This is a genomic window from Methyloglobulus morosus KoM1, from assembly GCF_000496735.2.
GTDB classification, from domain to species: domain Bacteria; phylum Pseudomonadota; class Gammaproteobacteria; order Methylococcales; family Methylomonadaceae; genus Methyloglobulus; species Methyloglobulus morosus.
Genome location: NZ_AYLO01000006.1, coordinates 1 through 41,984 on the forward strand (window position 1 = coordinate 1; position 41,984 = coordinate 41,984).

A 41,984-nucleotide genomic window follows, 5' to 3' on the forward strand; every position below is an offset into this window, starting at 1 on the left:
AGTTTCCAACACATTGAAATCGGTGACACCTATAAATGGCATTTACTTACTTTTTATCAATCAGTTAAGCTGTACTATTCCGATAATCTCCGGACACCAGTGAGCCAACATATAAATTCTGTCTATTGCGGAGGTGAACAAAGTTAGGCTACGAAAATAAAAGCAATCAACATGCCATTTTGTTTTTCTTAATGACACTTAAATTTGCGGTATTGTTCGGCACAGCAAATAAGGGGATTCACCTAATTTCAGTGCAAAAAAAGTAATGAAAACCATAGGCTCTAAAAATTCTGGTTCGACAGCGGCTAAAATGCACCAACATTTTAGGTTTATATGGGCCAGCGTTGGCAGAATGGCTTAATCCGGTCGCCAGGCAACCGTTTTGGGTTTTCCTTGGCAATTTTGCCGCAAACGATAATTACTTGACCTCATAGCCGTTGAAGATGGTTATGCCTTGATTTCGTGCATAGCTTTCGAGGCCGTAGCTGAACGGATCTCGTCAAACTGGGCAAAGGGAGATGCCTGGCTCATTGAAACCGGAGACAAGGCTACAGACGAACTTAAGCATGGCTTTAGCCTTACCGTATCCGACGGCTTGAGTCCACCAGATCAAGAAAAAGGCTCCAGAGGTGAGATGGTGCGGCCCATTTGCGTTTCAAACGAAAAAACGGGTATTTCCTTCCAGGGATAATTTATTAGCGAAATCAATAATACCGACTACTATAAATACTTTTCCATATACACAACCGATGATGTAGGTTTTGGATCAATAAAAATGTTACGTCGGGATCGGCCTGTTATAGGCCATATTTGCAAAACGCTTTTGATGTTTTGGCTGTTGTGCCTGTCCGTGTCGGAAGCCATTGCCGATGTCAGTGTTTCAGGGGTAAATGGCGAAGCAGTAGATAATGTCAAGTTGATGTTGTCTATTCAAAAAGAGAAATGCGATGGGCCAGAATGGAAAATTCAGGACCTTTTTGGTAATGCCGACCAAGAAATCGATAAGGCTTTACGTGCGCTGGGTTATTACCATGCCGTCATAAAGAAATCGTTGTTATTCAGTAAGCCCTGCTGGAAAGCTGATTTTGACGTCAATCCAGGGCCGAGGGTCACGGTGAGCGAGATTGACATTGTCATCAAGGGAGAAGCGCAAAGCGACCTCGATTTTTCGATGCTGCTAAAAAAACTGCCTTTAAAACAAGGCAGTCCACTGCATCACGGGCAGTACGAAAGCATTAAAAGCAAGATAGAATCCTTGGCGATGGATAACGGGTATGTACAAGGGGCGTTTGGCGAAAAGAAACTGTATATCAATAAACAAAACAACACCGCACAAATCAAGCTGGTCTATGATTCCGGCAAACGCATGAATTTTGGCGATATTACCGTGCAACAAGATGTCCTGGATGACGGCGTTGTAAAAAAATACCTGACGATCAAAAGTGGTGATGCCTATACCGGCGAACAATTGGCCATAACCCACAACGCGCTTTCGCGAAGCGGTTATTTCGACACTGTGGATATCCGCTCCGAGCTTGAGCATATCCAAGGCCATCGCGTCCCTGTCACCATTAAGCTATCTGCAAAAAAGAAAGCCCATTACGGTTTTGGGGTTGGCTTTGATACCGATATTGGGCCATTGCTGAGCGCCAGTTATATTAATCGCCGGATCAATCAATTTGGACATTTCTTTAGTGCAAATATGGACCTGTCGCCCATCTTATCGACCGCTGAAGCGGAGTACAGCATCCCGCTAGATAAACCTGCCACCAATTTATTCAGTGTCGCCGTTGGCCTTAAGCGTGAGCATACCCAAACCTTTGAATCCTTAACGGCTACGCTTTCCACACGACACAAACATGCTTATGAAAATGGCTGGAGACAGACGCTTTTCCTCGATTACAGTTATGAGGACTTCAAGACGGATTCAGATGCCGGACATAGATTGTTGCTGGTTCCTGGCGCCAGTTGGTTACGTTCGGTATCCAATAATCCGTTACGGCCAACCTTAGGCTATCGGGTAGAGTTTGAAACCAAAGGCAGTGTCAAAAATCCAATCTCCGATGTTAGTTTCCTGGAAGGTTATTTGTCCGCCATCTGGCTGCATGAACTGCCTTATGGCGGACTATTCATTGGTCGAACCTTACAAGGTGCAACGCTAGTTGACCAAGTGACCCAACTGCCTGTCAGCTACCGCTTTTATGCAGGGGGTATCAATAGTGTACGAGGTTATGCTTACAAGGAATTGGGGCCCGTTGACAGCAAAGGGCATGTTGAAGGCGGCAAGTTTTTAAGTGTGGTCAGCGCGGAATATGAACAAGCGGTGCTGGATAATTGGGCTATTGCTACTTTTGTCGATACCGGCAACGCTTTTAACCTAGATCGTATCCAGTTTAAAACAGGCGTGGGTTTAGGGATCAGGTGGTATTCTCCGGTAGGTCCGGTTCGGCTTGATTTTGCTTTGCCCTTGGATGAATCAGATTCTTCCTTCCAAATCCACTTTGCTGCCGGGGGCAGGTTATGAAGCGGCGGTGCCTGCTGTTTGCGGTGATATTGGCGTTTCTCATACCCATCACATTGTCCGGGCTAATCCGAAGTGAAACAGGAAGCCGTTGGTTGTTGCAATGCGTTTTCTCAATCGCTCCAGGGGAAATTGCGGTTGAAAATATTCAAGGCCGCTTGCTCGACCGAATGGTGCTGACCGGATTCCGTTACCAAAGCAATTCGGAAACGGTTGCCGTTAAACAAATTGACCTTACATGGCAACCATACCAGCTATTGTCCGGCACATTGAGTGTGGCCGATTTGACGGTTAATGGACTGGATATAAGCACGATCAAGACAAAAGAGGATGAAAAAAAACCTTCAATTATAGAAACAGGTTTGGAGCTTCCTGTTCAACTTGATATCCGCAATTTGCTGATTACAGATTTGAAATTTATCCGTGACAGCAAACCGTTGCAGGCTCTAGATAAAGTGCAACTATCCACAAAGACAGAAGCCAACCAACTCAAATTATTATCGCTGCTCATCCAATCCGATCAGGTCAATGCCACGGCTAAAGGGGTTGTAACGCTAGAAAAAGACTTTCCTTTAAACTTACAAACGGGCTGGCAAATCAATGTCAAAAAAAACGGCGTATGGCAAGGTGACAGCACTGTCAACGGCAACATGAACAAGCTGGTTTTCGATAACCATTTGGCTACGCCCTTCAAACTCAACCTGCAAGGCGTAGTAGAAAATGTGCTAAAAAAACCAAACGTCAACATTAAAGGTGATTGGCAAAATTTAATCTGGCCTTTTGCTGCCCATCCACCGCAGATACAAAGCCCGCAAGGCCATTTTGAAATGGTTGGCTTACTCAGCGATTATCATCTCACGATAAACGGCCAATTGAATCAGCAATATGTACCGCAAGCCCTATTGGTTTTCGACGGCAAGGGTGGGCTGGATGCCATGGCCATTCGCACGTTGGAACTTAAATCAAGCACTGGCGCGTTTAAGCTGGAAGGCAAAACTTCCTGGGGAGATAGCCCGGCATTTGATTTGACTGCTTCGGGGCAACAATTCAATCCTGCCATTGTCATTCCGGAACTGCCCGGTAGCCTAAGTTTTAATAGCCGCATCAAAGGCAAGCTCGACCCCCAAAATTTACAAATTGCCGCGAATATAGGGCAATTGACCGGGCAAATACGGAAGCAAGCGGTGCAAGCCAACGGCAAGCTGGCCTTGACAGGCAATCAGCTAAAAATTGATGCGCTACGCATTAATTCAGGCCCGAATAAAATTGCTGTCGATGGGCTGCTCGAACAAAGAAAGGGCGACCTGGAATTTTCCTTGAACATGCCCGCCTTAAACACGCTATGGCCGACGTGGGGGGGTAGCTTAAAAAGCAGCGGGCGCTTGCAGGGAGGTTGGAAAAACCCGGCTATGCGACTCAATGCCGAAGGCAAGCACCTAAAATTTGGCCAACAGGGACTGAAAGACTTAACCGTCAACATGGATTATCATCCTGACAACCAAAATCGATCCGCCTTAACAATTGTAGCCAGCGCCTTCAACAGCGGCGCAATCCAAGTCAATAAGTTAAGAATTACGGGCACAGGCATACCCCAACAACATACGCTGCAAGCAGACATCAATTCCTCGTACGGCACTGTTTCTGCCCTGTTAACGGGAAACTTGGTAGACACTCGTTGGAAAGCGGATATTTCAAGACTGGATCTCACGCCTAAAGAAGGCAAAAGCTGGTCGCTTAAAAACAAGCTGCCGTTACGGGTAGAAAAAAAGTCGCTAGGGTTTGAAGTTGCCCTGTCTGAAGGCTGTTGGGTGCAGCAATCAGCATCGCTCTGTGTCTTAGGCTCGTATCTGGCGAATACTGACCTTAATTTTCAACTTAACGCAAAGGCGATACCAACGGATATATTGCAAGTCTATTTGCCCAATAATATGGTTGTGAAAAGCCTTATCAATGGCAATATGGCTATGCAACGGAAAAATAATGTCCTGACGGGAAGTTACCGCGCGGACACAACGCCGATACGAGTTTTTATACCCAATAAAGAAACCCTGCACGAATTCCAATTAGGCGCCTCGATATTGTCGGGCAATCTCAACAGCGGCAAGGTGTCGGCAGATTTCGATATCAATTTGGCTGGCCAGGATTACGTACGGGGAAAATTCGTTGCGGATAGGAATAAACCCCAAGGGCTTTCAGGTAACCTAAACGCATCTATGGCTGATTTTTCCCTGATTAAACCGTTTATTCCACAATTGTCGGATATTAAAGGTCTCCTAAAGGCCGATTTGGCTGTGCAAGGGTCGATTAGCAAACCGCTTGTTGCTGGCCGCATCGATATGAGCGATGGGCTGGTCGAAATGGAAAAAATAGGACTGCACCAGATTGATTTACAAGCTGTAGCTTTGGGTAACCGAAGCAATAATATCCATATCCAAGGTAACGCAACGCCGATAATCCTGAATAACCCTAATGAGGGCGAAAAAATCAGCTTAATTAGCAAAATTAACCTGGATGCAGACCTGCACACTCAGGACGAGATGGCCGGAAATTTTCGTCTGGCAATGCCTGCCAATAGTATTCTCTCGATAACATCCAAAGCCACCAAAAATGAAATCAAATTGGGCCCAACATCGCTTTCAGGCGATATTAATGGCAAGGAGTTCTCCGCAGGTTTGGATATGGTGCTGACCGAACAGGATTATATACGCGCAAACCTGCATATAAATACGGGTAAGACCCAAGCGCTATCCGCCCAGGCAACAGCTGCTATCCGCGAATTTGCGTTGCTTAAGGCTTTTGCCCCCCAACTAACGACCGTCAAAGGACTGCTGAAAGCCGACATGACGGTGAGTGGCACGACGCAAAACCCGGTGGTCAACGGGAATGCGCAACTGACCGACGGCGTTGTTGTTGTCGATCAATACGGCCTTAATATTCATGATATTAAATTACATGCCCTAGCACCGATGTACAAAAGCGACCATATAGAGATAAACGGTTCGGCAAAGTCCGGCGAAGGACTCGTGAATCTTAACGGTACGGTCAGCTTACAACCGGGATTGCACTATCCCGTCGAGTTGGTGCTGACAGGCAAGGATTTTGAAGTCGTCAAAATACCTGAAGCCCAGGTTGCCGTTTCGCCTGACTTAAAGATCGCATTGACCAAGCAACAAAAAAAGATCAGCGGTCGGTTAGGCATCCCCAAAGCTATCATGGCCATTCAGGACATCCCAGAGAATGCGGTAAAAGTCAGCGAAGATGAAATCATTCTCGGTGAAGGAAAACTTGAAAACAATAAACTGCAACCGCCTGACATTATTGCCGATATCGAAGTTAAACTCGGCAAACAAGTCAGTTTTACCGGGCAAGGGCTACAAACCAACCTAGTAGGCAATTTGAAGGTCGTCAAGACTGGGGAAAAAATGGCGATGCAGGGCAATGTCGATATGGAAAAAGCCAAATACAAACGATTTGGGCAAGACTTGACGGTACGGAAAGGCCGCTTCCTGTTCAATGGGCCAGCCGATAACCCCTGGCTGGATGTGGAAGCTATACGGCTGTCCAAAAATAAGAAAGTCACTGCCGTACTTGCCTTGACAGGCTCGCTTAAAAATCCGCAAACCCGCGTATCATCGGAACCTGCATTGCCTGAAACGGAAGCCTTAGCCTACCTGGTGACAGGTGGCCCGCTCAATCAAGTGGGCAAGGGTGGGGATAATATGCTCGCCAGTGCAGCTTTGAGCTATGGCGCAGGAAAAGCGAGCTGGTTTACAGACAAATTAGGTATTGACGAATTTAAGGTTGAAGAAGGCGCTGAGCTGAAGGATAGTCTGCTGGTGATGGGGCAATACCTGACACCCGATTTATATGTAGGCACTCGAGTGGGCATGTTCAACAAACAAGCCAACTTGGTGCTCAAACACAAGTTGACCGAGACCATCAACGTCGAATCGCAAGCGGGCACCTCGCAACGGATTAAATTAAATTATGAGTTTGATGGCGATTAACTTTTTTTGTGGCTTTCACAAACAATGGATACCACTTAGGTAAATGTATGGTGATGAATTGCTATTCAAGAAAGGATCATTTTGATTGTTTTGGCAACTTGGTTAAATAAGGCTCAGCATTTTTTTAATATTTGATGACTTGCCTATTAAAATAGAATATAAGTATAAACGTCTAAGTAATGCTGAACGTTATTTTTAGTTAAGGTTTTTCATTATTCAGTATGTGCCGTTTCAAACATCATAAAGGAGAGTTTGTATTGCTTTTTGCGTCCAGTTCTTAACGCGGATAAGCGGCGGTGGAAATGTGAAGTGTGTGATTTTTCAAGACGTCCACTGCTAACTAGGCCCAAATAGCGACTGTACCGATATTTCTGGCTTTATCAAGTTTCAGCTCACTTTCCTGGTCCGGTAATCGGGGTAGCGTCTCGTTACCTAAATAAGTTTGGGTGGGTGGTATTTCCCACATGACTGCGCATGAAGATTGGGTAACTGCTTGTCAGGGATCCAAACTTGTTTAGAGGTGAATCGGTCGGTTATCCGTGTTGCGAGTTTTTGCAACCTGTCTTTGTGGTCAAGGAATTAACGGATGGGAAGATAGTTTTGGCAAATAAGTCCAGTCATTACTCCAGCAATTACGGTCGATGTTGACAGTTACCTATTTTTATTATGATTAAAATTATCCTTATTGCCGTTTTTCTGATGATTATTGCCAGTTTGGGGTCGGCTTTGTATCATCTTGTTAAATATAAAGAAGGTGCCTCATCAACGAAGACGGTCAGGGCGTTGACTTTTCGAATTGGTTTGTCAGTGCTGCTGTTTGTCGTTGTTTGTATTTTGCTGGCAACGGGGATTATTAAGCCGCATGGCATCGGTAGTCGGATGCACTCACAAGGGGCTTCAATTCCTGGCGCTTTAAAGTAATTGCCAACCCAATGGCAATTTCAGGGCATAAAAAAAGCGCTACTGTCAGCAGCGCTTTTTTGACTATAGCGTTGAATTTATATTAAGTAGACGAAAATAAACAGTCCCAGCCAAACTACGTCTACAAAATGCCAATACCAAGCCGCCCCTTCAAAGGCGAAATGGTTTTCCGGCTTGAAATGGCCTTTCCAACTACGGAACAACACGACACTTAGGATGATGGCACCCACGCAAACGTGAAAACCGTGGAAGCCGGTCAACATAAAAAACGTCGATCCATAAATGCCTGAACCCAATTGCAGGCCCATTTCGGTATAAGCTTCGTGATATTCGGTGGCTTGGCAAAGGACGAATAATAATCCTAGCGTAACGGTTGCAATCAAGCCTTTAATGAGTTGGTCGCGGTTTTTTGCCAACAGGCCATGATGCGCCCAGGTGACGGTAACGCCACTGGACAACAGCAATAAGGTGTTGAGCAAAGGCAGTCCAAAAGCACCCATTGGTTCAAATTCACCGGAGGGTTTGCCATCCACCAGTTTGCCGCCCAAGTGCTTGGGGCCATTGGTAGGCCAACCCGCTTCGTAATCCGGCCACAGCAGTTCTTTTGTTGCCGCCCCCGTACCTTCGCCGCCCAACCAGGGCACGGACAGGTTCCGTGTATACCAGAGGGTACCAAAAAACACGGCAAAAAACATGACTTCGGAAAAGATGAACCACATCATGCCCATGCGGAAAGAAATGCCGACTTGGGTATTGTAGGTGCCTGATTCACTCTCAGTCGCCTGTAATGTGAACCAACCTGCCACCATGACGATGAAAAAAGCAAGTCCCATCATCATGATATTCATGCCACTGGGCGACCCATTCAGGTGATTGGCAAATCCTACCGCCATACAAACTAATCCGGCAGTGGCAAGCACAGGCCAAGTCGCCCTATGCGGTATGTAATAACCATGTGATGTAGACATAATTTCCTCTTCTAATTTTGCACTGATGCTTTGGTGTTATCGAAAAATGTATAAGAAAGCGTGATGGTTTTAAAGTCTTTAGGTAAATCCGGTTTAACCACAAAGCGCATGGGCATAACTTTCGATTCCCCTGGCTTGAATGTTTGCTGCTTAAAACAAAAGCACTCGACCTTATTGAAATATTTTGCCACGACACCGGGTGAAAAACTGGGAATAGCCTGGGCTACCACGACCTTATCGGTTTTGTTCTCCGCATAAAAATTCACTGTATGGTATTCACCGGGGTGGATTTTTAACTGTTTGGTTTCAGTACGAAAAATCAATGGCGTGGCTTCGTTCAACGACGTCAGCAATTCAATATTGATTTCCCTGACCATATCGACCTTATATGGCGTCTCTTCCGCTGCAACGGTTTCCGCCTTGCCATTAAGCCCGGTCAAATCACAAAGCACGTCGTATAGCGGCACAAGCGCAAAACCGAAGCCGAACATGCCGATAACGACCAAGACCAAAATCTGGACGAGTCGGGCATTTTTCTGCTTTAGGCTTTCATCCATCAAAACAAAGACCTGAGTACCTTGCCTAATTGTTCTATGACCGCCGATGGCATGGCATAGATATAAAAGCTGAATGCCAATAATCCCAGCAATGAAGCAGTTAATAGATTTTTTGTCTTAACATTCATTGCAAACCCAAAATAACATTTCGTCGCTTAATGTTCATATTCAATCGGTACGACCACAGGCGCTTCAGTAAATGTATGGTATGGGGGAGGGGATGGCAATGTCCATTCCAAACCTACTGTACCTCCACCACCGTATTGCACCGCACCGTCCCACACTTCATTGGTCGCTTTTATGCCCGTGCCACCCCGGATCGTGTCGATGACGATATACAGGAACAACAATTGGCTAATCCCAAAAATAAATCCCCCGATACTGGATATCATGTTCCAGTCCGCAAATTGCACATTATAATCGGGTATCCTTCTGGGCATTCCTGCTAAGCCTAAAAAATGCTGAGGGAAGAACAGGATATTGACCGATATTGCAGATAACCAGAAATGCAACTGGCCAACCTTTTCGTTGTACATGTTACCTGTCCACTTGGGCAACCAGTAATAGCCAGCGGCCATTAACATGAAGACAGATGCAGGAACCAATGTGTAGTGGAAATGGGCAACGATGAAATAAGTATCATGATATTGGAGATCGGAAGGTGCGATAGACATCATCAAGCCGGTAAACCCGCCCAGAGTAAATAACGCAACAAAGGCAATTGAAAATAGCATAGGGGTTTCTAAAGTCATGGAGCCTTTCCACATTGTAGCTGTCCAGTTAAAAACTTTTACAGCCGTAGGGATAGCGATCAACATGGTGGCGTACATGAAATAAAGTTCACCTACAATAGGCATGCCCACAGTAAACATGTGGTGAGCCCACACGATAAACGACAGGAACGCAATCGCCGCCGTCGCGTAAACCATCGAGCTATAGCCGAATAGCGGTTTTCTGGCAAACACGGGAATTATGGTTGAAGCCACGCCAAAAGTGGGCAAAATCATGATATACACTTCCGGGTGACCAAAAAACCAGAAGATATGCTGGTAGAGCACTGGGTCGCCGCCGCCAGCGGCATCGAAGAAACTGGTTTCAAAGAACTTGTCGGTCAATAGCATGGTGACCGCACCCGCAAAAACCGGCATAACGGCCACCAGCAGGAAGGCGGTGATGACCCAAGTCCAAACGAACATCGGCATCCGCATCAAAGTCATGCCAGGGGCGCGCATGTTGAAGATGGTGGCAATAATATTTATTGCGCCCATGATGGAGGAAATCCCCAATAAATGCACTGAGAAGACCGCAAAAGGTAAGGCTTTACCTGTTTGTAAAACGAGTGGCGGGTACAATGTCCATCCGCTGGCAGGGGCGCCGCCTTCCATGAATAGGGTGCTGGCCAATAACAAAATGCCAGCAACCAACATCCAGAAACTCATGTTGTTCATGCGAGGCAACGCCATATCCGGCGCGCCGATCATCATGGGTATCATCCAGTTGGCTAAACCGACAAAACCCGGCATAACCGCCCCGAATACCATGACTAAAGCATGCATAGTGGTCATGGAATTAAAAAACTGGGGCTCAACAAATTGTAATCCTGGTTCAAATAATTCTGCGCGAATGACCAATGCCATCGTGCCGCCCACAAAAAACATCACCAACGCAAACACCAGATAAAGAGTTCCGATGTCCTTGTGGTTGGTGGTAATAATCCATCTCAGGATGCCTTTGGCGGGGCCATGATCGTGGTCATCGTGACTATGGTCGTGGTGTTTATCATGTTCAGCTACAACGGCAGACATATCAATTCCTCTTTTTTAAAATAATCACGTCGTGATTCGTGCAAAACAGCAAAAAAATCTTATAGTTCTTCAATAAGCAATATTAATAAATGTTGCTTTACTGTAACGCCCCAATTTCCGACGGTTGCTTAAAGTCTCCCGTCGCATTAAGCTTATTCCGGGTAAACGCCAGTACGGCCGCAAAATCATCGGCACTAAGCGTTTTGCCGAACCCAGGCATCATGCCTTTGCCTTTGAGCATCATGTCCACTTGGGCATCTATCTTGCCTGTGACGACCGCACTTCCCTTCAAGGCAGGAAACACGGGAGGCATACCAATACCGCCGGGTTGGTGGCAAGACTGGCAATTTTCCTGATAAACCGACTCCCCTTTTTTCACCAGTTCCGCCAAGGTGGCTTCGCCTTTGGCATCTGCGCTTTCGGCTTTCTTGGAGGTGTTAGCGGTCACGGGGCTGGGTTTGTCTGTCACCTTTTTTTGGGGATAAAATTTGTCCGAGGCAAACTGCACGTTTTCTACTTCATCAGCTTGAGAGGCAGCAAGTTTTGGCTTATCGGCTTTTTTTGGCTTGTCTTCAGGCGCTGTAGTTTTTTTTACAGAATTAGGCTTTTCAGCCGATTTGGACTTCGCAGCTCCATTGTTGCCCAATTCTGTTTGAGGGGCTGCTGCTGCGCCGCCTAACATCGAATTAATCTCTTTAGCCTGTATTTCGTCACCTTTGGAATTGCCCAATGCGTTCCTAGTATAAGTGATGACTGCCGCCAATTCAGCCGCTTGTAGCTGTTTGCCAAAGGCCGGCATGGCGTTTTTGCCATTCAAGATTAAATTGGCTTGCGCCTTGATATCGCCAGTAACGACTGGACTGTTGGTCAACGCTGGGAAAGCGCCCGGGATACCTGCGCCGTCAGGCATGTGGCAAGTCGCACAGTTTTTGGCGTAAATTTCACCGCCATTCTTGACCAATTGGTCATGTGGCTCATCGGCAAGCGAAGCGCCCTGCTTCATTTCTTCGACCTTGGCTTTCGCCCAGACATCATAATCCGCTTGCTCCATGGCGATTACGACAATCGGCATGAAGGCGTGGTCTTTTCCGCATAGTTCGGTACATTGCCCCCTAAAAACGCCGGGCTTGCTGACCGATGTCCAGGCTTCGTTAATAAAGCCCGGTATCGCGTCTTTTTTCCAGCCCAATTCGGGAACCCACCAGGAATGCAAGACATCTGCAGCCGTAAACACCAAGCGGATTTTTTTGTTGACCGGAACTACAACGGGTTCATCCACGCTCAACAAATAATTGGGGACTTCAGTAGTGTCAATACCGGAATTCAGTTGTCGAGCCTGATTGCTGGCGTCACTCAACTTGCTGAAGAAGTGGATGTCGTGCCCCAAATACTCATATTCCCATTTCCATTGCCAGCCCGTTACCTTGATGGTCATGTCGGAATCTTGCACATCATCCATTTCCAACATGGTTTTGGTGGCGGGGATGGCCATCGATACCAGGATTACCGCAGGGATGATCGTCCAAATGATTTCGACGAGGGTGTTTTCATGGAATTGCTTGGCGACATGCCCTTTCGATTTGCGATGGTGATAGATGGAGTAGAACATCGCGCTAAACACGCCGAGTCCTACAAGTACGCAAATCCACAGGATCAGCATGTGCAAGTTGTAGACATCATGGCTGATCTGCGTCTGGCCTTGCGTCAGGTTGAGTGCATACCTGCCGGGATCGGCTTCCATTGGAAAGCCATTCGGCAAGCAGACTGAACCTTCCATCCGATTTGACGGGCAATTCTCCGCTGCTTGCAAAGTTCCCAAACCCGACAGAAACAATATCAGGCCCGTGAATAGTTGCTTTGTTTTCTTCACTGAGAAAACTCCTCTCGATAAGTTATAGAAACTCTAATGGCTTGCATGAGTATATCGATGCTTCATCAATTAACGGCAGACAAGACCCTTGTTTTATTTTGATGTTAAAGTCACGCTCTCGCAATAATTCTAACCCATCAAGCCTTTCTACGCCATAAGCCGTGCCCATTTAGTTTAGGCAATCTTTTTCAAATTCAATTGGGTTGCATTTCCAACTTAGTCCGCAGGGCATTTTTAACGGCACTTAAAGCCAATCTAGCGCCCCAAAAATATCTTTGCCAATAGCCATGCAACAGCTGCGATCACATCCCAACTGATGTCCCATTCGCCAGTTTCCCAAGCGCCACCGGAGCTGGCAGGGGAGGAATCGGGCAACGGTGTCCTTGTTTTTGGTTTAGCGCTTTGCTGTTTGAGCGCTTCGGTCTGCTGGTGCAGGAGTTGCCCGCCCGCTTTTTTCCATTCCATCAAGTGAGCCAATTCACCGTTGTCCAGCCATATACCGTGGATCAGGCATTGGTCTACGACGACGGCACTACGTTGCCCAAAATTGACACGATTCATTAGCACAGAGCACTCAGGGCATTTACGGTAATTAAAATCCGCCGGCTTCTGATACCTGTCTTTATTGATATTGTCGATGTGTTCAAGATTAATCTCATGAATGTTGGAAACCGATTGTTGCAGGACGTATTCAAGTTCGCCACGGTCAAAAAATAGGCCGAAACAACTTTTGCAGCGTTCTATGAATAAATTTTGGTCTTGTTCAGCGCTAATGGTATTCAACGGAATATTGCACTGCGGGCAGATTCGATTAGAAGCTTGCTGTTCAGCCTTATAGGGGAATTTAGCATGTAAATCGACATCATTTCGCGTTCCGCAGTATTTGCATTTGTTGGTGTTGGCCGCTAAAGGTGCGCCACAGTGGGTACAGCTTGCCATAATTTGTTGCGCGTTATATTAAGCAGGATGGTAACAATTCTAATAAAGTTTTTGAAAAAAGCTTGCTGAAATTTTTCAATGGGATAAATCCAAGCATTCTTTGCTACACTTTAAAGTGTTAGCCCAAAATCTTGCAATGTCCTTTAACTAATCGGTTAATGATCTAAAATTTGAAAATTTCTTACTATAAAGATAGCTGAATATGGAATTTAAAGAATACCTTAGAGTGCTCGTACAGAACGACGGTTCTGATCTATACCTGACAGTCGATGCGCCGCCCGCTGCTAAATTTCAAGGGGTATTACGGCCTTTGGAACCCATTAAGTTGACCAGGGAAAGGTTAAAAGAAATCGCATACAGCCTGATGGATTTTGAGCAACAAAAGGCGTTTGAGCATCAACCCGAATTGAACCTGGCGATTTCGGAGCAGGGAATAGGACGGTTTCGGGTCAATATTTTTAAGCAGCGCAATTGCTTTTCCTTAGTGATCCGTAATATCAAGGTGGAAATCCCCAATGCCGATAAGTTGGGGTTGCCGGAAATATTGAAACGGGTCATCATGGAAAAACGCGGCCTGATTTTGGTTATCGGCGGCACGGGTTCGGGTAAGTCAACCTCGCTTGCTGCGTTGATTGACCACCGCAATGCGAATAGTTCGGGCCATATCATTACCATTGAAGACCCGATCGAATATATCCACCCGCACAAAAAATCGTTGGTCAACCAGCGCGAAGTTGGGGTGGATACGCTCAGTTATGAAGACGCACTCAAGAATACCTTACGGCAAGCGCCGGACGTTATCCTGATCGGCGAAATCCGCAGCCAGGAAACCATGGAACACGCGCTAGCATTCGCCGAAACCGGGCATTTGTGCCTGTCAACCTTGCATGCCAACAATTCCAATCAGGCGTTGGACAGGATCATCAACTTTTTCCCCGAAGAACGCCGCAATCAACTCTTGATGGATTTGTCTTTGAATTTGAAAGCGTTCATCTCGCAACGCTTAGTCCCCACGCTGGACGGCAAGCGGACTGCGGCGATTGAGATTTTGTTGGCTTCGCAGTTGGTCAGGGATTTAGTCCATAAAGGCGACATCCATGCCATCAAAGAGGCCATGGAGAAATCCGAAAATATCGGTATGCAAACATTCGACAGCCATCTGCTAAGATTATTCAAGGATGGTATTATTTCCCTGGAAGAAGCCTTACAAAACTCCGATTCGCCCAATAATCTCAAGTTGAAAATTAACCTGAGTGAGGGCTACGGTTCGGTATCGCCGGCAACGAGGTCTGTTGACCCAGTCAAAAGCGGGGCGGTATCAGGCCTTTCGCTGCAAGCAATCACTAAAGATGAGGATAAGCCCGACTTTTAGCGCTTTTATGCGTTATAATTGCCCACTTTTTTATTGCCCAACCACTCACTTGACGTGTCCAGCCCAAATTACGATTTAACAACTTTTCAGGGACTTATCCTGGCCTTGCAAGATTACTGGTCTGCACAAGGCTGTATTCTATTGCAACCTTTAGACATGGAAGTCGGCGCGGGGACGTTTCACCCGGCTACCTTTTTGCGTGCAATCGGTCCAGAACCTTGGAACACCGCTTACGTGCAACCTTCCCGCCGCCCTACCGATGGGCGTTATGGCGAAAACCCCAACCGCCTGCAACATTACTACCAATATCAGGTTGCCCTAAAGCCTTCGCCCGATAACATCCAGGAGCTTTATCTTGGCTCACTGCGCCAACTGGGTTTTGACCTGTTGGAGCACGACATCCGCTTTGTTGAAGACAACTGGGAATCGCCTACATTAGGTGCCTGGGGCCTAGGCTGGGAAGTGTGGTTGAATGGTATGGAAGTCACGCAGTTCACCTATTTTCAGCAAGTCGGCGGTTTGGAATGCAGGCCTGTAACGGGCGAGATCACCTATGGCCTGGAACGGCTCGCCATGTATTTGCAGGGCGTTAAGAGCGTATTCGATTTGGTCTGGACGAAAGGTTCGTTTGGCACGGTCACTTACGGCGATGTGTTCCACCAGAACGAAGTGGAAATGTCGGCCTATAATTTCGAGCAAGCCAATGTGCCGTTCCTGTTCCAATGCTTTGACGCGTATGAGCAGGAATGCCAGAAGCTGATTGCCCTGGATCTGCCTTTGCCCGCTTACGAAATGGTGCTTAAGGCTTCCCATACCTTTAATCTGTTGGATGCGCGTCATGCGATTTCGGTAACGGAGCGGCAACGGTATATCTTAAGGGTCAGGACGTTATCAAAGGCGGTCGCCGAAGCCTATTACCAACGTCGGGAATCCTTGGGATTTCCGATGTGTGCAGGGCAGGGGGCGTAACATGGAAGCAAGACATTTGTTGTTCGAGTTGGGCTCGGAAGAATTGCCGCCCAAAACCCTTGTCAAACTAAATCAAGCCTTGTTGGATGGTGTATTACAAGGGCTGAATGATGCAGAATTGACATATTCCGGCAGCAAGGCGTATGCCACGCCGAGACGCTTGGCGGTAGTCGTCGAAAACCTGTCCACGCAGCAACCGGACAAAATTGTCGAAAAGCGCGGGCCCGCGATTCAAGCGGCCTTTACCCCAGATGGCAAGCCGAGCAAGGCGGCGGAAGGATTTGCCGCCAGTTGCGGGACGACTTTCGACCAACTCGAACGGCTCAAGACCGACAAGGGTGAATGGTTGATTTATAAGCAAACGGTGAAAGGTCAACAGACTGAGCGACTTATTCCTGAAATCATTCGTCAAAGCATAGCAAATTTGCCTATTGCTAAACGGATGCGCTGGGGCAGTTTTGCCACCGAATTCGTCAGGCCCGTACATTGGGCGGTATTGCTTTATGGTGATGTGGTCATCGATTGCGAAATTTTGGGATTGAAAACCAGCAACTTAACTTATGGGCACCGTTTTCACGCGCCACAAGCCATAACAATCGCCAGCCCTGAAATTTATGCCGATGTCTTGTTTCAACATGGCAAGGTGATTGCGGGTGTGGAGGAGCGAAAAACTATCATTCGTGAAAAGGCAAACATTGCCGCGTCGGCGGTCAATGGCATCGCTAATATCGAGGATGATTTGCTGGAAGAGATTGCCGCCTTGAATGAATGGCCTGTGCCAGTAACTGGAACATTTGATCCACGCTTTCTTGAGTTGCCCGCGGAAGTGCTGATTACAACAATGCAAACCAATCAGAAGTATTTTCCGGTAGAAAATAGCAGTGGAGCGTTATTGCCTTATTTTATTACCTTTAGCAATATTGAAAGTACTCGGCCAGAATCAATAAAAGAAGGCAACGAACGTGTAATAACCCCGCGCTTGACCGATGCTGAATTTTTCTGGAAACAAGATAAAAAACAACCATTGGCGGAAAGGGTAACTGAATTGGCCAATGTTATTTTCCAGGAAAAACTGGGAACGTTGGCGGATAAAACCGAACGTGTCGTCAGGTTGTCTGGATTTATTGCCGAAAAACTAAATGTCAATGCAGATTGGTCGATGCGCGCGGCTAAGTTGGCAAAAGCTGATTTGTTAACGAATATGGTGGGGGAATTTGGGAGTCTGCAAGGCATCATGGGGAAATATTATGCACTTGCAGATGGTGAACCCAAGGAAGTTGCGGATGCGATTGAACAACATTATTTCCCGAAACAATCGGGAAGCCCCACACCGTCCAGCCAGACCGGGCAGATTGTCGCACTGGCAGATAAGATCGATACCTTGACGGGGATTTTCAGTGCAGGTCTTATACCCACAGGCGATAAAGATCCTTATGCGTTAAGGCGAGCAGCAATTGGTTGCTTAAGGATTATCATTGAAAATGAGTTAAACCTAGACATTGATAAATTGATCAACGCTTCGATCCACATGTTCCATATTCTCCCATTAGCTGAAAATCAACAAAAATATCATAATTTAATCATTGACTTCATTTTTGAACGCTTGCGTGGATATTGTCTCGAAAAAGGCTATACGCCTGATGAGATTGATGCTGTTATGGCAGTTAATCCTGCACAACCGCTTGACTTTATGAAGAGATTACAGGCGGTGAAGGCATTTCGGCAACTGCCCGAAGCGGCGAGTTTGGCGGCAGCCAATAAGCGCATCCGCAATATCTTAAAAAAATCGGAAACGGTCGTCACCGACAATGTCGGTCAGTACCATGACTTGGCCGAAGCAGAAGAACGCGACTTATACCACGTGCTTACTCGGTCGACAGACGAAATACGAATTAATCTGGAGAAAAAAGACTATCAAGCAGTTTTGTCGCGCCTAGCTTTAACCGAACCTGCCGTTAACGCCTATTTCGATAAAGTTATGGTGATGTGTGATGATCTTAATTTACGCGCCAGACGATTAGCTTTGCTGAATTTGTTGTCGGAACAGTTTCTTAAGGTAGCCGACATCAGCAAATTGCAAGCGTAACTATTGAATGGAAACGTGCAAATACGTCCTGATTGACCGTGACGGCGTGATTAACGAGGACTCCGAGGACTTCATCAAATCGCCTGAAGAATGGCAGCCCATTGAAGGCAGCTTGGAGGCGATAGCCTTGTTAAACCAGCACGGCTATGAAGTGGCCGTGATAAGCAATCAATCCGGCCTTGCGAGAGGCTTGTTCGATGAAGCGATGCTGACAAGAATCCATGACAAAATGCACGGTTTACTTGCTGATAAGGGTGGAAAAATTGCCGCCATTTATTATTGCCCGCATGGGCCTGACAGTTTGTGCCTGTGCCGTAAACCCAAGCCTGGCTTGCTTGAGCAATTCTCACTCGAAAAAAATGTCGATTTAAAGACTGTTTTTTTTATCGGCGATTCACTTCGGGATATACAAGCCGCGCAAGCCGTTGGCGCAATGCCTATACTGGTTAAAACAGGCAAAGGCCAACTTACCCTGACCAATAACCCAAACCTTAACATTCCTGTTTTTGAAAATCTTTATGGTGTCGCCGAATTTCTCTCATCAAAACAATAGTATCCGAATTTGTCTTGGGTCTGCGCTCTTTTTGGCGGCTTCAATAATCGCTACTTTTGTTTTTGGCACGTTGGTTTTGCTTGGCATCATTTTTCCCTTTAACATCCGTTATCGAATAGGTAAAGGATGGGCGGAAACCGTACTGAAACTGGCAGAAATCTTTTGTGGCGTCCGCTATGAGGTGGAAGGGTTGGAGCATATCAACATCAACAGTGGGGCAATTGTATTAAGCAACCACCAATCAGCTTGGGAAACATTGGCTTTTAGATGCTTTTTGCCCCCCCAAACTTCATTGTTTAAGCAATCCCTGCTGTGGATACCGATCTGGGGCTGGGCAATGGCAACCTTAAAGCCAATTGCTATCGACAGGGATAGCAAACACAGCGCCTTACGTAAGTTAATCAGCCGTGGAACTGAGGCATTAAAGGAAGGTCTATGGGTTATCGTTTTTCCAGAAGGGACTCGGATGTCGGCAGATAAGCTGGGGGATTTTAGCGCGGGCGGTGCAATGCTGGCGCAAAAATCGGGTTATCCTGTGGTGCCTATCGCGCATAATGCGGGGCTTTTTTGGCCGCGTTACAGCTTTATAAAATACCCAGGGACGATTAAAGTAAAAATAGGCCCGTACGTTGAAAGTAAGGGGCGCAAAGCGGCGGACATCAATAAGGAGGCGGAAGATTGGGTGAAAAATGCAATGCAGGAGATTAACCCCTAGAAAACCTTGGCTGACTATAGGTAATGCGGTTAAGCGAAATCCATAAAACTGCGTATAATACATTCCGTTTTGTTGTAATTTAAATGTTAAGTGGTGTTATGTACATGAAAAAAAAGCTGTTAGTTCTTCTATTTCCACTATTGCTGGTGGCTTGCGCTGACAAGCAGCAATATGAGGAAGTTGTCTTAGAAGAAATGAAGAAAGAACAAGATGTTAAGGATTACAAGATAGATCCTGCTTATATGGCGAAGTGCGTCATTGATACGACCTACCAACGGATGCCTGGTTTTTTTGCCTTCGATCCTGATCGGTTGCAAGCCTACCGCAACTACTCAAAAATGCTGAAGATGTCGTTGGCCCAAGATCCCCAAAAGACGTTGGAAGAATTGCGTAAGGATTTCGGTTCGCCGCAAGAGTTGGCTAAGGCGCATTCTGTATATACCGAAAGCATAATGGATTGTTATACCGCCATATTGCACGAGAAAGACCCAGAGGATCAAGCTAAAACGCCTGGGTGACGTCCTGGGTAGGGCTTGAGGTAAGCTAACAAACCTCAAGCCCTAGCAAGGATTAACTTTCTGATTGTTCGGGGGCTTCCGCTACGGGAGCGGACGCTTCTTCGATGGCTTCTTTTTCCGCTGCCCCAGGCGATTCTTCGGTATCTACTGATTCGCTGGCTTTAGTAGCCTTTGGTTCAGCTTTCTTTTCCGTATGGTAAGGATCAAATTCGTTGGGATTTTTGGGCTTTGGTTTTTTGGCCTCTTCCTCGGCAGCCTTTGCCGCTAGGAGTTTTTCTTCTGCAATACGCCGGTCTTCCTCAAGTGAAGCCATAAAATCTTTAAACCATTTTTGCTTGACAACATTTACCAAGTCAGGATCTGCAAGAATATCGGCATCTTCCGGCAAATTGCCTTTCTCTTTCGCGGTTTTCAACGCGTCAAGGCAATTTTCATCCTCGCTACGCACACCATAAAAACAGGCTAAATTAAAAGCAGCAACGCCGGCCTGGATGCCATTTGCTTTTTCAAACTGCCTTTTCGCCATTTCATACAGTTCATCGGTGGGAGGGACGCCTCTCGCCCGCGCCAAATCCATGCAGGCGACACCGGCATCAATTGCCGCAGCGAGATAATTGGGGTCTATCGTCATGCAAAAAGAAAATTTCGCAATGGCATTCCGGTAAATATTGATGGATTCAGGCGGTTGTTTGCCCTTTGCCTGATGCAGCAAAGTGACGCCCCAATGATAAAGCGTTGCAGCACGTAAAGAATCGCCAGCCATAATATCAGCAAAATCCTGGTAGACATCTTTTAGTGAGGCATCTGCGGCGCTGTCTTCGTAAGGACGGGCTTTAGCGGCTTTCTTGATAGCAGCATCGAGTTTAGGTTTTTTTGTGAACGATGCGAGAAAAGACATGGTTGGTTACTCCTAAGTTAATTATTATCGTGTGGATGGGGTTAATAATAACCCACTTTTTAACCCAAAAATGATAACAAGTTCAACATAAAGTGAAATTGTGCCTATCAAGGATATAAATAAGGGATGTTAAGGCCTGGCATGTGCCCGTTTTTTGGGTTTATTGCCGTTTGGTTTCTGACTAACTGCCCCGCTGCGTGGGGATGTTTTCTTATTGTTGTGGCGAAAGTCTTTTTTGCCCGTGGTTTTGGCGGGCGCATTTTTCTTGGGTGCATCGATAACCTTAAGTGAAACAGGCTCGTAGCCGGTATCAGCTATCCGGGGAATTTGCCGTTTCAACAGTTTTTCGATAGCTTCCAGCAAGTACGCCTCTTCCGGGCAAACCAGGGAAATGGCTGCGCCACTGGAGCCGGCGCGTCCGGTACGTCCAATGCGGTGGATGTAGTCTTCGGCGACTTGCGGCAGATCGTAATTGACGACATGGGGCAGCTCTTCAATGTCCAAGCCACGGGCGGCAATATCGGTGGCCACCAAAGCTGTAACCTTGCCGGTTTTAAAATAATCCAGGGCCTTCGTGCGTGCACCCTGGGTTTTGTCGCCATGCAAGGAAGCGGCGCGGATGCCGTCCTTAATCAACTGCTTTTCCAGGCGGTCAGCGCCGTGTTTGGTGCGAACAAACACCAGCACCTGTTGCCAGTTATTGCTGCCAATCAGGTAAGACAGCAATTCGCGTTTGTTGTCTTTGGCAATGCCGTAAACGCATTCGGAAACCAAATCCGCCGTAATATTTTGTTTGGCCACTGCAACTTCGACAGGATTATTGAGAATTGTAGTTGCCAGCGTTTTGATTGCGCCGGGCATGGTGGCGGAAAACAGCAAACTTTGTCGGTTTTTGGGTAGATAAGCCATAATCCGGCGAATTTCCGGCAAAAACCCCATATCCAACATCCGGTCTGCCTCGTCCAACACCAGTATTTCAATAGCGGACAAGCTAATGTTTTTTTGTCCGATATGGTCCATCAATCGACCTGGCGTGGCGACCACGATATCGCAACCATGCCGTAACAGGCGGGTTTGCGTGTTAATGCTCGCACCGCCGATGATAACTTGCGTTTGCAAGGGGAAGTATTTTCCATAGATAGTCATGCTTTCTTGGACTTGCGCAGCCAGTTCTCGAGTCGGTACCAATACTAACGCGCGGATTTTTCTGGGTTTGAGCGCCAAGTCCGCATTCTCCATAAGACGTTGCAGCAACGGCAAAGAAAACCCGGCAGTTTTGCCCGTGCCAGTTTGTGCGCCTGCCAGCACATCCCTTCCTGCAAGAATGGGCGGGATTGCTTTGACCTGGATAGGTGTGGGTGATGTGTAACCTTGGTCGGCAACTGCTTTTAGCAGTGCGTCCGATAAACCGAGCGAATCAAATGACATGGAAACCTTAAAAAATTAGTAAGCTGGGTTGGTAAACCCGGCAAATGGTGGGTGTTGGGATTGTCAGCCCAGATTAAGACAAAAAAAGAGGGCCATTACCCCCCCGTAACACTCATGTGCCGCAAAATCACAGGTTGTTCATGGATCCTGAATTCGTGTTTTTCCGGCTTAATTTGCATAGAATCAATGATAGCCTGCTTTAGGATGTCCATATCACCAGGGTTAGACCTAACAATCTGCTTTAAATCGATTGAATGTTCGTTACCAAGGCACAACAGCAAACGGCCTTCGACCGTCAACCGGACACGGTTACAGCTACTGCAAAAGTTCGCGCTATGCGGTGAGATAAAGCCAACACGGGTATCGCTACCTTGCACCTTATAATAAACCGAGGGGCCGCCCGTTTTTTCGGTCGAAGCAATCAGGGAGAAATGTTCCGTCAAATCGGCCTTAATACAATCGCTGGAATAATAAGCGGCTGAGCGGTCATGTTGGCTGACCAGGCCCAGCGGCATTTCCTCAATAAAGCTGATGTCTATGCCCTGATCCACCGCAAATTGCACCAGATCAACTACTTCCTCATGGTTTTTGTCCTTCAGTATCACCGAATTAATCTTAATCCGCTCAAAGCCCGCCCCGTTTGCTGCATCAATCCCGCTCAATACCTGCTGCAAATCGCCAGTACGGGTGATTGCCTTGAATTTATGGGCATCCAATGTGTCCAGGCTGATATTAATGCGTTTAACACCCGTTTTTTTCAGCGGTAAAGCCATGCTTTCTAGCTGTGAACCATTGGTTGTCAGCACCAACTCATTCAAGCCCTTAAGTTTGCCGATATTTTCTAGCAACTCCAGCGCACCGCGCCTGACCAAAGGCTCACCGCCCGTCACCCTAATCTTTTTTACGCCTAATTCAGTAAATGCCTTTGCTATGGTGTAGATTTCTTCCAGTGACAAGACCTGGGCACGCGGCAAAAACGTCATTTCCTCAGACATGCAATACACGCAACGGAAATCACAACGATCCGTAATAGAGATACGCAAATAATTAACCTTTCTGCCGAATCGGTCGATTAATTGGGATGAGTTGCCATTAGTGGTCATGACGTTGGGGGTTCTGGGTAAAATATTGGCTTAACGATGCGGCAATTGTAACATATCGCCAACTTAAGCAAGCGAAGTTAGCCATACCAAAAACCGTTAATTAGCAGCGGCAAAACAAATTGCGGGTGATAATGTTGAAATAGGTCATTTTAAAAAATGAATGCAGTCCAAAAACTACGGTGGGAATAGGCTTGCATATAAGGTTACAAAAAATAAAAAGCCAATAAATTTCACTAAATTGCAGATATGTGATGGGTTTCACAAACACAAACATACGGACTATACTAAGATGCAAAAAAAGAGAAGTCAGATCGGGTTGAATGAATAATGCGGCTAAAGCCAATAGATTACCGAATCATGCAAGAACAGCGGTCAAAAACCCTCGGTTTTACCCTGCTGGAGCTTATGATTACAATTACCATTGCGGCTATCCTGGTCGGTATAGCAGTCCCTAACTTTATGTCAGTCATACAAAGTAACCGTTTGACCACGAGCGCGAATGCATTTGTGACGGCAATGAACCTGGCTCGAAGCGAAGCGATTAAAAGGGGTCAAATTGTGGTTGTTCGAGAAATAGGAAGCGATTGGAAAAACGGCTGGCAGGTGTTTGTCGACATTGATCGAGCCTCGCCAAGCTCAGACGCCGATACTTACCAAGCAGGTGCGAATTCTACCCTGTGTGAAAGCGGTGAGGATTGTTTGCTTAGGGAGTTTCCCGCATTGCCAACTTCTTACACCCTTGATGGTTCTGGTAACGTTAGCAACTATCTCAGCTTCATGCCTGCTGGCGATGCTAACACACAAGGCAGTTTTGTAATTTGCGACAATAGCGATAACAATAATCTTCCAGAAGCGGGCTCATCCCGGTTAATTGTTGTAAATGCAACCGGTAGGTTGAGGATTGCCGAAGATAGCGATAATCCCAAGGATGGGATACCGAACACGGGTTCTGCGGGCCCCAACCTTACTACCTGTTTACCACCTTAGGTTTAAAAAATCTTATGCATACCAAGTTTCAGCAGGGATTTACTTTAATAGAGGTATTGATAGCCATGCTAGTTTTGGCATTGGGTTTGTTAGGCTTGGCTGCCCTCCAGGCAACCACCTTAAAAAATAACCAAAACAGTTATTACCGCAGCCAGGCGACACAGTTTGCTTATGATATTGCAGATCGAATACGGGCAAACGAAGTTGAAGCGTTAAAGGGCGCCGCTAGCAAATACTTCATGGATATTAACGCAGCCCAGCAAAAGACCGGATGTAATAGTACGACAGGTTGCTCTTCCGCACTTATGGCTGAAAACGATTTATATGAATGGGAAAGTATTATCACGGGTATGTTGCCTTCTGGGGTTGGTCTTGTCTCACAAAACGGGACAAATGGTTTTCTCATCACTATCCGGTGGGATGATAACAGGGATGGCGACAATACGGATGCTAACGAATCAGTCCAAACACGCTTCCAGTTATGAGACTAAATAGCCCTAAAAGCCACAGTGGCTTTACCCTTATTGAAATCATGATCGCACTCTTAATAGGGCTGTTCATAATGGGCGGGATTATGCAGATTTTTATTAACACAAAGCAGACCTACCGGATGCAGGATAATTTGTCCCGCTTGCAAGAAAACGCCCGATACGCGCTCGAATTGTTAAACCACGATATCCGGATGACGGGTTATTTAGGTTGCGCTGGCGGCGATACTACTAAATTGTCGGTCATTGCCAATAGCCCATTGTTGGCCCCAGTTCCCCATACGGGTGATCTGGCCGTTGTTTCCGCTTCAACCATAACCGGGGGAGATGAATCGGGCGGCACATTCACTACGCCAAATCCCGCCCTGACCTCAAGTCCCTTAGCATCGGTCAGTCCAAATACCGACGCGATCACCATCCAATTTGGGGAGTCTTGTGGCGGTTATACAACAGCGGCCATGAACACCGTAAATCCCACAGCCCTTTCGGCAACCCAAACATGCGGCAGCAAAACGACGCCAGGCACTAGCATAACCGCTGGTAAGCCCTTAGTGATTTCGGATTGCGCCCATGCCGATATATTCAGGGCTGCGGCCGACAATACCCAAAATAAAGACAACGCTGGTACTGCCACAACCGCCTTAAGCAAAACTTATGCGGTGGGTTCGGAAATTTTGTTGTTCCAGTCTTATACTTATTTTATAAAACCTGGATCCAACGGCGATCCCGCGCTTTGGCGGTTTGATAACAACTATGCCTCTAGCTCTTCTAACCCTAGTGAGGTAATTGAAGGCATTCAAGACCTAGACGTTTTGTATGGTATGGATACCGACGGCGATGGCACAGCCAATTATTATGTGGCATCGACCAGCGTGCCGAATATGGCCCAAGTCGTAAGTGTAAGGATTACGTTAACGGTTCAATCGATTGACAATACCTTGGCTACGACTAGCGGTAGGTTGATCCGGAACTTTACCTCGACTATCGCCCTGCGTAACCGGATTTTTTAACGGAAGTGGCCATGACTACTCCATCTAAATTAAATAAGGAAGGATATATAAAAATTATTTTGTCCGATATGCCAAGCAGTGGCGGTAACTCAAAGGAATTGCCGCATAGCATTAAAATTGCGAGTCATCGGGCAAAACGTTATAGCCCTAAGGGGGTAAGACCCAATTTAGCCACTAACTCAGGCTTTAAGCATCAATCAGGCGTTGTGTTACTCGTTGGCTTAATCATGCTGATGCTGCTTACTATGATTGGTTTAAGCGGCTCTCAAGTCACTAGTCTAGAAGAGAAAATGGCAGGCAACATGAAAGACCGTAACCTAGCTTTTCAGGCTGCCGAAGCAGCATTAAGAGAGGGCGAAGCCAATGTCGGAACTGTGCGTTACGATTGTGCCAATGGGAGTGGTCGTTACTATACCTGCTACACGGGTACGAAGCCAGTTTGGGACAATATCGATTGGTCCGCCTCGGCTAACCCGGCAAAGACAGTCGCGTATACGGGTAACTTGGGCGTGTCTTCGGGTTTTCTGTCAGCTAATCCCCGCTACATTATAGAGTACATGGGGCCTGCCGACTGCGTGGGAAGCGCGCTTGGTGCAAACGATTGCCATAATTACCGCATTACCTCGCGCGCTACCGGGGGTACGGAAAATGCCGTAGTGATGTTGCAGTCAGTGATATTGACTAAGGCAGCACCGCCGCCGTAGCGACTTTGATATAGAAAATGTGTACCTGCTTGTGTGTTAGTTAAGCGTAGGACTTTAAAAGATTCCTAAATAGCTTTTAGCACTACTGATTGATTGATTTTAACTGTACCAATTTTTGATAAGCTGATGGGTGGTCGTCTATGAAATACCTTGTTAAGTCAAACCAACAACTATCTGCCAGATATTTGGGTCGTTGCCTACTCGCGTTAGGTTTGTTACTCATCGGTACAGCATCGGTGGCGGGAACCGTGTCCCAAGTGCCGTTGTTCCTGACCACCACCGTAAAACCTAACGTGATGCTGATGCTGGATGATTCTGGTTCGATGGCTACCACGGTTGCGCCGACACCATCGCCGTATGATCCTGCCATAACCTATAAAGATGCAGCCTATTGCGCCACCAACCCAGAGGCGAACACAAAAACGCCCGTAGTAGGCTCCCCAAAGGTCAGGTCAGGTTATCCCCAAACAACTTCAAATACCGCATCGCCTACCGTTGTTACAACCAATAGCGTTGATTCGTCCCGTACAACCAGCAGTTCGTGCAGCAAGGCAGCCAGCAGCATCAGTAAAACTACGTCTAGCACCAATAGCGCCACTACCAGCACGACCAGCACCACCAACACGGGCACAGCGATAATCAGCACCAAAACTGATAACAAAGTAGACACTACAACTTCCACTAAAGTGAGTACCGTAACCTCGGCAAGTTGGTCTGGCACCCCTAAGTCTTGTCATGTTACGAAAACTGTCACCACTACTGTCACTACGACTGTCACGACGACGATTACCGATACGGTTACGAAGACAGATTTTGTCATCTACGGCACGACAATCCCTCCCGAATTCTTTGGTAACAAGACTAAGTTAGGCACAGGAACCAAATGCTTTGATGCCACCAAGAACTACGTGACCACGCTTACTTTGCCATCGCAGGTAGACCCGACAAAGCCCGACCAAGTTGCCAATTACTTGAACTGGTTTTACATAGAACAGCTAAAACTAAAAGGGAGCGGTTCGAAAACGCGCTTGGAAGTAGCCAAGTCCGCCGCCAATACCTTGGTGGATTCCTTAACTAACGTACGGCTCGGTTTTTCGGTTTTAGCATTTGAAGAAGGCGGTATATTGCTGGAAGTGGTCGATGACTTGGGGCCGACCAAAAAAGCCAATATTAAAAGCCAGATTAATGCGCAGACTGCCCATACATGGACGCCACTGGCGGAAGTCATGTCCGATATTGGCATGTACTTTGCGACCGGGAGTAGCGATGTTATTTTGCATGCCGGCCAAAGTAACAAATCTACACAATCAGCAACTACCGTTTTTACTGGTAATTTGGCTGACGGGACCGGTTGGTCAGGGCGTACTGCAATTCCTGCATCTGAACGTACAGATCCGGTGACCCATGCAGTTAGCGATGAACCAAAATTTAGCACCAGCCCCATCCAATTCAGTTGCCAAAAAAACTTTGCGGTGGTCGTGACCGATGGGCTCCCAACTAAAGACCTAAACATATCAACTATCCTACAAGATTATGATGGCGATTGTACCCTGGCTGACGGCTCGCTCAACAGTGCGGTTTGCAGCAGCGCTGATATGAAAAATGCTTACGACTATGGCAATCTAGGGAATACTCCCAGCGATTATTTGGACGATGTCACCCAAGCCCTACACGAGATGGATTTAAGGCCAGACCTGAGAAAGCCGAAAATAGAATCTGCGGCTGCCAAAAGCAATCTAAGCACTTTCATTGTCGGCTTAGCGGATGATGCGATCAACCCTACCCTCCCAGGGGTGAACCCGCTGCCTAGGGATGCTGCTATCCAGGGCGGGGGGAGTTTTATATTTGCGGGCGATGAAGATGAATTGACAGCCAGTTTGTTGCGTACTTTCCAATCTATCGTCGATCGTACCAGCTCGTCTTCTTCCGTGGCGGCCAACTCCACGCAGTTCCAAACCGATGCCTTACTGTTTCAGGCTTTGTTTGACAGCACCAACTGGTCTGGTAACATCAAGGCCTTTAATATATTGACTGAAGATACTAACCACAACGGTATACTTGATAGCTCTCCCTTTAATGAAGATCTTAACGGTAATGGCAAGATCGACGCAGGTGCAATTGACAAAAATAATCCCCGCTGGAATGCCGATACCCGGATACCTGCCCAATCCGACCGCCGCATCTTTACGGTCGACCCAACCAAAACCGCACCTGCGGGCATTGATTTTCTATGGGGCGGCTTAAATACCGCCCAGAAAACTGTCCTGGATTCGACCAACGTTTCGAATTCCAGCAGCCCTATCCTTGATTACTTGCGTGGCGACCAAAGCAATGAGGGGACGGCATCTGGAGAATATCGAATACGCAATTCATTATTGGGGGATATCGTGAATTCCGATCCCATGTTTGTTGGTGGTGAAGACTTGGGGCATGGCAACCTGCCAGGATCCGAAGGCAGTTCTTATCCTGCATACGTGAGTGAAAAAAAGACGAAAACCCAAATGTTATATGTGGGTGCGAACGATGGCATGCTGCATGGCTTCAATGTTAACGTTGGGAAAGGATGCAAGTGTCGTCGGCCCAGATGAAGGCAAGGAAGTTTTTGCTTACGTGCCGAATGCGGTTATTTCCAAAGAGTTGGCAAGCTTAGGCGACAAAAACTACAGCCATCAATACTTTGTCGACGGCGTAACCCAATATAATGATGTGTTTTATAACGGCGGATGGCACTCGGTTTTGGTTGGCGCTACCGGTGGCGGTGCCACCACAGAGGTGGGGGGCGCGAATGGCACAGGAGGAAAAGGGGTATTTGCACTTGATGTCAGCCATGCTGATAGTTTTAGCGCTAGCGATGTGCTTTGGGAATTCACTAGCCGGAACAATTCGGATTTGGGTTATACCATACCCGTGCCCATAATCGCCCGTATGGCAAATGGGCATTGGGCGGCGATTGTGGCGAATGGTTACAATAGCGGTGGAGGAAAGGCGGCATTGTTCATTATTGATATCCAAACCGGTACGCCCATCCAAACCGGTGGGTGTGCCACCCCACCTTGCCAAGCAATAATTGCGGAGAGCGCGGGTAGTAATGGCTTATCTAGCCCAACGGCTGTCGATGTCAGTGGTGACGGGATTACCGATTATATTTACGCAGGTGACCTGAAAGGCAATATGTGGAAATTTGACGTCACCAATACTGATCCGGCAAATTGGGGTGTGGCTTACTCCTCGTCTCAGGCTTCCCCAAGCCCTATGTTCGTGGCTTTAGATGGCGCTTCTGTAAGACAGCCCATTACTTCGAAACCCGCTGTGTCCAAGGCAAAAGCGACTGATCAACATAGTGGGGTCATGGTGTATTTTGGTACAGGCAAGTATTTTGAAGATGGTGACCACGCGGTTCCATCTGATCCACAGGTTCAATCCATCTATGGAATTTGGGACAAGTGCGATAAGTCCAGTGCATCGAATTGCAATGGTGTTGTTTCGGGCCGTAGTGCACTGCAACAGCAGTCAATTATTGCAGAAACCTCAGGAACAACAACATTATCTGACGGAACAACAACGACAACGGCAGACCAAAGTGTGCGTGTCACATCAAAGTGCGAAGTTGCGTATGGTTCTACAGTGCCGACGACACTGACCACCCCATGCACGAATAGCATCAACAGGCTAGGTTGGTTTATGGACTTGGTTCAACCCCCTAATGGCACCAAACAAGCGGAACGGGTAGTGAGTACGCCGATTATTCGGAATACTGCGGTAGTTTTTGTGACCTTGATTCCCACTAATGCCACATGCGAACCCAGCGGTACAGGTTGGGTCATGGAGCTTGACTTTAATGGTGCCCGCTTTACCGGATCGCCGATTGACATCAACAATGACGGAAGGATTGATGCCCATGATTTGATCAAATTGTCAGATGGTACACTAGCGGCTGCATCAGGTCTTGGCTCCAAGGTGGGCATTATTAAAACCCCGGCGGTTGTTGGTACTGAGGTAGGGCGTGAACAGAAATATTTAAGCGGGAGCGGCAGCACCACTGGTGAAACTGAGCAGGATTTTGGCGAGACAGCACCGACAGATCCCGATGAACCAACATGTGATCCAACTAACCCTAGGGCTTGCGCAGCCTCGCATGGCCCAATTAGAAGTTCGTGGCGGCAATTGCGTTGAGCTTTGGCAAATATTAATCGGTGAATGACAATGTTTAGGATGCATAAAGGCTTTACCTTAATCGAGCTGATGGTCGCCGTGGCGATTATTGGCATATTGTCCGCCATTGCTGTCCCGAGTTATATGGATAGTGTAACGAAATCCCGAAGAAAGGACGCAGAAGGGGCTTTGGAAGGTTTTGCCAATGCCATGGAGCGGCATTTTACGGATGTTAACAATTACTGCAATGTAGGAGGTACAGGGGGGGCGAACACGTGTGGTGACACCGACACAACCAATGATACGGGGTCTCCACCTCTATCGTTTTATCCAGCAAAAAGCCCCATTGACGGAAATCAAGTTTATTACAATCTGACGATTAGTGCGGTTACACCTAGCACTTACATTTTACTCGCCACACCCACAGGTGCTCAAACCGGAAATGGGGCTCTTCAACTAGATAACACAGGAGCTCGTTTCTGGGATAAAAATAATGATGGTACCTTCGATACGACAACTGAAAAAACTTGGGAGTAAGCGATCAGTCTTTTCGGATTAAAATCATTGATACTGCTATTTGCTTTACTCCAATAAGTTACTAAATTACTGTCATCATTCCGGCATCCAAAAGCCAGGGATATAGACTTATCATCAATAGAGAGCATTGAATAACCGTTCTTGAAGGGTGATGGTAACGTATTAACCAACCAATTCATCAGCACTAAAATCATCCACGCTGATCGCCTGCAACCGTGCTTGCTCTGCCGTAATCAGTAACTGGGCTTCCGCTTGGGTGATGATATTAAGGCTCAGCGCATCATTTACCAACGTCGATAGCTCGCCTTTCGCCAACTGCTTTTGTTTTTGCGCTAGCTTTATCTTAGCTTCCACCGGAGCGGCCGCCAACACGGCCTTGAAAGCCACTTCAATCCTGCCCGTCGCATCATCAGGCTTGCTGTTGATGTAGATTCCTTGAGTTAAGCGGTCTCGTCCGGGCGAATCTGCCAACAGCAATGCAGCACATGCGTGGACTAGCTTATCGCTGGCGGGTTTGTTGGGTTTGCCAAGCGGGAAAATCACGGCATTTAGCAGGCAAGCTATGGGCCGGAACGGTAATTTGGTCAAAATATCCGCCAACGCTTGTTGGGTTCGGTAGATGCTTTCTTGGCAAGCCCAATGCAACAGCGGCAAATCTTGATTTTGTTTGCCTTGATTTTCATAGTGTTTCAGCACGCAGGAACACAGGTAAAGGTTAGCCAAGGCATCGGCGAAACGGCTTGAAAGCCGTTCTTTGCGTTTGAGTGCGCCTCCCAGGGTGAGCAGGGCATAATCGGCAAGGAAAGCGAAGCCGACACTGAGCCGTGCAACCTGACGGTAATAACGTTTGGTGTCCTTATCCCCCGGTGTTGCCAGAAAACAAGCATTGGTCAAGCCCAGCCACAAACAAGCGGCTTTATTGTGCCCCCAAAATCCAATGTGTTGGAAGAATACCTTATCGAATTGTTCCAGTTTTCCTTCAGCTATTGCCGCCATTTCCTGTTGTATGTAAGGATGGCAGCGGATTGCCCCTTGTCCGAAGATCATCATGGTGCGGGTGAGGATGTTTGCGCCTTCAACGGTGATACTGACAGGTATCACCTGATACACCCGGCCCAGGTAATTCTTCGGTCCCAGGCAAATGCCGGAACCGCCTTGGATATCCATGCCGTCGTTCACAACTCGGCGCATCCGTTCGGTCAATTCGTATTTCAGGATGGCGGAAATGACCGCCGGTTTTTCGCCTTGGTCTAAAGCGGCATTGGTGACTTGCCGAGCGGCATCGAGGATGTAGGTTTCACCCGCCATACGCGCCAACACTTCTTCAATGCCTTCAAATTCGCCGATGGGCAGGTTGAATTGTTTGCGGATACGGGCATAAGCACCCGTATTCCGGCAGGTAAATTTTGCCGCCCCTACACTTAGGGCAGGAAGTGAGATAGCCCTTCCGGTGGTTAGGCATTGCATCAACATCTTCCAGCCGTTGCCGACTTGGGCAACGCCGCCGATGATCCAGTCCATCGGGATAAACACGTCTTTGCCCCAGTTCGGGCCGTTTTGGAACGCTGAATCCAAAGGGAAATGCCGCCTTCCAATAGAAACGCCCGGCGTGTTCGTAGGGATGAGGGCGACCGTAATGCCGATATTTTCCTTTTCGCCGATCAAATGGTCAGGGTCGTAGAGTTTGAACGCAAGACCTAACACAGTGGCGACAGGTCCTAAGGTGATATAACGCTTGTCCCAGTTGAGGCGTATCCCCAATACCTTATCGTTGCCGTTAAATTTGCCGTAGCAGACAATGCCCGTATCCGGCATCGCCCCTGCATCGCTGCCTGCATGCGGCCCTGTCAAGGCGAAAGCGGGAATCTCCTCGCCGTTTGCCAAGCGCGGGAGGTAGTGGTTTTTTTGTTCCTCGGTGCCGTAATTGAGCAGCAGTTTCGCCGGCCCCAGGGAATTCGGCACCATCACGGTGACCGCTGCCGTGCTGCTGCGGCTGGAGATTTTCATGACGATTTCCGAGTGCGCGGATTCCGAAAATTCCAGCCCGCCGTATTTTTTGGGGATCATCATGCCGCAAAACTTTTGTTTTTTGATGTAATCCCAGACTTCCTTGGGTAAATCGTTACGGTTATGGGTAATGTCCCAATCGTTCAGCATCGCGCACAGCGTTTCCACGGGGCCGTCGATAAAGGCTTGCTCTTCTTTGGAGAACTTTGCTGCTGGGAGATTTTGCAAGATGTCCCAGTTGGGATTGCCGGAAAACAATTCCGCATCCCACCATGTGTTGCCTGCTTCCAGCGCTTCCCGTTCGGTTTGCGACATGGGGGGCAATGCGGATTTCATTAGCTTGAAAACCAAGCTGCTGATGAGTTTTTGCCGGATGGGGATGACGGTGATCGGGATAAAAACCAGCAGAAAGGCCACCCACAAACCTTTGCCGAACAGCGTAAGCCCTTGAGTGACAAGGTAACCTGCCAGTAAGCCGCCAACGGCAAGGGTTGTCCAGTGAATGGATGCTTTGCGGTACGACAAAATCCACAAGACGATGATAAGCGCGAGTAGCCAGAGCATGGTGGTTCTCCAGGTGGTTTACTTTAGTTTAGTGGCATTTGCAATAAAATAAAGATTTGTTTTTGCAATATTTATTTATGCCAATTCCATTGCTCTTGGGAGAAAAGACGGTTTTCGTAGCATATCAAATGGGTGCTTTATTTATCCCAGCCGAGTAGGTCAGGGTACGCGTTAGCGTTCCCTGACGCTTTTCCATAAAATCTCACATAACCGCTATCGCGGCAATGTGACCTACAAGTTTATAGTCCTGTAGATTCATTTCTGAAAAAATCTCCTCAAATACTCCCCCGTATGCGAAGCCTTATTTTGGCTGACTTGTTTCGGCGACCCTTCGGCGACTAACAGTCCGCCGCCGTCGCCGCCTTCCGGCCCCATGTCGATAATCCAGTCGGCAGTTTTGATGACATCCAGGTTGTGTTCGATGACGACAATGGTATTGCCGTGGTCGCGCAGCGTATGCAAAACTCCCAGCAATTGTTTGATGTCATGGAAATGCAGCCCTGTCGTTGGTTCGTCCAGGATGTATAAGGTTTTTCCGGTGTCGCGTTTGGACAGCTCCTTGGCGAGTTTGACCCGTTGCGCCTCGCCACCGGACAGCGTGGTGGCATTCTGCCCTAGGGTGATGTAGCTCAGGCCGACTTCAATCAGGGTTTGCAGCTTGCGCGCCAAGGTCGGCACGGCGCTGAAAAACTGGGCGGCATCTTCCACCGTCATGTCCAGGACTTCGGTGATGCTTTTACCTTTGTAGCGGATTTCTAGGGTTTCGCGGTTGTAACGCTTGCCCTTGCAACTGTCGCATTGCACGTAAATATCCGGCAAGAAGTGCATTTCCACCTTGATAACGCCGTCGCCCTTACAGGCTTCGCAGCGTCCGCCTTTGACGTTAAAGCTGAACCGACCTGGCGTGTAGCCGCGCGAACGCGCTTCGTGCGTGGCGGCGTACAGTTCGCGGATGGGCGTAAACAAGCCCGTGTAGGTGGCCGGGTTCGAGCGCGGTGTGCGGCCTATCGGACTTTGGTCGATATCGACGACTTTATCGAAATGCTCCAAGCCGTCAATTGCATCGCAAGGGGCGGGAATTAAGCCAGCACGGTTAATCAGTCGGGCAGCATGGCAGTAGAGCGTGTCGTTAATCAGCGTCGATTTTCCCGATCCCGACACGCCCGTCACGCAGGTCAATAAGCCGACCGGAATTGAGATCGTGACATTTTTCAGGTTGTTGCCGTGGGCATTGCGGATGGTGATTTGCTTGTCCTTATCGGCTGGCGTAGTGACTTTGGGTACGGTTATGTCGCATTTCCCGGACAAATATTGTCCCGTTAAGGATTCAGGGTTTTTCAGGATGTCATCAAATGTCCCTTGTGCGACGATGTTACCGCCATGCACACCCGCGCCAGGGCCTATATCGACGATATGGTCGGCAGAACGGATGGCATCTTCGTCGTGTTCGACGACAATGACGGTATTGCCCAAATCGCGCAGCCGGAACAGCGTGTTCAACAAGCGTTGGTTATCGCGCTGATGCAGGCCGATGGACGGTTCGTCCAGCACGTACATCACGCCCACCAAGCCCGCGCCGATCTGGCTGGCAAGCCGGATACGTTGCGCTTCGCCGCCGGAAAGCGTGTCCGCGCTGCGGTCTAAGGTCAGGTAATCCAGGCCCACATTCACCAGGAATTCCAGGCGTTCCCTGATTTCCTTGATAATCTTTTGCGATATTTCGCCGCGTTTGCCGGGCAAGTTCAAGTCGTTAAAAAATCCCAGGGATTGGCGAATAGGAAAGCGCGTCACAATATGTATGGGCAAGTCGTCGATGAAGACATTCCTCGCCGAAGGGTTCAACCTTGCGCCATTACATGTCGTACAAACCTTTTGCGACAAGTATTTGGACAGCTCATCGCGGATCATCTGCGAGTCGGTTTCATGATAACGCCGTTCCATATTGGCGACAATGCCTTCAAAGGAATAGTGCCTTTTGGTTGCCGCCCCGCCGGGATTCAGGTAAGTAAACTCGATAATTTCCTTACCGCTGCCATACAGCACGACATTTTGAATGTCTGCGGGTAGGGCGGAAAACGGGGTTTCTGGGTCAAAACCGTAATGTTTCGCCAGCGAACAGATGATCTGGTAATAATAAGCATTACGCCGGTCCCAGCCGCGAATTGCGCCCCCGGCAAGGCTAATGTCCGGGTTGTGGATAATCAGGCCGGGATCGAAATGCTGCTTGACTCCCAAACCATCACAATCGTTGCAGGCCCCTTTGGGGTTGTTGAAAGAAAAAATACGCGGTTCTAGCTCGCTCAAGCTATAACCGCACAGTCGGCACGCATAGCGTTCGGAAAATATGAGCTCCTTATTATCACTTTGGCTATCGTCCAGGCAGACAGCTACCGCGATACCGTCAGCGATCCGTAGGGCGGTTTCAAACGATTCCGCCAACCGTAAGGCAATGTCTGGGCGGATTTTGAAACGGTCGACTATCACCTCAATCGTGTGTTTCTTTTTGGGATCGATGGTCGGTGTGGCATCCAGGTCGTAAACCGTGCCGTCAATCCGTGCCCGGATAAAGCCTTGTGCCCGTAAGTCATCCAACAATTGCAGGTGCTCGCCTTTGCGTTCATTGATGATCGGGGCCAATAACATCCAGCGCTGGTCTTGCGGTTGCACCAAGATCAGGTCGACCATCTGGCTGATGGTTTGTGCTTCCAACGAGCTGTGATGCTCAGGGCAACGCGGCGTACCAGCACGGGCATATAGTAGGCGCAGGTAATCGTAAATTTCCGTGATGGTGCCGACCGTCGAACGCGGATTGTGGGAAGTGGATTTTTGTTCGATAGAAATCGCGGGAGATAAGCCTTCGATGTGATCGACATCCGGCTTTTCCATCATCGACAAGAATTGTCTTGCGTACGCAGAAAGCGATTCGACATAACGCCGTTGTCCTTCCGCATAAATGGTGTCGAAAGCCAGTGACGATTTCCCAGAGCCGGACAGCCCCGTGATAACGATAAGCTTATCCCTGGGCAGGTCGAGGTCGATATTTTTTAGGTTATGCGTCCGTGCACCACGGATGCTGATCGTATCCATTCGTTAAGACAGGGTTATTTAAACAGCCCGCAATATACGATTAATTGTGAATTAAGACAAATGGCAAGTACAAACGAGGAGCTTGCACTCTCAATTTCGATAGCTGAACTTTGAGGCCATAAGCCACCAGCCCCTTTCAAAGTTAGCTATAAATAATTTTCTTGTTTTTCAACTCACCGTAAATATCATCTATCGACTGCTTGTCCGCATCGAAAACAATGTCGACGGAACTGTTATTTTCTATGCACAAGCAAAGCAAACCCGCGTGTTTGATAGCCGTGACCAATTCTGTGTTGGTTGTTTCAAGCACAGTGGCGGCATGGCCGTTATCGAAAAGTTTCCTTTCCAGTTGATAAGCGAATGTCTTGCCGTTTGCGCCCAATAAGGCGATGGCGGTTGCCGTTTGGCTGAAACGGGCGGCGCGGTCTTGGACGCTGACGGGGCTCAACTCTTCGTCCTCGGTTGTCCCCGTAATCATGCCTGCGCCGACCGTGCCGTTGGTCAGGCGGTCGATGATGATGAACGACCCTGTGCTTTTGCTGTTTTTGTAAGGGTCGAATACGACTGGTGCGGTAACCGAAACGGTGCAGGAGCCAATCTCGTTGAGTTTCAATTCATCGGCATCATGATGTTCCAGCGTGTTGACATCGATACGATGATGGATCAGGGAAATGGAACCGTACACTTTCCGTGTCGCTAGCTTGATCGCATATTGGCGGCTCGGAGTGAGCGGTTTTTCTGCCATCCAGACGATGCTGGCGCGGAATTTGTCGGAAACGACCGGAGCGTATTGGTCCTTGCCGACCAACATATCGCCACGGCTGACATCGATCTCGTCTTCCAGCGTAAAGGTGACCGCCATCGGTGGAAAGGCTTCCTGAAGGTCGCCGTCGAAGGTGACGATAGACTTGATTTTGCTGCTTTTGCCGGAGGGCAGGGCCGTGATGACATCGCCTTTGCGAAATACGCCAGAAGCCACCGTGCCGCAGAAGCCACGGAAGTCAAGGTTGGGGCGGTTGACGTATTGCACCGGAAAACGGGCATCGTTAAAGTTATGGTCGTTGGCGATTTTAACGGTGTTTAGCGCTTCCATCAGCGGTAAGCCCGTAAACCAGGGCATGTTGTCGCTGCGGTTGACTACGTTATCGCCATCCAGTGCGGACAAAGGTATGAAGCTAATGTCGTGCAAATCGAGGGTGCTGGTGAAGTCCAGGTAATCCTGTTTGATCTTATTGAACACGCCTTCGCTGTAATCCACCAAATCCATTTTGTTGACGGCGACGATAATGTGCCGGATACCCAGCAAAGAGGCAATAAAGCTGTGGCGTTTGGTTTGCGTTTGTACGCCGTATCGGGCATCGATCAGGATGATGGCGAGATCGCAGGTTGACGCGCCCGTTGCCATGTTGCGGGTGTATTGCTCGTGGCCTGGAGTGTCGGCAATGATGAACTTGCGGGTGGAAGTCGAAAAATAACGGTAGGCCACATCAATGGTAATGCCTTGCTCCCGTTCCGCCTGCAAGCCGTCAACGAGCAATGCCAAGTCGATTTTACCCGCACCTGTCGTGCCGGATTTGACGCTATCGGCTTGTACCGCCGCCAGTTGGTCTTCGTAAATCATTTTGGAATCATGCAACAAGCGGCCTATCAAGGTGCTTTTGCCGTCGTCGACATTACCGCAAGTCAAAAACCGCAGCATTTCCTTGCGTTCATGTTGCGCTAAATAAGCATCAATGTCGGTGCTGATGAGTTCGGATTGGTGGGACATGAAAAATTTTCCTAAAATTTTTAGGCACAAGGCGCAGGGCGCAAGGCACAGTGTTAAACGGTTCGTGATTTTATGAATGATGAAAGCATTTTTGAAATTTGTTCAGCTTCATCTTTCCACTTAAGGCCTACTTCTTTTGAAATAATGCCAATTTCTATACCAATATAAATTTGTGTTCGTAATTCACCGCATGAGCCTTTGGCATAGTAAAAAAATTTAACGGAATCTTTATCGCTATTGCGCTCAAATCCTTCAGCTATATTGCTAGGTACAGATAGGCTACTCCGTGTTATTTGGTCTTTAAAGCTAAAATCCTTGCAATTGTTTAGTGCCTTATATATTTCAACAGATAAGCGGCAAGATCGTTTCCAGACCTCCAAATCCTCAAATCTCATGTTTTTAGTCTTGCGCCTTTTGCCTTGGGACTGTTTTTAAAAATAACCTTCGCGTTTTTTCTGTTCCATCGAACCGGCTTGGTCATGATCGATCAGTCGGCCTTGTCGTTCGGAGGTCGTGGTCAGCAGCATTTCCTGGATAATTTCAGGTAAGGTGGTCGCTGTCGATTCGACCGCTCCGGTTAGCGGGTAGCAGCCCAACGTGCGAAAGCGCACATTTTTCATCTCGACTTTATCATCAGGGCCGATGGGCATGCGCTCATCGTCGACCATTATCAACATGCCTTCCTTATTGACTACGGGACGTTCTTTGGCGAAGTACAAGGGTACGATGGGGATGTTTTCCAGGTGGATGTATTGCCAGATGTCCAACTCCGTCCAGTTGGACAGCGGGAAAACGCGGATGCTTTCGCCTTTATCCACTGTGCCATTGTAGATATTCCATAGTTCCGGGCGTTGGTTTTTCGGGTCCCAGCGGTGGTTCTTGTCGCGGAATGAATATACGCGTTCTTTGGCACGGGATTTTTCCTCATCACGCCGTGCGCCGCCGAACGCCGCATCAAACTGATAAAGGTTCAATGCTTGCTTAAGGGCATCTGTCTTCATGACATCCGTGTGTTTTTTGCTGCCATGCGTGAATGGCCCAATGCCTTGGTCAACGCCATCCTGGTTTATGTATACCAGTAGCTCCAGCCCCAGGTTTTTGACCATTTTGTCACGAAACTCAATCATTTCCCTGAATTTCCAGGTCGTATCGACATGCAATAAGGGAAACGGCGGAACACCGGGATAAAAGGCCTTCATGGTCAGGTGCAACATGACGGCAGAATCCTTGCCAATGGAATACAACATCACGGGCTTTTCAAATTCGGCGGCAACTTCACGGATGATATGGATGCTTTCGGCTTCCAGTTGTTTAAGGTGGGTAAGTCTGTAATCGGTCATCAAGGTCGTGTTTTGTGGTTTCTAAGCATGATGGCCCAAGCTGTGAATTAATTTAAGTGATTTAGTCCCTTTTCCCTAAGTGAGACAAGGTTTTTTTCTTAACTTAATTGGCAGCGAGGGTAACCCAGCGTGCACAAGGAGTGATCAGGCCGACCATTTTAGTTGGAAAGCCAAGTTATTGCCAGAATTGCGTCTTTTCAACTCGGTGACTATTTGTTGCCGCCAGTCATATCAAGGGCTACAGCTTCAGCTACCTTAATACCATCAACGGCGGCTGAAAGAATCCCTCCTGCATAGCCCGCACCTTCTCCCGCTGGATAAAGTCCTTGGGTATTGATGCTCTGGAAATGCGCGTTGCGCTTGATGCGAACGGGCGATGAGGTGCGGGTTTCGACGCCCGTCAACACGGCATCGGGCATCGCAAAGCCGGGAATAAGCTTGTCGAATGCAGGGATGGCCTCACGAATCGCTGCAATCGCATAATCCGGCAAGGCTGAATCGAGATTACACAAATGTACGTCGGGCAGATAGGAAGGCAGGACCTTGCCGAAGGCTGTTGAAGGGACATTCGCCAGAAAATCACCGACCAATTGCCCCGGTGCAGCATAGCTCTTACCGCCGAGAACATAAGCGTGGGCTTCCAAGCGACGCTGGAAATCGATGCCTGCCAGCGGATGCCCCGGATAATCCTCCGGTGTAATACCGACGACGATGCCGCTGTTGGCATTGCGTTCGTTCCGGGAATACTGGCTCATGCCGTTGGTGACAACATGTTCGGCTTCAGAGGTGGCGGCCACCACCGTCCCGCCGGGGCACATGCAAAAACTGTAAACCGAACGGCCATTTTTGCAATGATGGACGAGTTTGTAATCGGCAGCACCCAAGATCGGATTGCTGGCATTGCTTCCATAACGGCAAGTATCGATTAAAGACTGCGGATGTTCGATACGAAATCCGACCGAAAATGGCTTGGCTTCAAGATACACGCCAAGATCGTAAAGCATTTTGAAGGTATCTCGGGCGCTATGGCCAACAGCAAGCACGACATGGTTGCTGGAAATGCTGTTCCCGTTGGTCAGGGTAACGCCCTGAACTTCACCCTTTTCAATTTCGATCCGGTCTACACGGCTTTGAAAACGGATTTCCCCACCCAATGATTCAATCGTTGCCCGCATTTGCTCAACCATCGTCACCAGTCGATAAGTCCCGATATGGGGTTTGCTGACATAGAGGATTTCGGGCGGCGCACCCGCTTTGACGAATTCCGTTAAAACTTTGCGCCCGTAATGATTAGGATCCTTGATTTGCGTGTACAGTTTACCGTCGGAAAACGTCCCTGCGCCGCCTTCGCCGAATTGCACGTTGGATTCGGGGTTAAAAATGCGTTTCCGCCACAGGCCGAAGGTATCCTTAGTGCGTTCCCGCACTTCCTTGCCGCGTTCCAGGATGATCGGGCGAAAGCCCATTTGCGCCAGGATTAATCCTGCAAACAGGCCGCACGGCCCCATGCCGATGATGACAGGGCGTGTAGGCAGATTTTGTGGTGCTTGGGTAACAAAGCGGTAAGTCGTATCCGGCGTTAAGGAGATTTTCGGGTCGGTTTTAAAGCGCGATAAAATGTCATTTTCATGTTTTGTTTCGATATCAAGGGTATAGATAAGGTGGATGTCATTACGTTTACGGGCATCGTGGGCGCGGCGGAATATTTGATAGGTGATAAGGTCTTCTTCGGTTATCCCTAGTCGAGTCAGGATCGCTGGCCTGATTGCATCTTCTGGGTGGTTTAGGGGGAGCTTGAGTTCGGTGATTCGGAGCATTTTGGTTTAATTTGTGTGTCGCTGATGCGACGCTTATTTTAATCGGGTTCTCGCACCCGAAGGCGAAATACTTTTCTTTCTTTGCTCAAAGGAAAGAAATCAAAAGAAAGGCCGCCCGGATGCCGTTTGTTTCCTGCGCTCCGTCGTTTTTACCGCACATTGCCGCACCCCTATCGGGCTATTCCCAATAAAATCGCTGGTGCTTGGCTTGGCTTGGCTTGGCATGGGGACAGCTCCTTCTCCCTCAGGGAGAAGGTTGGGATGAGGGGATGAAAATCAATTGGTAACGKSSS

At 48.0% G+C, this 41,984-nt stretch carries 33 protein-coding genes; 17 read left to right on the forward strand and 16 right to left on the reverse strand.

Features of this window, described 5'->3' with window-relative positions:
• The first annotated feature begins 454 nt into the window (after positions 1-454).
• From MGMO_RS19810 to MGMO_RS00430, 4 genes are all read left to right on the forward strand, one after another.
• Positions 455-691, forward strand: coding sequence for a hypothetical protein (locus MGMO_RS19810; protein WP_036306344.1), 237 nt, complete (start codon positions 455-457; stop codon positions 689-691).
• Positions 692-775: 84 nt separating this feature from the next.
• Positions 776-2,524 (forward strand): autotransporter assembly complex protein TamA, encoded by a 1,749-nt coding sequence (locus tag MGMO_RS00420; protein WP_023493025.1) that lies wholly within the window; start codon positions 776-778, stop codon positions 2,522-2,524.
• On the forward strand, positions 2,521-6,528 hold the full coding sequence (locus tag MGMO_RS00425; protein WP_023493026.1) for a translocation/assembly module TamB domain-containing protein: 4,008 nt from the start codon (positions 2,521-2,523) through the stop codon (positions 6,526-6,528). The genes MGMO_RS00420 and MGMO_RS00425 overlap by 4 nt, the downstream gene beginning before the upstream one ends.
• A 666-nt stretch (positions 6,529-7,194) precedes the next feature.
• Positions 7,195-7,449: a twin transmembrane helix small protein gene (locus MGMO_RS00430; protein WP_023493027.1), complete on the forward strand. Its 255-nt coding sequence runs from the start codon at positions 7,195-7,197 to the stop codon at positions 7,447-7,449.
• Between the two features lie 77 nt (positions 7,450-7,526).
• On the opposite strand, the gene MGMO_RS00435 is transcribed toward MGMO_RS00430, so the two are convergent.
• From MGMO_RS00435 to MGMO_RS00455, 6 genes are all read right to left on the reverse strand, one after another.
• Positions 7,527-8,417 (reverse strand): cytochrome c oxidase subunit 3, encoded by an 891-nt coding sequence (locus MGMO_RS00435; RefSeq protein ID WP_023493028.1) that lies wholly within the window; start codon positions 8,415-8,417, stop codon positions 7,527-7,529.
• Between the two features lie 11 nt (positions 8,418-8,428).
• The gene (locus tag MGMO_RS00440) at positions 8,429-8,974 is read right to left on the reverse strand and encodes a cytochrome c oxidase assembly protein (protein ID WP_023493029.1); all 546 of its coding nucleotides are present in this window, start codon (positions 8,972-8,974) and stop codon (positions 8,429-8,431) included.
• The gene (locus MGMO_RS20800) at positions 8,974-9,102 is read right to left on the reverse strand and encodes a hypothetical protein (protein ID WP_268768262.1); all 129 of its coding nucleotides are present in this window, start codon (positions 9,100-9,102) and stop codon (positions 8,974-8,976) included. The genes MGMO_RS00440 and MGMO_RS20800 overlap by 1 nt, the downstream gene beginning before the upstream one ends.
• A gap of 27 nt (positions 9,103-9,129) precedes the next feature.
• Entirely contained in the window at positions 9,130-10,779 is a 1,650-nt protein-coding gene (gene ctaD / locus MGMO_RS00445) for a cytochrome c oxidase subunit I (RefSeq protein WP_023493030.1), read from the reverse strand.
• Positions 10,780-10,876: 97 nt separating this feature from the next.
• Entirely contained in the window at positions 10,877-12,649 is a 1,773-nt protein-coding gene (coxB, locus tag MGMO_RS19380; RefSeq protein ID WP_023493031.1) for a cytochrome c oxidase subunit II, read from the reverse strand.
• A 255-nt stretch (positions 12,650-12,904) separates the two neighbouring features.
• Positions 12,905-13,588 carry a TFIIB-type zinc ribbon-containing protein gene (locus MGMO_RS00455; protein WP_023493032.1) on the reverse strand — a complete coding sequence of 228 codons (684 nt, stop codon included), beginning with the start codon at positions 13,586-13,588 and terminating at the stop codon, positions 12,905-12,907.
• A gap of 202 nt (positions 13,589-13,790) precedes the next feature.
• On the opposite strand from MGMO_RS00455, the gene MGMO_RS00460 reads away from it, so the two are divergent.
• The 6 genes from MGMO_RS00460 (at position 13,791) to MGMO_RS00485 (ending at position 19,801) form a co-directional block, all read left to right on the forward strand.
• Positions 13,791-14,960, forward strand: coding sequence for a PilT/PilU family type 4a pilus ATPase (locus MGMO_RS00460; protein ID WP_023493033.1), 1,170 nt, complete (start codon positions 13,791-13,793; stop codon positions 14,958-14,960).
• 54 nt (positions 14,961-15,014) lie between these two features.
• Positions 15,015-15,929, forward strand: a complete 915-nt coding sequence (glyQ, locus tag MGMO_RS00465) for a glycine--tRNA ligase subunit alpha (RefSeq protein ID WP_023493034.1) — start codon at positions 15,015-15,017, stop codon at positions 15,927-15,929.
• A gap of 1 nt (position 15,930) precedes the next feature.
• Positions 15,931-18,015, forward strand: a complete 2,085-nt coding sequence (gene glyS, locus MGMO_RS00470; RefSeq protein WP_023493035.1) for a glycine--tRNA ligase subunit beta — start codon at positions 15,931-15,933, stop codon at positions 18,013-18,015.
• 7 nt (positions 18,016-18,022) lie between these two features.
• Positions 18,023-18,568, forward strand: coding sequence for a D-glycero-beta-D-manno-heptose 1,7-bisphosphate 7-phosphatase (gene gmhB / locus MGMO_RS00475; RefSeq protein ID WP_023493036.1), 546 nt, complete (start codon positions 18,023-18,025; stop codon positions 18,566-18,568).
• 31 nt (positions 18,569-18,599) lie between these two features.
• On the forward strand, positions 18,600-19,283 hold the full coding sequence (locus MGMO_RS00480; RefSeq protein ID WP_235557199.1) for a lysophospholipid acyltransferase family protein: 684 nt from the start codon (positions 18,600-18,602) through the stop codon (positions 19,281-19,283).
• Between the two features lie 104 nt (positions 19,284-19,387).
• Positions 19,388-19,801: a hypothetical protein gene (locus tag MGMO_RS00485; protein ID WP_036306348.1), complete on the forward strand. Its 414-nt coding sequence runs from the start codon at positions 19,388-19,390 to the stop codon at positions 19,799-19,801.
• Between the two features lie 52 nt (positions 19,802-19,853).
• Here the strand turns inward: MGMO_RS00485 and MGMO_RS00490 are convergent, their stop codons facing one another.
• The 3 genes from MGMO_RS00490 to moaA all read right to left on the reverse strand — a co-directional run bounded on the left by MGMO_RS00490 (position 19,854) and on the right by moaA (position 23,230).
• Positions 19,854-20,699: a hypothetical protein gene (locus MGMO_RS00490; RefSeq protein ID WP_023493039.1), complete on the reverse strand. Its 846-nt coding sequence runs from the start codon at positions 20,697-20,699 to the stop codon at positions 19,854-19,856.
• A gap of 129 nt (positions 20,700-20,828) precedes the next feature.
• A complete protein-coding gene (locus MGMO_RS00495) occupies positions 20,829-22,127 on the reverse strand; it encodes a DEAD/DEAH box helicase (protein WP_023493040.1) in 1,299 nt (432 codons plus the stop codon).
• 95 nt (positions 22,128-22,222) lie between these two features.
• Complete coding sequence (gene moaA / locus MGMO_RS00500) at positions 22,223-23,230, reverse strand: GTP 3',8-cyclase MoaA (RefSeq protein WP_023493041.1); 1,008 nt, start codon at positions 23,228-23,230, stop codon at positions 22,223-22,225.
• A 357-nt stretch (positions 23,231-23,587) separates the two neighbouring features.
• On the opposite strand from moaA, the gene MGMO_RS00505 reads away from it, so the two are divergent.
• From MGMO_RS00505 to MGMO_RS00535, 7 genes are all read left to right on the forward strand, one after another.
• Positions 23,588-24,217: a GspH/FimT family pseudopilin gene (locus MGMO_RS00505; protein ID WP_082458222.1), complete on the forward strand. Its 630-nt coding sequence runs from the start codon at positions 23,588-23,590 to the stop codon at positions 24,215-24,217.
• A 14-nt stretch (positions 24,218-24,231) separates the two neighbouring features.
• Positions 24,232-24,702, forward strand: coding sequence for a type IV pilus modification protein PilV (pilV, locus tag MGMO_RS00510; protein WP_023493043.1), 471 nt, complete (start codon positions 24,232-24,234; stop codon positions 24,700-24,702).
• Positions 24,699-25,715: a PilW family protein gene (locus MGMO_RS00515; protein WP_023493044.1), complete on the forward strand. Its 1,017-nt coding sequence runs from the start codon at positions 24,699-24,701 to the stop codon at positions 25,713-25,715. The genes pilV and MGMO_RS00515 overlap by 4 nt, the downstream gene beginning before the upstream one ends.
• Before the next feature lie 11 nt (positions 25,716-25,726).
• The gene (locus MGMO_RS00520; protein WP_023493045.1) at positions 25,727-26,419 is read left to right on the forward strand and encodes a pilus assembly PilX family protein; all 693 of its coding nucleotides are present in this window, start codon (positions 25,727-25,729) and stop codon (positions 26,417-26,419) included.
• 140 nt (positions 26,420-26,559) lie between these two features.
• Positions 26,560-29,007 carry a pilus assembly protein gene (locus tag MGMO_RS20805; RefSeq protein WP_023493046.1) on the forward strand — a complete coding sequence of 816 codons (2,448 nt, stop codon included), beginning with the start codon at positions 26,560-26,562 and terminating at the stop codon, positions 29,005-29,007.
• Positions 28,955-30,592, forward strand: coding sequence for a pilus assembly protein (locus MGMO_RS00530; RefSeq protein WP_036306351.1), 1,638 nt, complete (start codon positions 28,955-28,957; stop codon positions 30,590-30,592). The genes MGMO_RS20805 and MGMO_RS00530 overlap by 53 nt, the downstream gene beginning before the upstream one ends.
• Positions 30,593-30,622: 30 nt before the next feature.
• Positions 30,623-31,108: a type IV pilin protein gene (locus MGMO_RS00535; protein ID WP_023493048.1), complete on the forward strand. Its 486-nt coding sequence runs from the start codon at positions 30,623-30,625 to the stop codon at positions 31,106-31,108.
• A 162-nt stretch (positions 31,109-31,270) separates the two neighbouring features.
• Here the strand turns inward: MGMO_RS00535 and MGMO_RS00540 are convergent, their stop codons facing one another.
• The 7 genes from MGMO_RS00540 to MGMO_RS20810 form a co-directional block, all read right to left on the reverse strand.
• A complete protein-coding gene (locus MGMO_RS00540) occupies positions 31,271-33,679 on the reverse strand; it encodes an acyl-CoA dehydrogenase (RefSeq protein WP_023493049.1) in 2,409 nt (802 codons plus the stop codon).
• A gap of 255 nt (positions 33,680-33,934) precedes the next feature.
• Positions 33,935-36,766: an excinuclease ABC subunit UvrA gene (gene uvrA / locus MGMO_RS00545; RefSeq protein WP_023493050.1), complete on the reverse strand. Its 2,832-nt coding sequence runs from the start codon at positions 36,764-36,766 to the stop codon at positions 33,935-33,937.
• Between the two features lie 142 nt (positions 36,767-36,908).
• Positions 36,909-38,534: a sulfate adenylyltransferase subunit CysN gene (gene cysN, locus MGMO_RS00550; RefSeq protein WP_023493051.1), complete on the reverse strand. Its 1,626-nt coding sequence runs from the start codon at positions 38,532-38,534 to the stop codon at positions 36,909-36,911.
• Between the two features lie 53 nt (positions 38,535-38,587).
• Positions 38,588-38,929 carry a four helix bundle protein gene (locus tag MGMO_RS00555; protein ID WP_023493052.1) on the reverse strand — a complete coding sequence of 114 codons (342 nt, stop codon included), beginning with the start codon at positions 38,927-38,929 and terminating at the stop codon, positions 38,588-38,590.
• 36 nt (positions 38,930-38,965) lie between these two features.
• Positions 38,966-39,874, reverse strand: a complete 909-nt coding sequence (gene cysD, locus MGMO_RS00560; RefSeq protein ID WP_023493053.1) for a sulfate adenylyltransferase subunit CysD — start codon at positions 39,872-39,874, stop codon at positions 38,966-38,968.
• Positions 39,875-40,083: 209 nt separating this feature from the next.
• On the reverse strand, positions 40,084-41,691 hold the full coding sequence (locus MGMO_RS00565) for an NAD(P)/FAD-dependent oxidoreductase (protein WP_023493054.1): 1,608 nt from the start codon (positions 41,689-41,691) through the stop codon (positions 40,084-40,086).
• Between the two features lie 99 nt (positions 41,692-41,790).
• Positions 41,791-41,916 (reverse strand): hypothetical protein, encoded by a 126-nt coding sequence (locus tag MGMO_RS20810; protein WP_268768263.1) that lies wholly within the window; start codon positions 41,914-41,916, stop codon positions 41,791-41,793.
• Positions 41,917-41,984 lie beyond the last annotated feature (68 nt).

Bases quoted from the DNA above. Each gene is read 5' to 3' on its own strand.
- MGMO_RS00460 (WP_023493033.1), top strand. From the start codon at position 13,791: ATGGAATTTAAAGAATACCTTAGAGTGCTCGTACAGAACGACGGTTCT.
- MGMO_RS00490 (WP_023493039.1), bottom strand. From the start codon at position 20,699: ATGTCTTTTCTCGCATCGTTCACAAAAAAACCTAAACTCGATGCTGCT.
- gmhB (WP_023493036.1), top strand. From the start codon at position 18,023: ATGGAAACGTGCAAATACGTCCTGATTGACCGTGACGGCGTGATTAAC.
- MGMO_RS00530 (WP_036306351.1), top strand. From the start codon at position 28,955: ATGGCTTCAATGTTAACGTTGGGAAAGGATGCAAGTGTCGTCGGCCCA.
- MGMO_RS00520 (WP_023493045.1), top strand. From the start codon at position 25,727: ATGACTACTCCATCTAAATTAAATAAGGAAGGATATATAAAAATTATT.
- MGMO_RS00540 (WP_023493049.1), bottom strand. From the start codon at position 33,679: ATGCTCTGGCTACTCGCGCTTATCATCGTCTTGTGGATTTTGTCGTAC.
- MGMO_RS00430 (WP_023493027.1), top strand. From the start codon at position 7,195: ATGATTAAAATTATCCTTATTGCCGTTTTTCTGATGATTATTGCCAGT.
- ctaD (WP_023493030.1), bottom strand. From the start codon at position 10,779: ATGTCTGCCGTTGTAGCTGAACATGATAAACACCACGACCATAGTCAC.
- MGMO_RS00440 (WP_023493029.1), bottom strand. From the start codon at position 8,974: ATGGATGAAAGCCTAAAGCAGAAAAATGCCCGACTCGTCCAGATTTTG.
- glyS (WP_023493035.1), top strand. From the start codon at position 15,931: ATGGAAGCAAGACATTTGTTGTTCGAGTTGGGCTCGGAAGAATTGCCG.
- MGMO_RS00420 (WP_023493025.1), top strand. From the start codon at position 776: ATGTTACGTCGGGATCGGCCTGTTATAGGCCATATTTGCAAAACGCTT.
- MGMO_RS00515 (WP_023493044.1), top strand. From the start codon at position 24,699: ATGAGACTAAATAGCCCTAAAAGCCACAGTGGCTTTACCCTTATTGAA.
- MGMO_RS20805 (WP_023493046.1), top strand. From the start codon at position 26,560: ATGAAATACCTTGTTAAGTCAAACCAACAACTATCTGCCAGATATTTG.
- MGMO_RS00435 (WP_023493028.1), bottom strand. From the start codon at position 8,417: ATGTCTACATCACATGGTTATTACATACCGCATAGGGCGACTTGGCCT.
- MGMO_RS00425 (WP_023493026.1), top strand. From the start codon at position 2,521: ATGAAGCGGCGGTGCCTGCTGTTTGCGGTGATATTGGCGTTTCTCATA.
- uvrA (WP_023493050.1), bottom strand. From the start codon at position 36,766: ATGGATACGATCAGCATCCGTGGTGCACGGACGCATAACCTAAAAAAT.
- MGMO_RS00495 (WP_023493040.1), bottom strand. From the start codon at position 22,127: ATGTCATTTGATTCGCTCGGTTTATCGGACGCACTGCTAAAAGCAGTT.
- MGMO_RS00505 (WP_082458222.1), top strand. From the start codon at position 23,588: ATGCAAGAACAGCGGTCAAAAACCCTCGGTTTTACCCTGCTGGAGCTT.
- MGMO_RS00485 (WP_036306348.1), top strand. From the start codon at position 19,388: ATGAAAAAAAAGCTGTTAGTTCTTCTATTTCCACTATTGCTGGTGGCT.
- pilV (WP_023493043.1), top strand. From the start codon at position 24,232: ATGCATACCAAGTTTCAGCAGGGATTTACTTTAATAGAGGTATTGATA.
- cysN (WP_023493051.1), bottom strand. From the start codon at position 38,534: ATGTCCCACCAATCCGAACTCATCAGCACCGACATTGATGCTTATTTA.
- MGMO_RS00455 (WP_023493032.1), bottom strand. From the start codon at position 13,588: ATGGCAAGCTGTACCCACTGTGGCGCACCTTTAGCGGCCAACACCAAC.
- moaA (WP_023493041.1), bottom strand. From the start codon at position 23,230: ATGACCACTAATGGCAACTCATCCCAATTAATCGACCGATTCGGCAGA.
- MGMO_RS00555 (WP_023493052.1), bottom strand. From the start codon at position 38,929: ATGAGATTTGAGGATTTGGAGGTCTGGAAACGATCTTGCCGCTTATCT.
- MGMO_RS20800 (WP_268768262.1), bottom strand. From the start codon at position 9,102: ATGAATGTTAAGACAAAAAATCTATTAACTGCTTCATTGCTGGGATTA.
- MGMO_RS00535 (WP_023493048.1), top strand. From the start codon at position 30,623: ATGTTTAGGATGCATAAAGGCTTTACCTTAATCGAGCTGATGGTCGCC.
- cysD (WP_023493053.1), bottom strand. From the start codon at position 39,874: ATGACCGATTACAGACTTACCCACCTTAAACAACTGGAAGCCGAAAGC.
- MGMO_RS20810 (WP_268768263.1), bottom strand. From the start codon at position 41,916: ATGCCAAGCCAAGCCAAGCCAAGCACCAGCGATTTTATTGGGAATAGC.
- MGMO_RS00565 (WP_023493054.1), bottom strand. From the start codon at position 41,691: ATGCTCCGAATCACCGAACTCAAGCTCCCCCTAAACCACCCAGAAGAT.